This window comes from Geodermatophilus marinus, assembly GCF_003428645.1.
Taxonomy (GTDB): Bacteria; Actinomycetota; Actinomycetes; order Mycobacteriales; family Geodermatophilaceae; genus Geodermatophilus.
This window is the reverse complement of record NZ_QVQH01000012.1, coordinates 54,871-111,581: the sequence shown is the minus strand read 5'-3', so window position 1 is coordinate 111,581 and position 56,711 is coordinate 54,871. Positions and strand designations below refer to the sequence as shown.

At 76.1% G+C, this 56,711-nt stretch carries 55 protein-coding genes (2 of these 55 only partly in view); 38 read left to right on the top strand and 17 right to left on the bottom strand.

Going from position 1 to position 56,711, the window contains the following annotated elements; genetic code table 11:
• Positions 1-153, top strand: partial view of an SCO1664 family protein gene (locus D0Z06_RS14730; protein WP_117378182.1) — the 3' end only. It extends 603 nt beyond the left edge of the window; only the last 153 of its 756 coding nucleotides appear in the window; the start codon falls outside the window, past its left edge; it ends in the stop codon at positions 151-153.
• Between the two features lie 69 nt (positions 154-222).
• On the top strand, positions 223-606 hold the full coding sequence (locus D0Z06_RS14725; protein ID WP_117378181.1) for a VOC family protein: 384 nt from the start codon (positions 223-225) through the stop codon (positions 604-606).
• 23 nt (positions 607-629) lie between these two features.
• On the opposite strand, the gene D0Z06_RS14720 is transcribed toward D0Z06_RS14725, so the two are convergent.
• Positions 630-1,346 (bottom strand): maleylpyruvate isomerase family mycothiol-dependent enzyme, encoded by a 717-nt coding sequence (locus D0Z06_RS14720; RefSeq protein ID WP_117378179.1) that lies wholly within the window; start codon positions 1,344-1,346, stop codon positions 630-632.
• Positions 1,347-1,411: 65 nt separating this feature from the next.
• Here D0Z06_RS14720 and mshC point away from each other — a divergent pair, with 65 nt between their 5' ends.
• Both mshC and D0Z06_RS14710 read left to right on the top strand, forming a co-directional pair.
• Positions 1,412-2,707, top strand: coding sequence for a cysteine--1-D-myo-inosityl 2-amino-2-deoxy-alpha-D-glucopyranoside ligase (gene mshC, locus D0Z06_RS14715; RefSeq protein ID WP_117378178.1), 1,296 nt, complete (start codon positions 1,412-1,414; stop codon positions 2,705-2,707).
• Complete coding sequence (locus D0Z06_RS14710; RefSeq protein WP_117378177.1) at positions 2,707-3,759, top strand: HD domain-containing protein; 1,053 nt, start codon at positions 2,707-2,709, stop codon at positions 3,757-3,759. Before mshC ends, D0Z06_RS14710 begins: the two co-directional genes overlap by 1 nt.
• Positions 3,760-3,781: 22 nt before the next feature.
• On the opposite strand, the gene D0Z06_RS14705 is transcribed toward D0Z06_RS14710, so the two are convergent.
• Positions 3,782-4,225, bottom strand: a complete 444-nt coding sequence (locus D0Z06_RS14705) for a VOC family protein (RefSeq protein ID WP_117378176.1) — start codon at positions 4,223-4,225, stop codon at positions 3,782-3,784.
• Positions 4,226-4,460: 235 nt separating this feature from the next.
• Positions 4,461-5,324: a PAC2 family protein gene (locus D0Z06_RS14700; protein ID WP_117378175.1), complete on the bottom strand. Its 864-nt coding sequence runs from the start codon at positions 5,322-5,324 to the stop codon at positions 4,461-4,463.
• A 213-nt stretch (positions 5,325-5,537) separates the two neighbouring features.
• Between D0Z06_RS14700 and metH the strand changes: the two genes are divergently transcribed.
• Together metH and D0Z06_RS14685 are read left to right on the top strand one after the other, a co-directional pair.
• On the top strand, positions 5,538-9,350 hold the full coding sequence (metH, locus tag D0Z06_RS14690; protein WP_117378174.1) for a methionine synthase: 3,813 nt from the start codon (positions 5,538-5,540) through the stop codon (positions 9,348-9,350).
• A gap of 116 nt (positions 9,351-9,466) precedes the next feature.
• Complete coding sequence (locus tag D0Z06_RS14685) at positions 9,467-10,156, top strand: HAD family hydrolase (RefSeq protein WP_233517689.1); 690 nt, start codon at positions 9,467-9,469, stop codon at positions 10,154-10,156.
• A gap of 23 nt (positions 10,157-10,179) precedes the next feature.
• On the opposite strand, the gene D0Z06_RS14680 is transcribed toward D0Z06_RS14685, so the two are convergent.
• From D0Z06_RS14680 to D0Z06_RS14670, 3 genes are all read right to left on the bottom strand, one after another.
• On the bottom strand, positions 10,180-11,364 hold the full coding sequence (locus D0Z06_RS14680) for an amidohydrolase family protein (protein WP_117378173.1): 1,185 nt from the start codon (positions 11,362-11,364) through the stop codon (positions 10,180-10,182).
• A 132-nt stretch (positions 11,365-11,496) separates the two neighbouring features.
• Positions 11,497-11,973, bottom strand: a complete 477-nt coding sequence (locus D0Z06_RS14675) for a hypothetical protein (protein ID WP_117378172.1) — start codon at positions 11,971-11,973, stop codon at positions 11,497-11,499.
• 38 nt (positions 11,974-12,011) lie between these two features.
• Entirely contained in the window at positions 12,012-12,989 is a 978-nt protein-coding gene (locus D0Z06_RS14670) for a RecB family exonuclease (protein WP_117378171.1), read from the bottom strand.
• An 80-nt stretch (positions 12,990-13,069) separates the two neighbouring features.
• On the opposite strand from D0Z06_RS14670, the gene D0Z06_RS14665 reads away from it, so the two are divergent.
• The 9 genes from D0Z06_RS14665 to pafA all read left to right on the top strand — a co-directional run bounded on the left by D0Z06_RS14665 (position 13,070) and on the right by pafA (position 22,124).
• The gene (locus D0Z06_RS14665) at positions 13,070-13,984 is read left to right on the top strand and encodes a tRNA (adenine-N1)-methyltransferase (protein WP_304999759.1); all 915 of its coding nucleotides are present in this window, start codon (positions 13,070-13,072) and stop codon (positions 13,982-13,984) included.
• Positions 13,985-14,112: 128 nt separating this feature from the next.
• A complete protein-coding gene (gene arc, locus D0Z06_RS14660; protein WP_117378170.1) occupies positions 14,113-15,882 on the top strand; it encodes a proteasome ATPase in 1,770 nt (589 codons plus the stop codon).
• A 146-nt stretch (positions 15,883-16,028) separates the two neighbouring features.
• The gene (gene dop, locus D0Z06_RS14655) at positions 16,029-17,534 is read left to right on the top strand and encodes a depupylase/deamidase Dop (RefSeq protein WP_117378169.1); all 1,506 of its coding nucleotides are present in this window, start codon (positions 16,029-16,031) and stop codon (positions 17,532-17,534) included.
• Between the two features lie 105 nt (positions 17,535-17,639).
• Complete coding sequence (locus tag D0Z06_RS14650) at positions 17,640-17,849, top strand: ubiquitin-like protein Pup (RefSeq protein ID WP_117378168.1); 210 nt, start codon at positions 17,640-17,642, stop codon at positions 17,847-17,849.
• Positions 17,850-17,866: 17 nt separating this feature from the next.
• Positions 17,867-18,568 (top strand): endonuclease domain-containing protein, encoded by a 702-nt coding sequence (locus D0Z06_RS27150; protein WP_117378167.1) that lies wholly within the window; start codon positions 17,867-17,869, stop codon positions 18,566-18,568.
• A complete protein-coding gene (prcB, locus tag D0Z06_RS14640) occupies positions 18,565-19,407 on the top strand; it encodes a proteasome subunit beta (RefSeq protein WP_117378166.1) in 843 nt (280 codons plus the stop codon). The genes D0Z06_RS27150 and prcB overlap by 4 nt, the downstream gene beginning before the upstream one ends.
• Positions 19,408-19,418: 11 nt before the next feature.
• Positions 19,419-20,279, top strand: coding sequence for a proteasome subunit alpha (gene prcA, locus D0Z06_RS14635; protein ID WP_233517694.1), 861 nt, complete (start codon positions 19,419-19,421; stop codon positions 20,277-20,279).
• 41 nt (positions 20,280-20,320) lie between these two features.
• Positions 20,321-20,671, top strand: a complete 351-nt coding sequence (locus D0Z06_RS14630) for a hypothetical protein (protein WP_117378164.1) — start codon at positions 20,321-20,323, stop codon at positions 20,669-20,671.
• 94 nt (positions 20,672-20,765) lie between these two features.
• Positions 20,766-22,124: a Pup--protein ligase gene (gene pafA / locus D0Z06_RS14625; protein WP_117378163.1), complete on the top strand. Its 1,359-nt coding sequence runs from the start codon at positions 20,766-20,768 to the stop codon at positions 22,122-22,124.
• An 833-nt stretch (positions 22,125-22,957) separates the two neighbouring features.
• Here pafA and D0Z06_RS14615 read toward each other — a convergent pair.
• A complete protein-coding gene (locus tag D0Z06_RS14615) occupies positions 22,958-24,052 on the bottom strand; it encodes a DUF3866 family protein (protein WP_199522324.1) in 1,095 nt (364 codons plus the stop codon).
• 139 nt (positions 24,053-24,191) lie between these two features.
• Here D0Z06_RS14615 and D0Z06_RS14605 point away from each other — a divergent pair, with 139 nt between their 5' ends.
• The 5 genes from D0Z06_RS14605 (at position 24,192) to tatC (ending at position 27,775) form a co-directional block, all read left to right on the top strand.
• Positions 24,192-25,193 carry a helix-turn-helix transcriptional regulator gene (locus tag D0Z06_RS14605; RefSeq protein WP_117378160.1) on the top strand — a complete coding sequence of 334 codons (1,002 nt, stop codon included), beginning with the start codon at positions 24,192-24,194 and terminating at the stop codon, positions 25,191-25,193.
• A complete protein-coding gene (locus tag D0Z06_RS14600) occupies positions 25,190-26,185 on the top strand; it encodes a helix-turn-helix transcriptional regulator (RefSeq protein WP_117378159.1) in 996 nt (331 codons plus the stop codon). The genes D0Z06_RS14605 and D0Z06_RS14600 overlap by 4 nt, the downstream gene beginning before the upstream one ends.
• Before the next feature lie 10 nt (positions 26,186-26,195).
• Entirely contained in the window at positions 26,196-26,390 is a 195-nt protein-coding gene (locus tag D0Z06_RS25415) for a hypothetical protein (protein ID WP_158579994.1), read from the top strand.
• 85 nt (positions 26,391-26,475) lie between these two features.
• Positions 26,476-26,796: a Sec-independent protein translocase subunit TatA gene (gene tatA, locus D0Z06_RS14590; RefSeq protein ID WP_117378157.1), complete on the top strand. Its 321-nt coding sequence runs from the start codon at positions 26,476-26,478 to the stop codon at positions 26,794-26,796.
• Positions 26,797-26,812: 16 nt separating this feature from the next.
• On the top strand, positions 26,813-27,775 hold the full coding sequence (gene tatC / locus D0Z06_RS14585; protein ID WP_233517688.1) for a twin-arginine translocase subunit TatC: 963 nt from the start codon (positions 26,813-26,815) through the stop codon (positions 27,773-27,775).
• A gap of 52 nt (positions 27,776-27,827) precedes the next feature.
• Here tatC and D0Z06_RS14580 read toward each other — a convergent pair whose 3' ends face one another.
• From D0Z06_RS14580 to D0Z06_RS14570, 3 genes are all read right to left on the bottom strand, one after another.
• Positions 27,828-28,238: a VOC family protein gene (locus tag D0Z06_RS14580; RefSeq protein ID WP_117378238.1), complete on the bottom strand. Its 411-nt coding sequence runs from the start codon at positions 28,236-28,238 to the stop codon at positions 27,828-27,830.
• 5 nt (positions 28,239-28,243) lie between these two features.
• Positions 28,244-28,693 (bottom strand): helix-turn-helix transcriptional regulator, encoded by a 450-nt coding sequence (locus D0Z06_RS14575; RefSeq protein ID WP_117378236.1) that lies wholly within the window; start codon positions 28,691-28,693, stop codon positions 28,244-28,246.
• A gap of 92 nt (positions 28,694-28,785) precedes the next feature.
• Positions 28,786-29,772, bottom strand: a complete 987-nt coding sequence (locus D0Z06_RS14570; protein ID WP_117378234.1) for an NAD(P)/FAD-dependent oxidoreductase — start codon at positions 29,770-29,772, stop codon at positions 28,786-28,788.
• 66 nt (positions 29,773-29,838) lie between these two features.
• Here D0Z06_RS14570 and D0Z06_RS14565 point away from each other — a divergent pair, with 66 nt between their 5' ends.
• The 4 genes from D0Z06_RS14565 (at position 29,839) to D0Z06_RS14550 (ending at position 35,170) form a co-directional block, all read left to right on the top strand.
• Positions 29,839-30,426 (top strand): helix-turn-helix domain-containing protein, encoded by a 588-nt coding sequence (locus D0Z06_RS14565; RefSeq protein ID WP_117378156.1) that lies wholly within the window; start codon positions 29,839-29,841, stop codon positions 30,424-30,426.
• Positions 30,427-30,433: 7 nt separating this feature from the next.
• Positions 30,434-31,327, top strand: coding sequence for a diacylglycerol/lipid kinase family protein (locus D0Z06_RS14560; protein ID WP_117378155.1), 894 nt, complete (start codon positions 30,434-30,436; stop codon positions 31,325-31,327).
• Between the two features lie 210 nt (positions 31,328-31,537).
• Positions 31,538-34,378, top strand: coding sequence for a DEAD/DEAH box helicase (locus tag D0Z06_RS14555; protein ID WP_117378232.1), 2,841 nt, complete (start codon positions 31,538-31,540; stop codon positions 34,376-34,378).
• 192 nt (positions 34,379-34,570) lie between these two features.
• On the top strand, positions 34,571-35,170 hold the full coding sequence (locus tag D0Z06_RS14550; RefSeq protein WP_117378154.1) for a DUF4333 domain-containing protein: 600 nt from the start codon (positions 34,571-34,573) through the stop codon (positions 35,168-35,170).
• 115 nt (positions 35,171-35,285) lie between these two features.
• Here the strand turns inward: D0Z06_RS14550 and D0Z06_RS14545 are convergent, their stop codons facing one another.
• Positions 35,286-36,203 carry a 5'-3' exonuclease gene (locus D0Z06_RS14545; protein WP_117378230.1) on the bottom strand — a complete coding sequence of 306 codons (918 nt, stop codon included), beginning with the start codon at positions 36,201-36,203 and terminating at the stop codon, positions 35,286-35,288.
• 66 nt (positions 36,204-36,269) lie between these two features.
• Between D0Z06_RS14545 and D0Z06_RS14540 the strand changes: the two genes are divergently transcribed.
• The 4 genes from D0Z06_RS14540 to D0Z06_RS14525 all read left to right on the top strand — a co-directional run bounded on the left by D0Z06_RS14540 (position 36,270) and on the right by D0Z06_RS14525 (position 40,466).
• Complete coding sequence (locus D0Z06_RS14540) at positions 36,270-37,415, top strand: M24 family metallopeptidase (protein ID WP_233517687.1); 1,146 nt, start codon at positions 36,270-36,272, stop codon at positions 37,413-37,415.
• Entirely contained in the window at positions 37,390-37,878 is a 489-nt protein-coding gene (locus D0Z06_RS14535; protein WP_117378152.1) for an Lrp/AsnC family transcriptional regulator, read from the top strand. Before D0Z06_RS14540 ends, D0Z06_RS14535 begins: the two co-directional genes overlap by 26 nt.
• A 101-nt stretch (positions 37,879-37,979) precedes the next feature.
• Positions 37,980-40,091, top strand: coding sequence for an intein-containing Rv2578c family radical SAM protein (locus tag D0Z06_RS14530; RefSeq protein WP_117378151.1), 2,112 nt, complete (start codon positions 37,980-37,982; stop codon positions 40,089-40,091).
• Between the two features lie 42 nt (positions 40,092-40,133).
• Positions 40,134-40,466 (top strand): YnfA family protein, encoded by a 333-nt coding sequence (locus tag D0Z06_RS14525; protein WP_117378150.1) that lies wholly within the window; start codon positions 40,134-40,136, stop codon positions 40,464-40,466.
• Between the two features lie 6 nt (positions 40,467-40,472).
• Here the strand turns inward: D0Z06_RS14525 and D0Z06_RS14520 are convergent, their stop codons facing one another.
• The gene (locus tag D0Z06_RS14520) at positions 40,473-41,345 is read right to left on the bottom strand and encodes a hypothetical protein (RefSeq protein ID WP_117378149.1); all 873 of its coding nucleotides are present in this window, start codon (positions 41,343-41,345) and stop codon (positions 40,473-40,475) included.
• A gap of 154 nt (positions 41,346-41,499) precedes the next feature.
• Here D0Z06_RS14520 and D0Z06_RS14515 point away from each other — a divergent pair, with 154 nt between their 5' ends.
• Positions 41,500-42,639 carry a glutamate--cysteine ligase gene (locus D0Z06_RS14515; RefSeq protein ID WP_233517686.1) on the top strand — a complete coding sequence of 380 codons (1,140 nt, stop codon included), beginning with the start codon at positions 41,500-41,502 and terminating at the stop codon, positions 42,637-42,639.
• Positions 42,640-42,674: 35 nt separating this feature from the next.
• Positions 42,675-43,544 (top strand): lysophospholipid acyltransferase family protein, encoded by an 870-nt coding sequence (locus D0Z06_RS14510; protein WP_117378147.1) that lies wholly within the window; start codon positions 42,675-42,677, stop codon positions 43,542-43,544.
• A gap of 19 nt (positions 43,545-43,563) precedes the next feature.
• Here D0Z06_RS14510 and D0Z06_RS14505 read toward each other — a convergent pair whose 3' ends face one another.
• Positions 43,564-44,094, bottom strand: coding sequence for a GNAT family N-acetyltransferase (locus D0Z06_RS14505; RefSeq protein ID WP_117378146.1), 531 nt, complete (start codon positions 44,092-44,094; stop codon positions 43,564-43,566).
• 143 nt (positions 44,095-44,237) lie between these two features.
• Positions 44,238-45,647 (bottom strand): KamA family radical SAM protein, encoded by a 1,410-nt coding sequence (locus D0Z06_RS14500; protein WP_117378228.1) that lies wholly within the window; start codon positions 45,645-45,647, stop codon positions 44,238-44,240.
• A gap of 121 nt (positions 45,648-45,768) precedes the next feature.
• Here D0Z06_RS14500 and kdd point away from each other — a divergent pair, with 121 nt between their 5' ends.
• The 8 genes from kdd (at position 45,769) to D0Z06_RS14460 (ending at position 54,297) form a co-directional block, all read left to right on the top strand.
• Entirely contained in the window at positions 45,769-46,794 is a 1,026-nt protein-coding gene (gene kdd, locus D0Z06_RS14495; protein WP_117378145.1) for an L-erythro-3,5-diaminohexanoate dehydrogenase, read from the top strand.
• On the top strand, positions 46,791-48,293 hold the full coding sequence (locus tag D0Z06_RS14490) for an amidohydrolase (RefSeq protein ID WP_117378144.1): 1,503 nt from the start codon (positions 46,791-46,793) through the stop codon (positions 48,291-48,293). The genes kdd and D0Z06_RS14490 overlap by 4 nt, the downstream gene beginning before the upstream one ends.
• Positions 48,290-49,912, top strand: a complete 1,623-nt coding sequence (gene kamD, locus D0Z06_RS14485; protein WP_117378143.1) for a lysine 5,6-aminomutase subunit alpha — start codon at positions 48,290-48,292, stop codon at positions 49,910-49,912. The genes D0Z06_RS14490 and kamD overlap by 4 nt, the downstream gene beginning before the upstream one ends.
• Positions 49,905-50,693 carry a lysine 5,6-aminomutase subunit beta gene (kamE, locus tag D0Z06_RS14480; protein WP_117378142.1) on the top strand — a complete coding sequence of 263 codons (789 nt, stop codon included), beginning with the start codon at positions 49,905-49,907 and terminating at the stop codon, positions 50,691-50,693. The genes kamD and kamE overlap by 8 nt, the downstream gene beginning before the upstream one ends.
• Entirely contained in the window at positions 50,690-51,100 is a 411-nt protein-coding gene (gene kal, locus D0Z06_RS14475; protein WP_117378141.1) for a 3-aminobutyryl-CoA ammonia lyase, read from the top strand. Before kamE ends, kal begins: the two co-directional genes overlap by 4 nt.
• A gap of 181 nt (positions 51,101-51,281) precedes the next feature.
• Positions 51,282-52,880, top strand: coding sequence for an apolipoprotein N-acyltransferase (gene lnt, locus D0Z06_RS14470; protein WP_233517685.1), 1,599 nt, complete (start codon positions 51,282-51,284; stop codon positions 52,878-52,880).
• On the top strand, positions 52,877-53,665 hold the full coding sequence (locus tag D0Z06_RS14465; protein WP_117378140.1) for a polyprenol monophosphomannose synthase: 789 nt from the start codon (positions 52,877-52,879) through the stop codon (positions 53,663-53,665). The genes lnt and D0Z06_RS14465 overlap by 4 nt, the downstream gene beginning before the upstream one ends.
• Before the next feature lie 41 nt (positions 53,666-53,706).
• On the top strand, positions 53,707-54,297 hold the full coding sequence (locus D0Z06_RS14460; protein ID WP_233517684.1) for an FxsA family protein: 591 nt from the start codon (positions 53,707-53,709) through the stop codon (positions 54,295-54,297).
• A 94-nt stretch (positions 54,298-54,391) separates the two neighbouring features.
• On the opposite strand, the gene D0Z06_RS14455 is transcribed toward D0Z06_RS14460, so the two are convergent.
• The 3 genes from D0Z06_RS14455 to D0Z06_RS14445 form a co-directional block, all read right to left on the bottom strand.
• A complete protein-coding gene (locus D0Z06_RS14455; protein ID WP_117378139.1) occupies positions 54,392-54,736 on the bottom strand; it encodes an RNA polymerase-binding protein RbpA in 345 nt (114 codons plus the stop codon).
• A 179-nt stretch (positions 54,737-54,915) separates the two neighbouring features.
• Entirely contained in the window at positions 54,916-55,650 is a 735-nt protein-coding gene (locus tag D0Z06_RS14450; RefSeq protein WP_117378138.1) for a thymidine kinase, read from the bottom strand.
• Positions 55,647-56,711, bottom strand: the 3' portion of a protein-coding gene (locus D0Z06_RS14445; RefSeq protein WP_117378137.1) for an MFS transporter. It continues 276 nt past the right edge of the window; only the last 1,065 of its 1,341 coding nucleotides appear in the window; its start codon lies beyond the right edge, outside the window — the gene reads right to left on this strand; it ends in the stop codon at positions 55,647-55,649. The genes D0Z06_RS14450 and D0Z06_RS14445 overlap by 4 nt, the downstream gene beginning before the upstream one ends.

Below are 56,711 nucleotides of genomic sequence, written 5' to 3'. Positions count from 1 at the left end.
GGGCTGCGCGACGACCTGGGGGAGCAGCTGCACGAGCACCTCACCCGGCGCGAGGTCCGCCGCACCCAGCAGCGGGTGGCCGAGCTGCTGCGCACCGGACGGCACCCCGAGCCCAGCGGCGACTGGCCCGCGCTGCCCTGGCCGCCCTTCTGAAGGACCCCGTCCTCCCCACCCCTCGCAGGCTCGGGGCGGGCCCCTGGACGGGGCCGGGACGATGGGCCGGTGCCGCACCGCAGCCGCCTCGCCGTCCTGCTCGTCGACCTCCCGCCGGAGCTGCACGACGCGGGCCGGGACTTCTGGTCCGCCGCCACCGGGCACCCGGTCGAACCGGACCCGGTCGACGACCACTGGTCCTCGCTGGGCTCGTTCGCCGACGGGTTCCACCTGGAGGTCCAGCGCACCGGCCGGGGCACCCTCCCGCGCTGGCACGTCGACATCGAGACCGACGACATCCCCGCCGAGGTGGCCCGGCTGGAGGCGCTCGGCGCCCGGCGCATCGAGGACATGGGCGGGTTCTGGCAGATGAAGGACCCCTCGGGCCTGGTCTTCTGCGTCGTCGGCGTGCAGACCGCGGAGTTCGACCGGCACGCCACCACCTGGGCCTGAGCGGGTGGTCGGTCGCGCCCCGGTCAGTCGAGGCGGACCGCGTCGAGCATGGCGGCGGCCTGCAGCCCGTCGCCGTCCACGGTGAGCACCTCCAGCGGGACCCGGCGCCACACGGTCAGCAGCAGGTCGAAGGCGGTGCCGGTGAGCGCCGCGACGGGGAAGGGGCGGCTCCCGGGGAAGAGGGTGCGCTCGGCGTCGACGTCCACGGCGTGGAGGACGACGGGGTGCGCCGACCCCGGGGGCCCGTCCGGGAGAGCCCCGGGCACCATGACCTCCAGCCACTCGTCGATCCCGTCGAGCGCCACCCGCGCCGGCACCGGGCGGACGTCGTCGAGCACCTGCTCGGCGTCCACCGTGTGCACGACCGCCTCCATCGCCTGCCGGCGCAGCACGAAGCCGACGTCCTGCCGGAGCGCCCAGGTCCACACCCGCTCGGCGGGGTCGGCGCCGGCCAGCGCGGTCTCCAGCTCCGCCGACTGGGCGAGGCCGTAGCCGAGCAGCTCGTCGTCCGGGTGCCGCACCGGCTCGGGGTAGCCCGACGGGTCGGCCGCCCGGGTGCGCACCACCCAGGTCCAGAAGTGCTGGACCTCGGCGAGGTGCCACACCAGGTCGGCCATCGACCACCCCGGGCAGCCGGGCACCGCGGCCCGCCACCCGTGCCCCAGCACCGCCTCGGCGGCCGCGTCGGCGAAGCGCGCGTTGCGCTCCTTCAGCACCGACAGGTGCTCCTCCGGTCCCACGGTCCCTCCTCCCGTCGGGGGACGGGCTGCCCGGCCGCGTCAGGTGCCGCATCTACGCTCGACCCGTGCTCGCCTGGCCCGCCCCGCTCCTGCCGACCCTCCCCGGGACCGGCCCCGCGCTCAAGCTCCACGACACCGCGCGCGGCGAGGTGGTGGCCACCGCCCCCGACCGCGTGGCCCGGATGTACGTCTGCGGGATCACGCCCTACGACGCCACGCACCTGGGGCACGCGGCCACCTACCTCGCCTTCGACCTGGTCAACCGGCTGTGGCGGGACGCCGGGCACGGGGTGCACTACGTGCAGAACGTCACCGACATCGACGACCCGCTGCTGGAGCGGGCCGAGCGGGACGGCGAGGACTGGGTGGTCCTCGGCATGCGCGAGACGGCGCTGTTCCGGGAGGACATGACCGCGCTGCGGGTCCTCCCGCCCGACGACTACGTCGGGGCGGTGGAGTCGATCCCGAGGATCGTCGCGCACGTCGAGACCCTCCTCGACGAGGGGCTGGCCTACCCGCTCGACGACGGCACCGGCGACGTCTACCACGACATCGCCCAGGCCCCCGGCTTCGGCGGGGAGTCCGGCTACGACGAGGCCACGATGCTCACCCTGTCCGCCGAGCGGGGCGGCGACCCCGACCGGCCCGGGAAGCGCAACCGGCTCGACCCGCTGCTCTGGCGCGGGCAGCGGCCGGGCGAGCCGTCCTGGCCGGGCCCGCGCGGGGTCGCCGGCCGGCCGGGCTGGCACGTCGAGTGCACCACCATCGCCCTGGCGACCATCGGCATGGGCTTCGACGTCCAGGGCGGCGGCAGCGACCTGGTCTTCCCGCACCACGAGTTCTCCGCCGTCCACGCCGAGGCCCTCACCGCCGCGATGACCGGGGTCAAGCAGCCCTTCGCCAAGGCCTACGTGCACGCGGCGATGATCGGCCTCGACGGCGAGAAGATGAGCAAGAGCCGCGGCAACCTGGTGTTCGTCTCCAAGCTGCGGGGCGAGGGCGTCGACCCGATGGCCATCCGCCTGGCCCTGCTCTCCGGGCACTACCGCACCGACCGCGCCTGGACCCAGGACCTGCTCGACCGGGCCCGCGCGCGCCTGGCCCGGTGGCGGCGCGCGGTCGCGCTGCCCGCCGGCGTCCCCGCCGCGCCGGTGCTCGCCGCGCTGCGCGAGCGGCTCACCGACGACCTCGACACCCCGGGGGCGATCGCCGCCGTCGACGCCTGGGCCGAGCGCACCCTCGCCGCCGGCGACCACCCCGCGCTGGAGGAGGGGGCCCCGGCGCTGGTCCGGGACGCCGTGGACGCCCTGCTCGGCATCGCGCTCGACCCGGTGGCCCCCGAGCCGGCGCCCGCCGGCTGATGCCCGCCGCGGCGGCCGGGCCGTTCCGGCGCACCGACCGGGCGGCCCGCGAGCGGGAGGAGGAGGCGCTCGCCCCGGCGGCCACCCGCGCGGCGGCCACCCGCGGGCGGGCGGTCGACGAGCCGGAGGACCCGCTGCGCACCGCGTTCGAGCGGGACCGCGACCGCATCCTGCACGCGAAGGCCTTCCGCCGGCTCAAGCACAAGACCCAGGTCTTCCTCAACCCCGACGGCGACCACTTCGTCACCCGGCTCACCCACACCCTGCAGGTCACCCAGGTGGCCCGGTCGTTGGCCCGGGCGCTGGGCCTCAACGAGACCCTCGCCGAGGCCGTCGCGCTGGGCCACGACCTGGGGCACTCGCCGTTCGGGCACATCGGCGAGGACGCGCTGGAGCCCTACGTCCCCGGCGGCTGGCACCACGCCGCCCAGGGCGTGCGGATCGTCGAGGTGCTCGAGCACCTCAACCTCACCTGGGAGGTGCGCGACGGCATCCGCGCGCACAGCTGGAAGATCGACCCGCCGCCGGACACCCGCGAGGCGGAGTGCGTGCGCTACGCCGACCGCATCGGCTACCTCTCGCACGACGCGCTGGACGCCGTCCGCGCGGGCGTGCTGCGCCCGGCCGACCTGCCCGCCCGCGCCCGGGCCGTGTTCGGCGAGCCGGGCAGCCAGATGGTCGGTGCGATGGTCGACGCGGTGGTCTCCGGCACCCTCGACCCGGGCAACGGCACCGGGCGGGTGGTCATGGCGCCGGGCCCGCTGGAGGCCTTCCACGAGCTGCGCGCCTTCATGTTCGAGCGGGTCTACGCCTCCGAGACCGCGGCCGGGCAGAAGCAGCTGGCCATCGACGTCACCCGCCGGCTGGTCGACCACCACCTGGCCCACCCGGAGCTGATCCCGGCGTCCTACCGCGACACCGCCGCCGACCCCGTCACCCAGGTCGTCGACTACGTCTCCGGCATGACCGACCGCTACGCCCTCACCGTGCACGACCGGCTCTTCGACGCCGACGCCACCGCGCAGATGCGCCCGCTGCTGCGGCTGCCCTGACCGCCGGTCCCGACGGGTGCGCTCAGCCGTCGACGGGGCCGAGGGTCACCGTGCCGTCGTCGGCCACCGCCCAGCCCGGGTTGTGGGCGACCTCCCAGCGGATGCCGGCCGGGTCGGCGAAGTACCCGTGGTACCCGCCGAAGGCCGCCGGCTGCGCGGGCTTGAGCAGCCGGCCGCCCGCGGCCACGGCGTCGTCCAGGCAGCGCCGCACCTCCTCCGGGCTGCCCACGTTGTGCGCCAGGCTCAGCCCCCCGCCGGGGGACACGGCGCCGGCCGGCAGGCCCATGTCGGCGGCCAGCTCGGCCGCGCCCCAGAGCCCGACCAGCAGCCCGTGCCCGAGCTGGAGGAAGACGATCTCCCCGGGCACCTCGAACACCGGCCGCCAGCCGAGCCCCTCGACGTAGAAGCGCCGGGCCGCCGCCACGTCGGGCACGGCGAGGGTGAGGAGGTCCAGTCGTGGCTGCATGGGCCCAGCCTGCCCGGGGCCCGCCGCCAGCGGACGCCGAGCCAGTACCGTTATCCCCAACTTCACCCGTACGCGGGCCGACGCGCCGGTCGAGGACGCAGATCTGGTCGGCGACACGGGCGGACACGCCGAGGCCGGCGACCACAACTGCCTTCTCGGCCAAGGATGACCGTTATCCCCAACGATGTACCGACCGGAGGGAGGCGACGGGCGCCGGGTGCGCACCGGACCGCGGTCAGTTGGGGGAGGAGCCCCGCCGGCGCAGGTACCGCTCGAACTCGCGGGCGATCGAGTCACCGCTGGCGTTGGACAGGTCGACCTCGGTGGCCCGCTCCTCGAGCGAGCGCACGTACTCCACGACCTCGGCGTCCTCGTTGGCCATCTCGTCGACGGTCTTCACCCAGTCGTCGGCCTGCTGCGGCAGCGCCCCCAGGGGCACGGCCAGCTCCAGGACCTCCTCGACGCGCTGCAGCAGGGCGACGGTGGCCCGCGGCGAGGGGGGCTGGGAGACGTAGTGCGGGACGGCGGCCCAGAAGCTCACCGCCGGCAGCCCGGCCTGCACGCAGGCGTCCTGGAAGACGCCGAGGATGCCGGTGGGCCCCTCGTAGCGGGAGGTCTCCAGCCCCCAGCGCTCGGCGGACTCGGCGTCGTAGGCCGAGCCGCTCACCGGGGTGGGGCGGGTGTGCGGCGTGTCGGCCAGCAGCGCACCGAGGCCGATCACGGTGCGGACGTCGAGCTCCCGGCACAGCTCGATGAGCTCCTGGCAGAAGCCGCGCCAGCGCATGTTCGGCTCGATGCCCCGGATGAGCACCACGTCGCGGTCGGCGTCCGGCGGCCGGGCCACGGAGACCCGCGTGGTCGGCCACTCCACGCGCCGGCTCACCCCGTCGACGAGGGAGACGGTGGGCCGGTTGACCTGGAAGTCGTAGTAGTCCTCGGGGTCCAGCGCGGCGAGGGGGGTGGCGTCCCAGATGAGCTCGAGGTGCTCCAGCGCCCCCGTGGCGGCGTCCCCGGCGTCGTTCCAGCCCTCGAAGGCCACGACCACCATGGGGTCGTCGAGGCGGGGCAGGTCCTCAGGGGTGGACTTCGGGTCGGTCACCCCTGCGAGCCTACGTCGGTCCGCTGCCCGCGCCTCCCTACGACGGCCCGGCGGGGGAGTGCGACCGCCCGCCCGCGGGGACGGCGGCGACGACGGCGCGGACCGCCCGGCCCGTCCGTGAGACGATGGGCGCCGGTCGGGCGCCCACCGTCGGGGCCGACCGCCGCCCGCCGGCCACCCGGCCCCGCAGCACCGCCACCCTCGAGGACGCCCGTGCCCCAGCCGCCCGACCTCCGTCCCGACGCCACCGACGAGCTCACCGCGCTGCTGCGCGACCGGATCCTGGTGCTCGACGGCGCGATGGGGACGGCGATCCAGCGCGACCGGCCCGACGAGGCCGGCTACCGCGGGGAGCGGTTCGCCGACTGGCCGGTCGACGTCCAGGGCAACAACGACCTGCTGGTCCTCACCGCACCCGAGCTGGTCGCCGGGATCCACCGGGAGTACCTGGCGGCCGGCGCGGACCTGGTGGAGACCAACACCTTCAACGCCAACGCGGTCTCGCTGGGCGACTACCGCATGGCCGACCTGGCCTACGAGATCAACCTCGCCGCGGCCCGGCTGGCCCGGCGCGAGTGCGACGCGATGACCGCCCGCACCCCGGGCCGGCCGCGCTTCGTCGTCGGGGCGCTGGGCCCCACCACCCGGACGGCGTCCATCTCCCCGGACGTCAACGACCCGGGGGCCCGCAACGTCACCTTCGACGAACTGGTGGCGGCCTACCTCGACCAGGCCCGCGGGCTGGTCGACGGCGGGGCCGACGTCCTGCTGGTCGAGACGGTCTTCGACACCCTCAACGCCAAGGCCGCGATCGCCGCGCTGGAGACGCTGTTCGACGACCGGGGCCGCCGCTGGCCGGTGATGGTCTCGGGCACGATCACCGACGCCTCGGGGCGGACCCTGTCCGGGCAGGTCACCGAGGCGTTCTGGTACTCCGTCCGGCACGTGCGGCCGCTGCTGGTCGGGCTGAACTGCGCGCTGGGCGCCGCGGAGATGCGGCCCTACCTCGCCGAGCTGTCCCGCGTCGCCGACACCTTCGTCTCCTGCTACCCGAACGCCGGGTTGCCCAACGCCTTCGGCGAGTACGACGAGAGCCCCGGGCAGACCGCCGAGGTGCTCGGGGAGTTCGCCGCCAGCGGGTTCGTCAACCTCGTCGGCGGCTGCTGCGGGACCACGCCCGAGCACATCGCGGCGATCGCCGCCGCCGTCGAGGGCCGCGCCCCCCGCACCCCGCCCGAGCTGCCGCCGGCCCTGCGCCTGTCCGGTCTCGAGCCGCTGACCGTCACCGCGGACAGCCTCTTCGTCAACGTCGGCGAGCGGACCAACATCACCGGGTCGGCCCGCTTCCGCAACCTGATCAAGGCCGGTGACTACCCGGCCGCCCTCGCCGTCGCCCGCCAGCAGGTCGAGGCCGGCGCGCAGGTCATCGACGTCAACATGGACGAGGGCATGATCGACGGCGTCGCGGCCATGGACCGGTTCACCCGGCTCATCGCCGGGGAGCCGGACATCTGCCGGGTGCCGGTGATGATCGACTCCTCGAAGTGGGAGGTCATCGAGGCCGGGCTGAAGAACGTCCAGGGCAAGCCGGTCGTCAACTCCATCTCGCTGAAGAACGGCGAGGAGGAGTTCCTCGCGCAGGCGCGGGCCTGCCGCCGCTACGGCGCCGCGGTCGTCGTCATGGCCTTCGACGAGCGGGGCCAGGCCGACTCGCTGGAGCGCCGCCGGGAGATCTGCCGCCGGGCCTACGACCTCCTGACCGGGCGGATCGGCTTCCCGGCCGAGGACGTCATCTTCGACCCGAACGTCTTCGCCGTCGCCACGGGCATCGAGGAGCACGCCCGCTACGGGCTGGACTTCATCGAGGCCACCCGGTGGATCAAGCAGCACCTGCCCGGCGCGCTGGTCTCCGGCGGGATCTCGAACGTCTCGTTCTCCTTCCGCGGCAACAACCCCGTCCGCGAGGCGATCCACGCCGTCTTCCTGTACCACGCCATCGGCGCCGGGCTGGACATGGGCATCGTCAACGCCGGGGCGCTGGAGGTCTACGAGGAGGTCCCCGCCGAGCTGCGGGAGCGGATCGAGGACGTCGTCCTCGACCGCCGGCCCGACAGCACCGAGCGGCTGCTGGAGATCGCCGGCGACTACGCCGGGGACGGCGCCGCGAAGGAGGCCGCGGCCGAGGAGTGGCGGTCCCTGCCGCCGGCCGAGCGCATCACCCACGCCCTGGTCAAGGGGATCGACGAGTTCGTGGAGGCCGACACCGAGGAGCTGCGGTGCGAGATCGCCGCCCGCGGCGGCCGGCCCCTCGAGGTCATCGAGGGCCCGCTCATGGGCGGGATGAACGTCGTCGGGGACCTGTTCGGCGCCGGCAAGATGTTCCTGCCCCAGGTGGTCAAGTCCGCGCGGGTGATGAAGAAGGCCGTCGCCCACCTCGTCCCGTTCATCGAGGCCGAGAAGCAGCACGGGGACGCCGGGAGCGGGGAGGAGCGGCGCAGCAACGGCACCGTCGTCATGGCCACCGTGAAGGGCGACGTCCACGACATCGGCAAGAACATCGTCGGCGTCGTCCTCCAGTGCAACAACTACGACGTCGTCGACCTCGGTGTGATGGTCCCCGCCCAGCGGATCCTGGACGCGGCCAAGGAGGAGGGCGCCGACGTCATCGGCCTGTCCGGGCTGATCACCCCGTCGCTCGACGAGATGGTGAACCTGGCCGCGGAGATGGAGCGGCAGGGCTTCGACATCCCGCTGCTGATCGGTGGCGCCACGACCTCGCGGGCGCACACCGCGGTCAAGGTCGACCGGCGCTACCACGGCCCGGTGATCTGGGTGAAGGACGCCTCCCGGTCGGTGCCGGTCGTGGCGGCGCTGCTCTCCGACGAGCAGCGGCCGCGGCTGCTCGCCGAGACCGAGGCCGACTACGACGCGCTGCGCGAGCGGCACGCCGCCCGCCAGGACACCCGGAGGCTGCTGCCGCTGGCCGCCGCCCGCGCCGCCGCGCCGGAGCTGGACTGGGCCGGGTACACCCCGCCGCGCCCGCACATGCTCCTGCAGCAGGCGCACGACGTCTGCGGGGGGCCGTCCTGCGACCACCGGCACGGCGCGGTCACCCAGTTCGTCAAGACGATCCACGACCAGCCGCTGGAGGAGCTGCGCCGCTACATCGACTGGCAGCCGTTCTTCCTCGCCTGGGAGATGCGCGGCCGGTTCCCCGACCTGCTGCACAACCCGGCCAGCGGCGAGGCCGCGCGGCGCCTCTTCGAGGACGCCCGGCGGATGCTCGACCGGATCGTCGACGAGCGGTGGCTGCGGGCCAGCGGCGTGGTCGGGCTGTTCCCCGCCGACCGCGTCGGGGACGACATCTGCGTCTACACCGACGAGTCGCGCACCGCGGTCCGGGCCACGCTGCACCAGCTGCGCCAGCAGACCGAGGGCCGCGACGGCGCCCCGCGGAAGTCGCTGGCCGACCTCGTCGCCCCGCGGGAGACCGGGCTGGCCGACCACGTCGGCGCCTTCGCCGTCACCGCCGGGCTCGGGGCGGCCGAGCGGGTCGCGGCCTTCAAGGCGGGCCACGACGACTACAGCGCCATCCTGCTCGAGGCGCTGGCCGACCGGCTCGCGGAGGCCTTCGCCGAGCGGCTGCACGAGCGGGTGCGCACCGAGCTGTGGGGCTACGCGCCCGACGAGCGGCTCGACGCCGACGGGCTGATCGCCGAGCGGTACCGCGGCATCCGCCCCGCCCCCGGCTACCCCGCCTGCCCCGAGCACAGCGAGAAGCGGACGCTCTGGGAGCTGCTGGACGTCGAGGCGGCCACCGGCATCCGGCTCACCGAGAGCATGGCCATGTGGCCGGGCGCCTCGGTGAGCGGGCTGTACTTCTCGCACCCGGAGTCGCGCTACTTCAACCTGGGCCGGATCGGCCGCGACCAGGTCGAGGACTACGCCCGGCGCAAGGGCTGGACCCTCGCCGAGGCCGAGCGCTGGCTGGCCCCCAACCTGGCCTACCGCACGGAGGACGAGTGAAGGACCCCGCTGCCCCCCACCGAGAAGGACCCCGTCCTCCCCACCCTTCGCACGCTCGGGGCGGTACCCGGGACGGGGCCGGCGGCGGGGCTCTGCAGCAGGGCTGTCCCGGCGCCGTGCAGGCGGTGCTGTTCGACATGGACGGCACGCTGGTGGAGACCGAGGAGCTCTGGGGCGACGCCCTGGCCGCCCTGGCCCGGCGGCACGGTGGCGAGGTGTCGGCGGGCGCACGCGCGGCGACGGTGGGCACGAGCATGCCGGTGGCGCTGGGCATCCTCTACGCCGACCTCGGACTCGACGCCGACGCCGCGCGGGTGGTGGCCGACACCGTGTGGGTCGAGGACCTGATGGTCGGCCTGCTGGACCGCCCGCTGCGCTGGCGGCCGGGGGCGCGGGACCTGCTCGCCGAGGCCCGCGACGCCGGGCTCCCGACGGCCCTGGTGACGACGACGCCCCGCCGGCTGGCGGCGCCGCTGCTGGCCCGCATGTCCGACGACCTCGGCCCCCGGCTGTTCGGCGTCACCGTCTGCGGCGACGAGGTGCCGGCCACCAAGCCCCACCCCGCGCCCTACCGGCAGGCGATGGCCGCGCTCGGGGTCGCCGCGGCCGGGTGCGTGGTCGTCGAGGACTCGCCCTCCGGCGCGGCCGCGGGGCTGGCGGCGGGTGCCGCGGTGCTCGCCGTCCCGTCGCTGCAGCCGGTGGACATCGCGCCGGGGCTGACGCTGCGCGGCAGCCTGGCCGGCGTGGACCTGGCCGAGCTCGGGACGCTGCTGCCCGGCCGGGAGGCCGCCGGCTGCCCGGCCTGACCGCGCCTGCCCCGCCCGATCGCTCAGCCCCGGAGGACCTCCCGGCCCCGCAGCACGACCAGCCGGGGGCGCTGCAGGCACGCCGGGTCGGTGAGCGGGTCACCGTCGACGGCCAGGAGGTCGGCGTCCCGGCCGGCGCGCAGCCGCCCGGTGCGGGAGCCCAGGCCGACCGCGTCGGCCGCCCGCCCGGTGGCCCCGGCCAGCGCCTCGGCCGCCGGGACGCCGCACGTCGCCACCAGCTCCCCCACGGCCAGGGCGACACCCCCGTGCGGCTTGGTCGGCCCGACGCCGGCGTCGGTGCCCGCGAGGAGCGCGACACCCCCGCGGTGCAGCGCCGCCGCGGTGACCAGGTGGTCCTCGTAGCTGGTGCCCGACGCGGCCATGCGCGCCAGCACGTGCGCCGGCGGCTCGATCCCGGGAAGCCGGCCCAGCGTGGGGCAGACCGCCGTCCCGGCCGCGGCCAGCCGGGCGGGCAGGTCGCCGGGCACCCGGGCGCCGGCGCCGGTCAGGCAGCTGCAGTGCTCGATGCCGTCGGCGCCGGCCGCCAGCGCCGCCTCGACCGCGGGCAGGGCGTGCGCGTGGGCGGTGACCGGCAGGCCGGCCCGGTGCGCCTCGTCCACGACGGCCCGGACCTCCTCGGGGGAGAACTGGCAGGCCGTGACGTCCGTGCCGGGGGTGAGCAGCCCGCCGCTCACCATGACCTTGACGACGTCGGCACCGCGCTCGGCCCGCTCGCGGACCGCCCGGCGCAGCCCCGGCACGCCGCTCACCTCGCCGCCCATCGCCCAGCAGTGGCCGCGCGGTGCGGTCAGCGGCGGGCCGGAGGCGACGACGGTGGGCGCGCCCGCGGCGCGGCGCGGCCGGTCCGCGACCACCCAGTCGCGGTCGCCGAGGTCCCGCACCGTGGTGACGCCGGCCCGCAGCTGCCCGGCCAGCGCGCGGGTGACGATCCCCTCGAGCCGCTCGGCCGCCAGGTCGGGGAGCTGGTCGAGGGCGTGCGGGCCGCCGTCGGCGCACAGGTGGACGTGGGTGTCCACCAGGCCGGGGAGCAGCGTGGCCCCGGGCAGGTCGGTGACGGTGCAGCCCTCGGGCGCCGGGGCGGCGGCCGGCTGCACGCCCCGGATCGTCGCGCCGTCGACGAGCACCAGCGCGCCGCCGGGGAGCGGCCGCTCGCCGTCGAAGGCCCGGTCGGCTCGGTACCCGTGCACGGGCAGCTCCCCGGCGTCGAGGTGGGGTCGGCCCCCGCATCGTCCTCCCGCCCGGGTCCGCGGACCAGCGGGTCGGGCGTGGCCCGCGACCGGGACCTCGCGGCCTCCGCCCGGTCGCGGCACCGGCCGGGGTCAGCCGGCGGCACCCGGGCCGGCGGCGGCCCGCTCGGCGGCGCGCGCCACCTGCCGCAGCAGGCGGCGGGTGACCAGCACGTGCCCGCCGGTCCCGATCACGGCCAGCCGGTAGGCGGCGCTCCGGAGGCCGGGGAAGGCCGCCCGGGTCTCGAGGCCGAGCCGGGACCCGCTCCCGCAGGGCTCGACCCGGGCCACGATGGCGTAGCGCGCGAAGCGGTGCCGGCCGGCCAGCACCAGCAACCGGGGCGGCCGGGCGGCCACCACCCGGAAGCCCGGCACGGTGGAGCCCACGCCCGCCCGGCCCCACGCCGTCGTGGCCGACGGCTCGCAGCCCAGCAGCCGGGCCAGGGCCGGCGAGGTGCCGGTGCCGAACGCGCTCCCCAGCACCTCCAGGACGCCGGTCCACACGGCGGGCGGCGGCGCGCCGACGACGAGGGAGTGCTCGTCGACGGGGGGCAGTTCCTCCAGCGGCATGCCGGGCGACGGGGCCGGGGTGCGCGCGGGCGGCTCGTTCAGTCCCGCTCGACGACCGGCAGCGACGCCCAGCCGGCCGCGGCGGCGGCCTCCGCGGGGAACGGCGGCGGGGTGCCCCCGAACGACGGGCACAGGGCCTGGTGGTCGCACCAGGAGCACAGCCGGGTGCGGTTGGGCCGGAAGTCGCCGGTGGCCACCGCGCGCTCGATCGCGGCCCAGATGGCGGCCAGCGTCCGCTCGAAGCGCACCAGCTCGCCCTCCTCCGGTGCGTAGGTGAGCGTGTCGCCGTCCCCGAGGTAGATCAGCTTCAGCTGGCTGGCCACCACGCCCCGGGTGCGCCAGAGCACCAGCGCGTAGAACTTCATCTGGAACAGCGCCTTGGCCTCGAAGGCCTCGCGCGGCACGGACCCGGTCTTGTAGTCGACCACCCGCAGCGCCCCGTTGGGGGCGACGTCCAGCCGGTCGACGTACCCGCGCAGCAGCAGCCCGTCGGGCAGGGTGACCTCGACCAGCTCCTCGCGGCCGTGCGGCTCGATGCGGGACGGGTCCTCCAGGGTGAAGTAGGTCTCCACCAGCCGCCCGGCCGAGGCCAGCCAGCTCTCCAGCGGCTCGCCGGCACCCTCGGCGCCCTCGGCGGTGACGAGGGCCGCGACCTCCGGGTCGGCGGCCAGCTCCTCCCAGGCCGGGGCCACCAGTGCCCGGGCGGCCTCCGGGGTGCGCTGCGCGGCGGGCAGGTCGTAGAGCCGCTCCAGCACCGCGTGCACCAGCGTGCCCCGCACGGCCGCGGCGCTGCGGCGCTCCGGCAGCCGGTCGATGGCGCGGAAGCGGTACAGCAGCGGGCAGGTCTTGAAGTCGGCCGCCCGGCTGGGGGAGAGGGCCGGCCGGCGCGGCGCCGCGGGCCCCGTCGCGCCGGCGGGCACGTCCGGGGAAGGGGCAGCCGCGGGGGCCGGCCGCCCGGGAACCGCGCTGCCGTGCGCCGAGCCCTGCGCCGAGCCCTGCGCTGTCGCCGTCGTCATGCCCGCGAGGCTAGGCGGGTCCGCCGACAGTTCCGAGCGCGCACGCCGGGCGCCCCGGTGCCCTCGTAGGCTGGCCGCCCGTGGACGTCGAGCAGCAGAGCGCCGAGCAGCGGACCCCGGGACACCCCGACGCGCCGGCGGCGCCCGGAGGTGCGGACCCGCGGGACCCGGTGCCGGGTGCGTTCGTCGCCGGCGACCGGGTCCAGCTCACCGACCCGAAGGGCCGGCTGCACACCGTCGTCCTCGAGCCCGGGAAGCTGTTCCACACCCACCGCGGCGCCATCGCCCACGACGACCTCATCGGCGCGCCGGAGGGCTCCGTCGTCCACTCGACGGCCAACACCGGCTACCTGGCGTTCCGGCCGCTGCTGGCCGACTTCGTGCTGTCCATGCCGCGCGGGGCCCAGGTCGTCTACCCCAAGGACGCCGCCCAGATCGTCGCCTTCGGCGACATCGGGCCCGGCATGCGCGTGCTGGAGGCCGGCGCCGGCTCGGGGGCGCTCACCTGCTCGCTGCTGCGCGCGGTGGGGGAGCGCGGCGGGGTGACCAGCTACGAGCGCCGGGAGGACTTCGCCGACGTCGCCCGCGCCAACGTCGGCGCGTTCTTCGGCGACGTGCCGGGCAACTGGGCGCTGCGGCTGGGTGACCTCGCCGACCACCCGGCCGGGGAGGTCGTGGACCGGGTCGTCCTGGACATGCTCGAGCCGTGGGCGGTGCTGCCCGCGGTGGCCGCCGCGCTGCGCCCCGGCGGCGTCCTCGTCGGGTACGTGGCCACCGCCACGCAGCTGTCGACCTACGTCGAGGCGCTGCGCGCCCAGGGCGTGTGGACCGAGCCGCACGCCTGGGAGACCCTGCTGCGGCCCTGGCACGCCGTGGGGCTGGCGGTGCGCCCGGAGCACCGGATGGTCGCCCACACGGCCTTCCTGGTGACCGCCCGCCGGCTGGCCGAGGGGGTCACCGCCCCGACCCGGCAGCGCCGCGCCCAGCGGCACTGAGGCGGGTTCCCCGAGGCCCCGACGCGGACGGACCCGGGCCGTTTCCCGGCGCCCGCGAGCCCCCGGCACACCGTCAGCGGCCGTGTATAGATTTGCCTCCTGGCTCCCCCGATGTGCGGAGGTGCGCGATGGGCCTGGGTCCCGACGAGTTCCGAGCGCGACGTGAGCGCGACGTGTCCGCGCTGCTCAGCCAGATCTCCTACCTCGAGGAGGAGATCGGCCTGCTGCGTCGCAAGGTCGCCGACAGCCCCCGCCAGGTGCGCGCGCTCGAGGAGCGGCTCGCCGAGGCGGAGGGGCGCGCGGCGTTCCTCTCGGAACGCAACGACAAGCTGGCCGGCACGCTGCGCGAGGCGCGCGAGCAGCTGGTGGCGCTCAAGGAGGAGATCGACCGGCTCGGGCAGCCGCCGTCGGGGTACGGCGTGTACCTGACCCGGTACGAGGACGGCACGGTCGACGTCTTCACCGGCGGCCGCAAGCTGCGGGTGTCGGTCTCCCCGGCGGTCGAGCCCGACGAGCTGCGGCACGGCCAGGAGGTGATGCTCAACGAGGCGATGAACGTCGTCGAGGCCTGCGGCTTCGAGCGCTCCGGTGACGTCGTGATGCTCAAGGAGCTGCTCGAGCCCGTGGCCGGGGAGGCCCCCCGCGCCCTGGTGATCGGGCACACCGACGAGGAGCGGGTGGTGCACCTCGCCGACTCGCTGGCCGACCAGCCGCTGCGCAGCGGTGACTCGCTGCTGCTGGAGACCCGCTCGGGCTACGTCTACGAGCGGATCCCCAAGAGCGAGGTCGAGGAGCTCGTGCTCGAGGAGGTCCCCGACATCGACTACTCCGACATCGGCGGCCTGGCGCGGCAGATCGAGCAGATCCGGGACGCCGTCGAGCTGCCGTTCCTGCACGCCGACCTGTTCCGCGAGTTCGAGCTGCGCCCGCCCAAGGGCATCCTGCTCTACGGCCCGCCCGGCTGCGGCAAGACGCTGATCGCCAAGGCCGTGGCCAACTCGCTGGCCAAGAAGGTCGCCGCGGTGAAGGGGGAGGGGCAGGCCCGGTCCTACTTCCTCAACATCAAGGGCCCGGAGCTGCTCAACAAGTACGTGGGCGAGACCGAGCGGCACATCCGGCTGGTGTTCCAGCGGGCGCGGGAGAAGGCCGGCGAGGGGACGCCGGTGATCGTGTTCTTCGACGAGATGGACTCGATCTTCCGCACCCGCGGGTCGGGCGTGTCCTCCGACGTGGAGTCGACCATCGTGCCGCAGCTGCTCAGCGAGATCGACGGGGTCGAGGGCCTGGAGAACGTCATCGTCATCGGCGCCTCCAACCGCGAGGACATGATCGACCCGGCGATCCTGCGGCCCGGCCGGCTCGACGTGAAGATCAAGATCGAGCGGCCGGACGCCGAGGCGGCCCGGGACATCTTCAGCAAGTACCTGACGACGACGCTGCCGCTGCACACCGACGACCTGGCCGAGCACGGCGGCAGCCGCGAGGCGACGATCGCCGGGATGATCCAGCGCACCGTCGAGCGGATGTACACCGAGAGCGAGGAGAACCGCTTCCTCGAGGTGACCTACGCCAACGGGGACAAGGAGGTCCTGTACTTCAAGGACTTCAACTCCGGCGCGATGCTGCAGAACATCGTCGACCGCGCCAAGAAGATGGCCATCAAGGAGCGGCTGGACACCGGCGCCGGCGGGCTGCGGGTCGGCCACCTCATGCAGGCGTGCCTGGACGAGTTCAAGGAGAACGAGGACCTGCCCAACACCACCAACCCCGACGACTGGGCGCGGATCTCGGGCAAGAAGGGCGAGCGGATCGTCTACATCCGCACGCTCATCAGCGGCAAGGGCAGCGAGTCCGGCCGCGCGATCGACACCGCGACCAACACCGGCCAGTACCTGTAGCCGGTTCCCGCAGCCGCCCGGCCCTCGGCCCGGTCCGCGCCCCCGGGGCGCCGGCCGGGCCGTCGGGGTGCGCCGAGCGGGAGGGGCCGGGTGCGCTCGGTGACCGCGCCCGCCGGTGCCGGGCACGGGCCGCCTAGGGTTGGGCCATGAGCGTGCGGCGGGTCATGGGCACCGAGGTCGAGTACGGCGTCTCGGTGCCCGGGCAGCCCTCGGCGAACCCGACCACCCTGTCCAGCCAGGTGGTCAACGCCTGGGCGGTGGCCGAGGCGCCGACGCCGCGGCGGCCGCGGTGGGACTTCGAGGAGGAGTCGCCGCTGCGCGACGCGCGCGGCTTCGACCTGTCCCCGGCGCAGGCCCTCGACCACGCCGACCTCGACGAGGACGCCGGCATGGCCAACGTCATCCTCACCAACGGGGCGCGGCTCTACGTCGACCACGCCCACCCGGAGTACTCGACGCCGGAGGTCACCAACCCGCGCGACGTCGTCCTGTGGGACAAGGCGGGGGAGTACGTGATGGCCGAGGCGGCCCGGCGGGCCGCGCGCATCCCGGGCACGCACCCGATCCAGCTGTACAAGAACAACACCGACGGCAAGGGCGCCTCGTACGGGGCGCACGAGAACTACCTGATGGACCGGCGCACGCCGTTCCTCGACATCATCCGCGGGCTGATCCCGTTCTTCGTCACCCGCCAGGTCGTCGCCGGCTCCGGGCGGGTGGGCATCGGCACCGAGAGCCGCACGCACGGGTTCCAGATCTCCCAGCGGGCGGACTTCTTCGAGGTCGAGGTGGGGCTGGAGACCACCCTCAAGCGGCCGATCATCAACACCCGCGACGAGCCGCACGCCGACGCCGACAAGTACCGCCGGCTGCACGTGATCATCGGCGACGCGAACCTGGCGGAGCTGTCCACCTACCTCAAGGTCGGGACGACGTCGCTGGTGCTGGCCCTGATCGAGGCCCGCGCCCTCACCCAGGACCTCACCATCGAGGAGCCGGTGGAGGCGCTGCAGGCCATCAGCCACGACCCGTCGCTGACCCACCGGGTGCGCCTCCGGGACGGGCGGCGGATGACCGCCCTGGAGGTCCAGGAGGCCTACCTGGAGATGGCCCAGGCGCACGTGGACCGCACCGGGACCTCCGACGAGCAGACCGCCGACGTGCTGCGCCGGTGGGCCGAGGTGCTGGTCGACCTGCGCGCGGACCCGATGCGCCTGGCCGACCGGCTGGACTGGCCGGCCAAGCTGCGCCTGCTGGAGGGCTACCGCTCCCGCGACGGGCTGGCCTGGGGCGACTCGCGGTTGCAGCTGGTCGACCTGCAGTACTCGGACGTGCGCCCGGACAAGGGCCTCTACCACCGGCTGGTGGCGCGCCGGTCGATGACCCGGATGCTCACCGACGAGGAGGTCGCGCGGGCCGTCGCCCGGCCGCCGACCGACACCCGCGCGTTCTTCCGCGGCGAGTGCCTGCGCCGCTACCCCGCCCAGGTGGCCGCGGCCTCCTGGGACTCGGTGGTCTTCGACCTGGGGCGGGAGAACCTGGTGCGGATCCCGACCATGGAGCCGCTGCGGGGCACCCGCGACCACGTGGGGGCGCTGTTCGAGTCGACCTCGTCCGCGCAGGAGCTGGTCGACACGATCACCGGCGGCTGACCCCGCCCTCCGCGGCGCCGACGCCCGTTCGTCACCCCGCGCGGGTAGCTTGCACCACAGGCAGCGGTCACCCCGGACGCAGCCAGCCACGACACGGAGGCACCCATGGCCACGAGGGACACCGGCGGTCAGCAGCGCGCGACCCGTTCGCGGGAGGAGACCGAGGAGGTCGAGGCCTCGGTCGACACCGAGGTCGCCGAGCGGCACAAGGAGATGTCCGAGGACATCGACTCCATCCTCGACGAGATCGACGAGGTCCTCGAGGAGAACAGCGAGGAGTTCGTCCGGTCGTACGTTCAGAAGGGCGGAGAGTGATCGCGTAGTCACCTAGCGTGACTAGCAAGCGATGCCCATCGTGCGGCGAGGAGAAACCGACCGGTACCTTCGGTCGTAACCGTTCGCTCAAGGACGGTCTTTCCTTCTACTGTCTGGACTGCAATCGGCAGCGAAACAGCCGGTGGTACCGCCAGAGCCGTCAGAAGCAGGGCAAGCAGGTCCGCGACCACTCGTGGGTGCCGGCCGGGCACCGGTGGTGTCCGACCTGCAAGCAGGCAGTGCCGCACGCCGACTACCTCCGCAACCGGAGGACCGCCTCTGGATTCGGGAGCCGGTGCAAGGCGTGCCACAACGCGGCAGGCAGCGCTGCATACCTGCTGCGCGTCCACGGGCTCACGCGAGCCGAGCTCGACGAGCTCCGCGCTGCCCAGGGTGACCGGTGCGGCATCTGCGGGGAGCCGGGGCCGGAGCACCTCGACCACGACCACGCGACCGGCAGGACGCGCCGGTTGCTCTGCCAGCGGTGCAACCAGGGGCTCGGCCTGTTCCGCGACGACCCGGCGCTGCTGCACACCGCCGCGCTGTACGTCCAGGGGCACCGGGAGCTGCACGCGTCCGAGCGGCTCGCCCTCGCGGAGGCGCCCGGCCCGGCTGACGGGCCGCCGGTAGGGTCGCACCGACGTCAGGCGAGGTCCCGGGCAACGGGGCGCACGAGCGGGTTCCGCCGGCAGCGGCCGGCGAGAGAGGCGGATGGGTGACCGAGTCGTCAGCTGGCCGGGGCGGGTTCTCACCCGCCTACCTGGACCGGGTGGGGTCCTCGTTCACCGACTTCCTCGCGGCGACCACGCCCGAGTTGCTGCCCGGCCGGCGCCCCGTCCCGCAGCTGCCCGTCGGTGACCTCACCCCGCACGGCACGACGATCGCCGCGGTGACCTACGACGGCGGCGTCCTCATGGGCGGCGACCGCCGGGCCACCATGGGCAACCTCATCTCCAGCCGGGACATCGAGAAGGTCTACCCGGCCGACGCCTGGTCGGTGATCGGCATCGCCGGCGCCGCAGGCATCGCGATCGAGATGGTGAAGCTCTACCAGGTCGAGCTCGAGCACTACGAGAAGATCGAGGGCCTCACGCTGTCCCTCGACGGCAAGGCCAACCGGCTGGCGCAGATGATCCGCGGCAACCTCGGCGCGGCGCTGCAGGGCCTGGCCGTCGTCCCGCTGTTCGCCGGCTACGACCTCGACGCCGCGCCCGGCACCTCCCCGGGCCGGATCTTCAGCTACGACGTCACCGGCGGGAACTACGAGGAGCGCGGCTACGCGACCGTCGGCTCCGGGTCGCTGTTCGCCCGCAACTCGCTGAAGAAGACCTGGCGGGCGGGCCTGGGCCGGGACGCCGCGACCCGCGGCCTCGTCGAGGCCCTCTACGACGCCGCCGACGACGACTCGGCCACCGGCGGGCCGGACCCGGTCCGGCGGCTGTACCCGATCGTCTACCGGGTGGACGCCGAGGGCGCCGTCCGGCTCCCCGACGACGAGGTCGCCGCCGTCGCCGCCACCATCGTCGACGAGCGGGCCGCCGCCGAGGGGCAGGGCTGATCGCTGTGACCATGCCGTACTACGCCTCGCCCGAGCAGGTCATGCGGGACCGCTCGGAGTACGCCCGCAAGGGCATCTCCCGCGGCCGCAGCGTCGCCGTGCTCACCTACGCCGACGGCGTGCTGTTCATCGCCGAGAACCCCAGCTCCACGCTGCACAAGGTCGGCGAGCTCTACGACCGCATCGGCTTCGCCGCCGTCGGCCGCTACAGCGAGTTCGAGAGCCTCCGGGTCGCCGGGGTCCGGCTGGCCGACGTCCGCGGCTACTCCTACAACCGGCGCGACGTCACCGGCCGGGTCATCGCCAACGCCTACGCGCAGACCCTCGGCGAGGTGTTCACCCAGCACATGAAGCCCTTCGAGGTGGAGCTGTGCGTCGCCGAGGTCGGCGACACCCCCGAGGCCGACCAGCTGTTCCGGCTCACCTTCGACGGCTCGGTCGTCGACGAGCCGGACTTCGTCGTCATGGGCGGCCAGGCCGAGGCGGTCAGCGCCGACCTGCGCGAGCACTTCCTGCCGGGCATGGGCCTGGCCGACGCGCTGCGGGTGGGGGTGTCGGCGCTGTCCACGGTCAGCCCGGCCACCACCGGCGGCAACGGCGCGCCGACCCAGCTGACCGCGGAGCAGCTCGAGGTGGCCGTGCTCGACCGGCGGCGGCCGCAGCGGGCCTTCCGGCGGGTCGTCGGCGCCGCGCTGCGCTCGCTGCTCGACGGCGGGGAGGCCGTGGCCGAGCCGGCGCCCGAGCCGCACACCGCCGCGCACGCGCCCAGCCACCCGGCGCCGGGCACCCCCGCCGGCCTCGGCGACCCGGCGGCTCCCGACACCGGCGGGACGGCCGGCAGCGAGGGTGACGAGGACCCGCCGCGCGGCTGACCAGGGGTGCCGCGCGGCCGGCGACGGGGTAGCCCGAGGACATGCCCACCTACCGCGTCAACGACGAAGCCGTCGCCCGCGCCCGGGAGCTGATCGACTCCGGTCGGGTCGACGTCGACACGCCGTGGTCGGACGCCGCGCCCTCCACCGAGCAGGCGAACGAGGAGATCGCGCGGCACGGCTGGGACGGCTTCGGGTCCTGGCACCTCGCCGTGGACCCCGACGCCTCCGAGGACACCAAGAAGCGCTACTCCTTCCCGTACGGCGACTTCTCCCGCGTCAACCGCGCGGCGCTGGTCCACGGCAAGCAGCGGGCCGCGCAGAACGACCACGACGAGGTCGTCCGCGCCGTGGACGAGCTGCTGCAGCGGCTGGACGAACGGCGCGGCTGAGGGACCACCGGGCGTCGCCGGCCACCGGCCGCCCACCGGGCGCGCCGCAGCGCGACAGGGGGCCACCGTCGGCATCGGCGCCTACGCTCGGTCCGTGGAACGACGGATCTTCGGGATCGAGACCGAGTACGGCGTCACGTGCACCTTCCGCGGCCAGCGCCGGCTCTCGCCGGACGAGGTGGCCCGCTACCTGTTCCGCCGCGTGGTGTCGTGGGGGCGCAGCTCCAACGTCTTCCTGCGCAACGGCTCCCGGCTCTACCTCGACGTCGGCAGCCACCCCGAGTACGCCACCGCCGAGTGCGACGACCTCACCGAACTCGTCGTCCACGACAAGGCCGGGGAGCGCATCCTCGAGGGCCTGCTCGTCGACGCCGAGCAGCGGCTGGCCGAGGAGGGCGTCACCGGCGACATCTACCTGTTCAAGAACAACACCGACTCGGCCGGCAACAGCTACGGCTGCCACGAGAACTACCTGGTCGGCCGGCACGGGGAGTTCAGCCGGCTGGCCGAGGTGCTGATCCCGTTCCTCGTCAGCCGGCAGATCGTCGTCGGCGCCGGCAAGGTGCTGCAGACCCCGCGGGGGGCGATCTACTGCGTCAGCCAGCGCGCCGAGCACATCTGGGAGGGCGTCTCCTCGGCCACCACCCGCTCCCGGCCGATCATCAACACCCGCGACGAGCCGCACGCCGACGCCGAGCGCTACCGCCGGCTGCACGTCATCGTCGGCGACTCGAACATGAACGAGACGACGACCCTGCTCAAGGTCGCGATCACCGACCTGGTGCTGCGGATGATCGAGGCCGGGGTGCCGGTCAAGGACATGACGCTGGAGAACCCGATCCGCGCCATCCGCGAGATCAGCCACGACATGACCGGCCGCCGCAAGGTCCGGCTGGCCAGCGGGCGGGAGATGTCGGCGCTGGAGATCCAGGCCGAGTACCACTCCCGGGCCGCGGAGTTCGTCGACCGGGAGGGCTTCGGCCCGGTGCACCGGCAGATGCTGGAGCTGTGGGGGCGGGTGCTCAAGGCCGTCGACACCGGCGACCTGTCGCTCATCGACCGGGAGGTCGACTGGGCCACCAAGTACCAGCTCATCGAGCGCTACCGGGCCAAGCGGGACCTCCCGCTCTCCCACCCTCGCATCGCCCAGATGGACCTCGCGTACCACGACATCAGCCGCACCCGCGGGCTGTACTACCTGCTCGAGCGCAACCACCAGGTCGACCGGGTGGCGCACGAGCCCCGGGTGTTCGAGGCCAAGAACGTGCCGCCGCAGACCACCCGCGCCCGGCTGCGCGGGGAGTTCATCCGCCGGGCGCAGGAGAAGCGCCGCGACTTCACCGTCGACTGGGTGCACCTCAAGCTCAACGACCAGGCCCAGCGCACGGTGCTGTGCAAGGACCCGTTCAAGGCCGTCGACGAGCGCGTCGACAAGCTCATCGCCAGCATGTGAGCCGTCGGCCCGACGAGTGGGGCCGGAGGTCTCCGCGAGGAGGGCCGGGGTGAGTGGCTCGGCGCGGCCGGGGGACGGCACCTGGCCGCGGTGGTCGGTGCGACGAGTGGGGCCGGAGGTCTCCGCGAGGAGGGCCGGGGTGAGTGGCTCGGCGCGGCCGGGGGACGGCACCTGGCCGCGGTGGTCGGTGCGACGAGTGGGGCCGGAGGTCTCCGCGAGGAGGGCCGGGGTGAGTGGCTCGGCGCGGCCGGGGGACGGCACCTGGCCGCGGTGGTCGGTGCGACGAGTGGGGCCGGAGGTCTCCGCGAGGAGGGCCGGGGTGAGTGGCTCGGCGCGGCCGGGGGACGGCACCTGGCCGCGGTGGTCGGTGCGACGAGTGGGGCCGGAGGTCTCCGCGAGGAGGGCCGGGGTGAGTGGCTCGGCGCGGCCGGGGGACGGCACCTGGCCGCGGTGGTCGGTGCGACGAGTGGGGCCGGAGGTCTCCGCGAGGAGGGCCGGGGTGAGTGGCTCGGCGCGGCCGGGGGACGGCACCTGGCCGCGGTGGTCGGTGCGACGAGTGGGGCCGGAGGTCTCCGCGAGGAGGGCCGGGGTGAGCGGCTCGGCGCGGCCGGGGGACGGCACCTGGCCGCGGTGGTCGGTGCGACGAGTGGGGCCGGAGGTCTCCGCGAGGAGGGCCGGGGTGAGCGGCTCGGCGCGGCCGGGGGACGGCACCTGGCCGCGGTGGTCGGTGCGACGAGTGGGGCCGGAGGTCTCCGCGAGGAGGGCCGGGGTGAGCGGCTCGGCGCGGCCGGGGGACGGCACCTGGCCGCGGTGCGGTCCGGAGGACCGCCGTGTCAGGGCACGCGCAGCGCGGCGTAGCGGCCGGCGGCGGCCGCGGCCAGGAAGTACGGCCGCTCCTCGTCGTAGCCGCGGCCCATCGTGGACAGCGGCACGGGGGAGAGACCCAGCGCCGCCTCCAGGCCGTCGACGTCCACCCACACCACCGGGTTGCGCTCCGGCTGGCCGGCGAGGTCCTCCTCCACCTGGCCGCCGAGTTCCGAGCCGAGGCCGCGGGGGGCCACCAGCGTCACCCCGCCGAGCGCCACCCTGCCGAACGCGGTCAGCGAGTGGTGGGAGACGCCCCGGTGGCGGGGACGCGGGTCGGCGTCGGAGATCCGCAGCGCCCCGATCGGCTGCCCGCCGAGGGTGCTCACCGCGTTGCACGCCTCGCCGGCGGCCACCCCGGAGAAGCCCCACGACGTCCCGGTGCCCAGGTTGCCCGGGCCCTGGCTGACGATCGCCACGTCCGCGCCGAGCACGTGCCGGGCGGCCAGCAGGCCGGTGTGCAGGGTGACCGCCTCCAGGTCCCCGCCGAAGGCCTGGCCGACGGTGACCACCCCGGCCAGGGACGGCGCCAGCGCCGACAGGGTGCGGGAGAAGCCGGCGACCAGCGCCCCGCCGTCGGTCATCACGTAGGCGACCCGCAGGTCCGGGTCGGTGGCCAGCACGCCGATGAGGGCCGCCGGCAGCGCCGAGTGCAGGTCGGCGACCACCACCGGCATGCCGCCGAGGTCCTCGGCGTCGGCGATCGTCCGGTGGTGCTCGGTGTCCTGCTCGTCGACGCCCTGCACGCTCACCTGCAGCGGGGTGTACCGGGCCTTGACCAGGTGGCCGGGACCGGCCGGGTCCGGCGGCAGCCGGTCGGGGACGGCGACGACCAGGGCGTACCCGCCGGTGCCCAGCCGCTGCGCCCAGGCGGTGGTGTTGAGCAGCACGGTGTCGCCGACCTCGGGCGTGCCGACCAGCGAGGGGTGGGCCAGCGCCCGCAGCTCGCCGTCGCCCGGGACCTCCACGGTCAGCTCCTGGGCGTCCCGCCAGGCCCGCCCCCGGGCGGTGACGGTGCCGCGGCGCCAGCGGATGCGGTGCGGTGTCGTGCTGTCGTCCCCCACGCGGGCAGGCTAGCCAGGCCGTCGGGGCGCCGGTTCCGCGGCCGGTCCCGGGGCCGCCGCCGGGGCGGCCGCCGCGGCCGTCGGCCGGGGGCCGGATTCCGGGCGACCGGCCGGGGCGTCGGCGACTAGCCTGTGCGCCGTGTCGGCGAAGCGGGCGGAGCGGCTGGTCAACCTGGTCATCGCCCTGCTCGGGACCCGCCAGTACGTGACCGCCGCGCGCATCCGCGCCACCGTCCCCGGCTACGAGCCCGACGACGGCACCGCCCGCGCCGACGAGGCGTTCAAGCGGATGTTCGAGCGGGACAAGGCCGAGCTGCGGGAGATGGGGGTGCCGCTGGAGACCGGCCGCACCAGCGTCTTCGACACCGAGGACGGCTACCGCATCGCCCGCGCCGACTACGAGCTGCCCGAGATCACCCTCACCGGCGAGGAGGCCGCCGCGGTCGGGCTGGCCCTGCGGCTGTGGGAGTCCGCGCAGCTGGCCGGTGCGGCGCACAGCGCGCTGGTCAAGCTCAAGGCCGCCGGCGTGGAGGTCGACACCGGCCGGGGCCTGCCGCTGCAGCCGCGGCTGGACTCCGACGAGCCCGCCTTCGAGGCCTGCTACGCCGCCGCCCGCGACCGCCGGGCGCTGGAGTTCGACTACCGCCGCCCCGACGAGCAGGAGCCGGCCCGCCGGCACGTCCAGCCGTGGGGGGTGGTCGCCTGGCACGGCCGCTGGTACCTCGTCGGGTTCGACCTCGACCGGCAGGAGCGCCGGTCGTTCCGCCTCTCCCGGGTGGTCGGCACGCCGCGGGCCGCCGGGCCGGCCGGCGCCTTCGAGCCGCCGGCCGACGTCGACCTCGCGGCGATGGTGGCCGGCCAGTTCGGCGGCGCCGAGCAGACGGTCGTCGTCCGCGCCCGGCCGGGCACCGCGGTCGGCCTGCGCCGGCACGCGACCCCGCTGGGGGCCGCGGCCGACCGCGCGGCGGGCGGCACCGGGAACGGCGGGGAGCCCTGGGACCGGCTCGAGCTGCGCACCACCGAGCCGATGCGGTTGGCCGACCAGCTGGCCGCGCTCGGGCCCGACGTGCTGGTGGAGGCCCCGGCCGCGGTGCGCGACGCGGTCATCGAGCGGCTGACCCGGCTGGCGACGATGGCATGACCACGGCCGGTACCAACGAGCGGATGACCCGGCTGCTCACGCTGGTCCCGTACCTCACGGCCCACCCCGAAGGGGTGCCGCTGGCCGAGGCCGCCCGCGACTTCGGCGTCCCGGAGCGGCAGCTGCGCCGCGACCTCGAGCTGCTGTGGATGTGCGGCCTGCCCGGGTACGGCCCGGGCGACCTCATCGACCTGTCCTTCGAGGGCGACCGGGTGCGGGTCACCTTCACCGCGGGCATGGTCCGCCCGCTGCGGCTCACCACCGACGAGGCGGTCGCGCTCGTGGTGGCGCTGCGCACGCTCCTGGAGCTGCCCGGCCTGGCCGAGCGGGAGGCGGTCAGCCGGGCGCTGGCGAAGGTGTCGGCGGTCGCTGGGCACGCCGGGGAGCGGGTCAGCCCGGTCGCCCTCTCGGTCGACGCCCGCGAGCAGGCCCTGGCCGTGGTCCGCGACGCCCTCGAGCGCCGCCGGGCGCTGCACCTGCACTACTACGTGCCCACCCGCGACGAGCGCACGGAGCGCACCGTCGACCCGATGCGGCTGCTGCTGGTCGACGGCCGCTGGTACCTCGAGGCGTGGTCGCGCGAGGTGGCCGGGGTGCGGCTGTTCCGGCTCGACCGCATCGACGACGTGCAGGTGCTCGACGAGCCGGCCGCGCCACCGCCGCAGGCGGCGCCGCGCGACGTGGAGGCCGGTCTGTACCAGCCCGAGCCCGGCGCGCCGGTGGTGCGGCTGCGGCTGGCCCGGTGGGCCCGCTGGGTGGCCGAGTACTACCCGGTCGAGGAGGTACGGGAGGTCGACGACCCGCCCGGCGGCCTGGTCGTCGTCCTCCGCACGCACGACCTTGCCTGGGCCCGCCGGCTGGTCGCCTCCCTGGGCGGGGCGGCCACCGTCGACGCGCCCGCCGAGCTGGCCCGGGCCGTGGCCGACGACGCCCGCGCGGCGCTGGACCGGTACGCCGCGGGCGCGCGGCCGGCGCCCGGCCGCGGCGGTTAGGGTCGGCGCCGTGCTGCTGCTCGTGGTGTGGACCGCCGTCGTCGTGCTGGCCGCCGTGGTGGTGGGCGCCGTCGTCCACGGCACCGTCGGTGCGCTGCGCCGCCTCGACCGCGAGGTCCGCGGGTTCCAGGCCGAGCTGCGCCCGGTGCTCGCCGAGGTGCAGGCCGCCGCGGCCCGGGCCGCGGACACCCGGAGTTCACCCTGACGTGGGCGCCCCCCGCACTTGGGGGGCAGGCAGGCACCGGCACGCGACGTAGCATCGAACCGCCACCGCACCCCTGGAGGACGTCATGGCCGGACTCGGCCCGCTGGAGATCGGCCTGATCATCCTGGCCGTCCTGCTGCTCTTCGGTTACAAGAAGCTGCCCGACGCCTCCCGCTCGCTGGGCCGCTCGCTGCGCATCTTCAAGGGCGAGATGAAGGGCATGAAGGACGACGACGTCCGCACCCGGGACGCCGCCCGCACGACCCCCGTGCGCGGTCAGGTGCTGCCGGCCGCCCCGTCGGAGGGCGAGCGGCTCGAGGCCGAGGCGCGGGCCGCCGAGGCACGCGCGGCCGAGCTCCGGGCCCGCGCCGCCGGGCAGGCCGGGGCTCCCGACAGCTCCCGCTGACCCCCGCCCGCACCCGATGAGCGCCACCCCCTCGCGCCGGTCCCTGCTGCGCCGGCGTCGCCGGCGGGACCCGGCGGCGACCATGACGCTCATCGCGCACCTGACCGAGCTGCGCAACCGGATCGCCACGGCGCTGCTCGCGCTGCTGGTGGCCACGGCGGTGGCGTTCTGGTGGTACGGGCACGGGTTGGGGGAGTTCATCCGCGCGCCCTACTGCGGGCTGCCGGCCGACCTGCGCTACGGCGGGGACGCCGCCGGCGGCTGCGGGCTGCTGATCACCGACGTGTTCGGCGGGGTGTTCATCCGGCTGAAGGTCAGCTTCCTGGCCGGTGCGGTGCTCTCGGCGCCGGTGTGGCTCTACCAGCTGTGGGCGTTCATCACCCCCGGGCTCAAGCGCAACGAGAAGCGCTACGGCGTCACCTTCGTGGTGGTGTCCACGCTGCTGTTCGCCCTGGGGGCGGTGCTGGCCTACGTGTCGCTGTCGGCGGGGCTGGAGCTGCTTCTCTCGCTGGCCGGCGACGGGGTGGTCGTCGCGCTGACCGCGCAGGACTACATCGGGTTCGTGCTCGCCCTGCTGGTCGCCTTCGGGGTCAGCTTCGAGGTGCCGCTGGTCGCCGTCGCGCTCAACCTGGTCGGGGTGCTGTCGCACGAGGTGCTGGCGCGGAGCCGGCGGTGGATCTTCTTCCTCACCGTCGTGTTCGCCGCGTTCGTCACCCCGACCCAGGACCCGTTCACCATGCTGCTCATGGCCGGGCCGATGATCGTGCTGTTCGAGCTGGCCATCCAGCTGGCCCGGGTGGTCGACCGGCGGCGGGCGAAGCGGGCGGCCGTCGAGCACTTCCACGGGCTGTCCGACGACGAGGCCTCGCCCCTGGACGCCGTCCCGTCCGAGCTGGACGCGCCGCCCCCGGACCTCGACGCGGGGCTGCGCCGCGAGGACGAGCCGGCCGGGGGCCGGCCCGCGCCGTCCCGCCGCTGACGGCCGCGGGCGCGCCCCGCCGCCCGTGCCGGCGGAGCGCCCGGCCGGGCGCTCAGCGCAGTTCCTGGATGCGGACCATGTTCCCGGCGGGGTCGCGGACGGCGCAGTCCCGGACCCCGTAGGGCTGCTCGGTCGGCTCCTGCACCACCTCGGCGCCGGCGGCCTGCAGCTGGTCGAAGGCGCCGTCGAGGTCCTTGGTGGCCAGCACGATCGAGGCGTAGGTGCCCTTGGCCATCATCTCGGCGATGGTGCGCCGCTCCTCGTCGGTGATGCCGGGGTCGGCGGCCGGCGGGTGCAGGACGAGGGAGGTGCCCGGCTGGTCGGGGGAGCCGACCGTGATCCAGCGCATCCCCTCGTAGCCGACGTCGTTGCGGACGGCGAAGCCGAGGATGTCGCGGTAGAAGGCCAGGGCGGCCTCCGGGTCGTCGTGGGGCAGGAACGCGTAGTGGATGGTGACGTCCATGGCGGTCACGCTAGGGACGGCTCGGCGGTCCGGGCTTCTCGATTCCTGACCGGTCGGGTCACCTGCCGGGCCACGCAGGAGGGGATCCCGGCCGTGGCGCGCGCCGCCCGCTGCCGGTAGGTGCTGGGCGGCACCCCGACCAGCTCGGTGAAGCGGGTGCTGAAGGTGCCCGGCGAGGAGCAGCCGACCGCGAAGCAGACCTCGGTGACGCTGAGGTCGCCGCGCCGCAGCAGCGTCATGGCGCGCTCGATGCGCCGCGTCATGAGGTAGGCGTACGGCGGCTCCCCGTAGGCCAGCCGGAACCGGCGGCTGAGGTGCCCGGCCGACATGTGCACGCCGCGGGCGAGCGCCTCGACGTCCAGCGGCTGGGCGTACTCCCGGTCGATCCGGTCGCGCACGCGGCGCAGCCGCGCGAGGTCGCGCAGGTGCTGCGCCGCGGCCGGTGTGCTGGTCACGCGGTGGATGGTGCCCGCCGCGGGGCCGGCGGTCGAGCCCCACGGCGGGGGACCGGGCCCCGGCTCGCCGCGGGACCAGCGGTCGGCGGCCGTCACCGGGCGCCGGCGGCCGCCGGCGCCGCCGGGGACGCGGCCCGGTGCGCGGCCACCGCGGCGCCGGTCTCCTCGGTGACGAGGTCGGCGTTGATCTGCGCGGCGGCCATGGCGCCGGCGGCGGCCGCCGCGCCGACCTGCGCGGCCAGGTCGGTCACGTTGCCGGCCACCCACACGCCGGGGACGTCGGTGCGGCCGAACGGGTCCGCGGGCAGGTGCTCGCCCACCCCGGCGGGGTGGGGGACCGGGTGCAGCCCGAGACCGGCGAGGAACGCGGCGCGGGCCCGCATCCTCGTGGCCACCGCCAGGGCCTCGAGCGGCACCCGCGTGCCGTCGGCCAGGTCGACGCCGGCCAGGCGGTCGTCCTCGACGTCGACGCCGGCCACCGCGCCCGTCACCACCCGGATCCCGCGGGCGGCCAGCTGCTCGGCCTCCGCGTCCTCCGGCGGCCGGGTGTGGGCCAGGTAGGTGACGTCGGCGGACAGCTGCCGGAACAGCAGCGCCTGGTGCACCGACATCGGCCCGGAGGCCAGCACGCCGATCGCCCGGTCGCGGACCTCCCACCCGTGGCAGTAGGGGCAGTGCAGCACGTCGTGCCCCCACCGCTCCCGCAGGCCGGGGACGTCGGGCAGCTCGTCGGCCAGGCCGGTGGCGACCAGCAGCCGCCGGGCCCGCAGCACCCGGCCGCCGGCCAGGGACACCACCAGCGCGCCGTCGTCCCGGGTCACCCCGGTGACCTCGCCGCGGAGGACGGAGCCGCCGTAGCCGCGGACCTCGGCCCGGCCCCGTTCCAGCAGCTCGGCCGGCGGCACGCCGTCGCGGGTCAGGAACCCGTGCACCCCCGCGGCGGGTGCGTTGCGCGGGTCGCCCGCGTCGACCACCAGCACCGACCGGCGCGACCGGGCGAGCACCAGCGCCCCGCTCAACCCGGCGGCGCCGCCGCCGACCACCACGACGTCCCAGTCCTGCTGCTCCTGTGCGCTCATGCCGGCCACGGTGCACCCAGGCGGACCCACTGGCAAACGTCCTTGCGGTAATGGCAAGCTGGGCCGGTGGACGACGACCTCGAGCAGACCCTGGCGGCGGCCGGCCCCCGGCTGCGGGCGCTGCGCAGGCGCCGGGAGACCACCCTCGCCGACCTCTCGGCCGCCACCGGCATCTCGGTGAGCACCCTGTCGCGGCTGGAGTCCGGGGCCCGGCGGCCCACGCTGGAGCTCCTGCTGCCGCTGGCCCGGGAGCACGGGGTCACCCTCGACGAGCTGGTCGGGGCCCCGCCGACCGGTGACCCGCGGGTGCACCTGCAGCCGGTCACCCGGCACGGCATGACGATGCTGCCGCTGACCCGCCGGGCCGGGGGCATCCAGGCCTACAAGCTGGTCATCGCGGCCGGGGACCGGCGCGAGCCCGACCCGCAGACCCACGAGGGCTACGAGTGGGTCTACGTCCTCGACGGCCGCCTGAGGCTGGTGCTGGGGGAGCACGACCTGGTGCTCCGGCCCGGCGAGGCCGCCGAGTTCGACACCCGGGTGCCGCACTGGTTCGGCGCCGCCGACGGGCGCGCGGTGGAGTTCCTCAGCCTCTTCGGCCGGCAGGGCGAGCGGGCGCACCTGCGCGCCCGGCCGGCCGCCCGCGGCCGGTGAGCGCCGGATGAGCGCCGAGGTCGCCGTCCTCGTGCCGCCCGTGGCGGGCCGGGGCCGGGCCCGGGCGGTGACCGCGGACGTGCTCGCCGCCCTGGGGCGCGCCGGGCTGGCCCCGCGGGTCCTGCCGGCCGCCACCCGGGCCCGCGCCGAGGCCGAGGCGGCCGCCGCCGTCGCCGCCGGCGCGGCCGCCGTGGTCGCCGTCGGCGGGGACGGCGCCGCCCACGCCGCCCTCCAGGCGGTGGCGGGGACCCCCACGCCCCTGGCCGTCGTCCCGGCCGGGACCGGCAACGACCTGGCCCGCGCGCTGGGGCTGCCGGCCGACCCCGTCGCGGCGGCCCGGGCCGCCGCCGGTGACCTGCGCGCCGGGCGCAGCCGCACCGTGGACGCCGGGCGGGCCGGCGGCCGCTGGTGGGCGACCGTGCTGTGCTGCGGGTTCGACGCGGCGGTCACCGAGCGGGCCGACCGGCTGCGCTGGCCGCGGGGGCCGCGCCGCTACGACCTCGCCGTCCTGGCCGAGCTGGCCCGGCTGCGCCCCCGCGAGGTGACCCTGGAGCTCGACGGCCGGCCGCGCACGCTGCCGGTCACCCTCGTCGCGGTGGGCAACACCGCCTGGTACGGCGGCGGCCTGCCGGTGTGCCCCGGCGCGGACTGCGGCGACGGGCTGCTCGACGTCACCGTGGTCGGGCCGGTCAGCCGCCGCGAGCTCGTGCGCACCCGCCCGCGGCTGGCGGCGGGAGCGCACCTGACCCACCCGGCGGTGACCGTCCACCGGGTCGCGCGGGTCGGGCTGGCGGGGGAGCCGGGCCTGGCCGCCTGGGCCGACGGGGAGCCGGTGGGCGCACTGCCGGTGACCGCCGAGTGCGTGCCGGGGGCGCTGCGGGTGGTGGGCGCGGGCGTCTGACCGGCCGCCCGTCCCGGGGACGCCGGCCGCCCGTCCCGGGGATCAGGTGGGATCACCGTTGCCGGTCCTGGCTCACCATCGGTGGTGAGCCAGGACCGGCAACGGTGATCCCACCTGGTCATCGGCGGCCAACAGTACCGTTATCCCCAACATTGACGCCGACATGAGTCGGACGCGCCGGGAGCGGGGAGCGCGCCTACCGTGGAGGCCATGTCCAGCCCCGCTGAGCGGTACGCGGCTGCCCGGCGGCGCAGCGCCCACCCCGTGTTGGCCGAGTTCACGGCGGACCTGTCCTTCTCCCTGGACCCCTTCCAGGTGGAGGCGTGCGAGGCGCTGGAGCGCGGGGCCGGCGTGCTGGTGTGCGCGCCCACCGGGGCCGGCAAGACCGTGGTGGGGGAGTTCGCCGTCCACAAGGCGCTGGCCGAGGGGCGCAAGGCCTTCTACACCACGCCGATCAAGGCGCTGTCCAACCAGAAGTACAACGACCTCGTCGAGCGGTACGGCACCGACCGGGTCGGCCTGCTCACCGGTGACAACGCAGTCAACGGGAACGCCCCCGTGGTGGTGATGACCACCGAGGTGCTGCGCAACATGCTCTACGCCGAGTCACCGGCGATCGCCGGCCTCGGCTACGTGGTCATGGACGAGGTCCACTACCTCGCCGACCGGTTCCGCGGCGCGGTCTGGGAGGAGGTGATCATCCACCTCCCGCCGTCGGTGACCCTGGTGTCGCTGTCGGCGACGGTGAGCAACGCCGAGGAGTTCGCCGACTGGCTGGTCACCGTGCGCGGGGACACCGCGGTGGTCGTCAGCGAGGTCCGGCCGATCCCGCTGTGGCAGCACATGCTGGTCGGCACCCGGGTGTTCGACCTGTTCAGCCTGCGCCCGGCCGCGCACGCCGCCGACTCCGAGGACACCCCGCGGGGGCGCTCGACCCGGGACCGCGGCGCCAGCGTGGTCGACCCCGAGCTGGTCCGCTACGTGCGCGAGCACGAGCGGCGCATCGAGGGCTGGGACGGCGGTCCCCGGCGCGGCTACTCGCACCGGCCGCGCTACCGCCCGCCGGCCCGCCCGGACGTCGTGGAGCGCCTCGACCGCGCCGGCCTGCTCCCGGCCATCACGTTCGTGTTCAGCCGCAACGGCTGCGACGCGGCCGTGGACCAGTGCCTGCGCGCGGGGCTGCGGCTGACCGACGAGTGGGAGCGCGCCGAGATCGCGCGGATCATCGACGAGCGCACCGGCTCGCTGCCCGAGGAGGACCTGCACGTCCTCGGTTTCTGGGAGTGGCGGGAGGGGCTGCTGGCCGGCCTCGCCGCGCACCACGCCGGGCTGGTGCCCGCGTTCAAGGAGACCGTCGAGGAGTGCTTCGTCCAGGGCCTGGTCAAGGCGGTGTTCGCCACCGAGACCCTCGCCCTGGGCATCAACATGCCGGCCCGGACGGTCGTGCTCGAGCGGCTGGTCAAGTGGAACGGCGAGGCGCACGTCGACGTCACGCCGGGGGAGTACACCCAGCTCACCGGTCGCGCGGGGCGCCGCGGCATCGACGTCGAGGGCCACGCCGTGGTCGTCTGGGCGCCGGGCATGGACCCCTCGGTGGTCGCCGGGCTGGCCAGCACCCGCACCTACCCGCTGCGCTCGTCGTTCCGGCCCAGCTACAACATGGCGGTGAACCTGGTCAGCTCCTTCGGCCGGGCCCGCGCCCGGGAGCTGCTGGCCTCCTCCTTCGCCCAGTTCCAGGCCGACCGCTCGGTGGTGGGCCTGGCCCGCGCCGCCGCGCGCCACGAGAAGGACGCCGAGCGGTGGGCGGCCGAGATGCACTCCGAGCACGGTGACGTGGCCGGGTACGCCCGGCTGCGCCGCGACATCGCCGAGCGGGAGAAGGAGCTCTCCCGCGACTCGGCGGCCAAGCGCCGCCTGGAGGCCGCCGACGCCCTCGCGGCGCTGCGCCCCGGCGACGTCATCCGGGTCCCCTCGGGTCGGCGGCAGGGCCTGGCCGTCGTCCTGGACCCCGGGGTGACCGACCTGGCCGAGCCGCGCCCGCTGGTGCTCACCGAGGACAAGTGGGCCGGCCGGCTGGGCGCGGTGGACTTCCCCTCGCCGGTGTCGGCGCTGGCGCGGGTCCGGGTGCCGAGGAACTTCAACCACCGCAGCCCGCACGCCCGCCGCGACCTCGCCGCGACGCTGCGCAACGCCCGCGTCGAGCACGAGCTCGGCGCCCGGCGGGTCAAGCAGCGCTCGGCCGCGGCCGACGACCCGGTGCTGCACGACCTGCGTCGGGCCCTGCGCGCCCACCCCGTGCACGCCCTGCCCGACCGGGAGGAGCGGGTGCGGGCGGCAGAGCGGTGGTGGCGGGCCACCCGGGAGGCGGAGGGCACCCACCGGCGGATGGCCGAGCGGACCGGGTCGCTGACCCGGCAGTTCGACCGCACCTGCGATGTGCTCGAGGAGCTGGGCTACCTCGTGCCCGACCCGGACGCGCCGCCGCGGGACGACGAGGACGTCGTCGGCGCCGAGGTGGCCGACCGGGCGCCGCTGGTGACCGGGGACGGGCGGCGGCTGGCCCGGGTGTGGTCGGAGGCCGACCTGCTCGTCGCCGAGTGCCTGCGCGCGGGGGCGTGGCGCGGGCTAGGCGCCGCCGAGCTCGCGGCGGCGGTCTCCACGCTGGTGTTCGAGGCCCGGCGGGAGACCCCGGGCCAGCCGGCCGTCCCCGCCGGCAAGGTCGCCGCGGCGATCGGCGAGATGCGGCGGATCCGCGCGCGGCTGCAGGACGTCGAGCTCGACCACGGCGTCCCCGCCAGCCGCGACCTGGACCTCGGCTTCGCCTGGGCGGCCTACCGGTGGGCCGACGGGCAGGGCCTGGACCGGGTGCTGGCCGGCGCCGAGCAGGCCGGCACCGAGCTCTCCGGCGGGGACTTCGTGCGCTGGGCCCGCCAGCTGGTCGACCTGCTCGACCAGCTGGCGAAGGTCGCCGACGAGCCGGTGGCCGCGACCGCCCGGCGCGCGGTCGAGCGGGTGCGCCGGGGCGTCGTGGCCGTCGCCGTGGGCGGCTGAGCCCTCGCCGTGGGCGGCTGAGCCCTCGCCGTGGGCGGCTGAGCCCTCGCCGTGGGCGGCTGAGCCCTCGCCGTGGGCGGCTGAGCCGGCGCCGCGCGGTTTGCCCGTCGCAGCGCCGCTCGTGGTGCACAATCCTCCCCGCCGTCGTGACAGGCGGTCACGGGGATCCGCCAGCCGATCGGGAGCACGACGATGACCAACCCACCGCACGGTGGTCCGCAGCCGGGCTCGTACGGGCAGCCGGGGTACGGCCAGCCGCCGGCCTACGGCCCGCCGGGGCAGTACGGCCAGCCCGGCTCCGGTCAGCAGGCTCCCGCCCAACCGCAGCAGCCGGGGTACGGGCCGCCGCCGGGCTACGGGCAGCCGGGGCAGTACGGGCAGCCGGGGCAGTACGGGCAGCCGGGGCAGTACGGGCAGCCGGGGTACGGCCAGCCGGGCCCGTACGGCCCGTACGGCCAGCCGCCCGGCTACGGGCAGCCGCCGGGCAGGTCGCGCACCGGGCTGGTCGTGGGCCTGGCCGTGCTCGCCGTGCTGGTCATCGCCGCGGCGATCGTCCTGCCGCTCGTGCTCGGCGACGAGGTCCTCGACCGCGGTGCGGTCGAGGAGGACGTGGCCGTGCAGTTCGAGGAGGCCAACGGCGTCGGCGTCGACCTCGACTGCGCTGACGAGATGACCGTCGAGGCCGGCGCCACCTACCAGTGCACCGGCACCACCGCCGACGGCGAGGACGTCACCATCCGGATCGCCATCACCGACCCGGACACCGCCGCCTACACCTGGCAGGAGGTCTGAAGGAGGACCCCCCTGCCCCCCACCGCTCGCAGGCTCGCGGCGGGACCCTGCAGGGGGGCCGCCCGTCCTCCTCACCCCTCGCACGCTCGGGGCGAGCCTCCGGACGGGGCCCCGATCAGGCCAGGGCGTCGGCGGGCCAGCCCAGCGCCGCCCCCAGCCGGCGCACGGACGAGGCGATGCCGTGCTGCTCGGCCAGGGCGGCCAGCCGCCCGGGGTCGGCGGGGCGGCGGGGGAGCGCGTCGTCGAGCGGCGGGAGATCGATGTCGCGGGCGACGGCCACGACGACCGGTGCGGCGTCGAGGTAGCCGGCGCCGGCGTGCAGCTTGCGCAGCACCGCCGCGGTCAGCGGTGCGGCGGGGACGACGGTGCGCGCCGCGGCCGCCCGGATCCCGGCCAGGTCGCCGAACGCGGTGATCAAGGCGGCCGCGGTCTTCGCGCCGATGCCCGCCACGCCGGGCAGCCCGTCGCTGGGGTCCCCGCGGAGGACGGCGAAGTCGGCGTAGGCCCGCCCCGGGATGCCGTACCTGGCCGTCACCGCGGCCTCGTCGACGGCCTCGATGTCGGTGATGCCGCGGGCTGTGTAGAGCACCCGGACGCCGCGGTCGTCGTCCACCAGCTGGAACAGGTCGCGGTCGCCGGTCACCACGTCCACCGGGCCGGCGGCGCGGGTGGCGAGGGTGCCGATGACGTCGTCGGCCTCGTAGCCGGGCGCGCCGACGCGGGCCACCCCGGCGGCGGCGAGCACGTCCGCGAGCACGGGCACCTGCGGGCCGAGCTCGTCCGGCGTCTCCTCCCCGCCGTCGGCGGCCAGCCGGTGCGCCTTGTAGGAGGGCAGCGCCGCCACCCGGAAGGCCGGGCGCCAGTCGTCGTCCCAGCAGGCGACCAGCCGTTCCGGGGCGTGCGCGGTGACCAACCGGGCGGTCATGTCCAGGAAGCCGCGGACGGCGTTCACCGGGCGGCCGTCGGGCGAGGTGACGCTGGTGGGCACGCCGTAGAAGGCCCGGAAGTAGAGGCTGGCCGCGTCCAGCAGCATGGTGGTCACGTCCCGGGACGGTAACGGCCCGGGCCGGTGGGCAGGGGGCGTGGATAGTCTCCGCTCGTGCCTTCACCCACCCCCGCCGGAGCGCTGGTGACCGGCGACCGCGTGCGCCGCGCCCGCGAGGCCGCCGCCGAGGGCGGCGCCGACGTCCTGGTGCTCACCCCCGGGTCGGACCTGCGGTACCTGTGCGGCTACCACGCCCACGCGATGGAACGGCTCACCGCGCTCGTCGTCCCCCGGGCCGGGGAGCCCTTCCTCGTCGTCCCGCGGCTCGAGGCGCCGATGGTCGACGCGAGCCCGGCCGGCGGCCTGGGGCTGGAGGTGCTCGCCTGGGACGAGACCGACGACGCGTTCGCGCTGCTCGCGCGGGAGGTGCGCGCCCGGCTCGGGTCCGACCCGGCCCGGGTCGCGGTGGGGTCGCGCACCTGGGCCGAGCACGCGCTGGGGGTGCAGCGGGCCCTGGGCGGGGCGGTCCTGGAGCTGGCCGCCCCCGTCCTGGACCGGCTGCGCATGGTGAAGACGCCGGCCGAGGTGGCCGAGCTCGCGGCCGCGGGGGCGGCGATCGACCGCGTGCACGCCCGGATGGGGGAGTGGCTGCGGGCCGGCCGCACGGAGGCGCAGGTCGGTGCGGACATCGCCGCCGCGATCCTCGAGGAGGGCCACGTGGCGGTCGACTTCACCATCGTCGGGTCCGGCCCGAACGGGGCCAGCCCGCACCACGAGCTGTCCGACCGGGTGGTGGCCGAGGGCGACCTGGTGGTGGTCGACATCGGCGGGGAGACCGCGACCGGCTACCGCTCGGACTGCACCCGCACCTACGCCGTCGGCCGGGGCCCCGACGCGGAGACCGCTGAGTGGTACGCGGTGCTGCAGGCGGCGCAGGCCGCCGCGTCCGCCGCCGTCCGGCCGGGGGTGACCGCGGAGGCGGTGGACGCCGCCGCCCGCGACGTGATCACCGCGGCCGGGTGGGGGGAGCACTTCATCCACCGGACCGGGCACGGGATCGGCCTGGACACCCACGAGGCGCCCTACATCGTCGCCGGCAACGCCCTGCCCCTGGAGCCGGGCATGGCCTTCTCCGTCGAGCCGGGGATCTACCTGGCCGGCCGGTGCGGGGCGCGCATCGAGGACATCGTCGTCTGCACCGAGGACGGCGTGCAGAGCGTCAACGGGGGTCCGCGTGACCTCGTCGTCCTCCCCGGGTGAGCCGGCGGGCGGCGTCCCGGCCACCTCCGGCGACGTCGACCGCGCGCTGCTCGCCGCCCTCGCCCGCGACGGGCGGGCCAGCTACACCGACCTCGCCGAGCGGGTCGGGCTGTCGGTGTCGGCGGTGCACCAGCGGGTGCGCCGCCTCGAGCAGCGCGGCCTGATCACCGGCTACCACGCCCGGATCGACGCGCGGTCTCTGGGGCTGGGCCTGACCGCGTTCGTCTCCATCACGCCGATCGACGTGGCCCAGCCCGACGACGCGCCCGCCCGGCTGGCGCACCTGACCGAGATCGAGGCCTGCCACTCGGTCGCCGGCATGGAGAGCTACATCCTCAAGGTGCGGGTGTCCTCGCCGGACGCGCTGGAGGCGCTGCTGCAGAAGATCCGGGCGGCGGCCAACGTGACCACCCGCACCACCGTGGTGCTCTCCACCTTCTACGAGGACCGCCCGCCGCTCTAGCCGGTGACCGGTGGCCACGGCACGGGGACGCCGGCCCGACGGGTCGGCCGGATGAGCTCCGCCGGCTCGACACCGCGTCGAACGTGTGTTCGGATGGGCGGGTGCGGTGGGATGCGCAGCGGCTGGATGCCGAGGACGCCGGTGCGCTGCCCGGGATGCCGACCCTGCGCGGGCTGCTGCGCAGCGTGCAGGTGCCCGGGTTCCCGGGGGTGACGTTCCACGAGGTGGCCGGCCGCAGCGCGCTCAACGCCGTGCCGGCGGGCTCGCCGATGCCCTTCCGGTGGAGCATCAACCCCTACCGGGGCTGCACCCATGCCTGTGTCTACTGCCTGGGTCCGGACACTCTCGTCCTGCTGGACGACGGGCGGCAGAGGCCCATCGTCGACCTGCGGGTCGGTGACCGGATCGTGGGGACCGAGCGGCGGGGCACCTCTCGGCACTACGTGATCACAGAGGTGCTGGCGCACTGGTCGACGGTCAAGCGCGCCTACCGCGTGCGCTTGGCCGATGGCACGGAGCTCATGGCCAGCGGCGAGCATCGATTCCTGACCGGACGCGGGTGGGAGCACGTCACCGGGACGACGTCCGGCCGCGATCGGCGCCCCCACCTGACTGCCAACGACGAACTGCTCGGCTACGGCCGGACCGTGGCCACGCCGGAGGACGGAGCCGACTACCGACGCGGCTACGTGACCGGAATGGTCCGCGCCGACGGTCACCTGGCCGTGCACCGGTACCAGCGACCGGGACGGCGGCACGCCGAGCAGCACCGCTTCCGCCTCGCCCTCGCCGACGACGAGGGTCTGCGGCGGACGGAGGACTACCTGGCCCGCTCGGGGGTCGGCACGCATCGCTTCTCCTCCACCCCCGCCACCGAACGGCGGCGTGCGGTGAACGCCATCCGGACGTCGTCCGCGGGCGCCGTCGCTGCGATCACCGCGCTGGTCGAGTGGCCGGATCGGCCGACTCCCGACTGGCACCGTGGTTGCCTCGCCGGGGTGTTCGACGCAGGGGGAAGTCGCAGCGAACACGTCCTGCGCCTCTCCCACGCTGACGCCGAGATCCTGACGAGGACGCAGGGTGCCTGCGCGGCATGGGGGTTCGACGCAGTGATCGAGGATCGAGGGCTGCCGACCGGCGTCTGCACCGTCCGGTTGCGTGGCGGCCTGAGGGAGCAGCTCCGCTTCCTCCACCTGGTCGACCCGGCGATCCGCCGGAGGTGCACTCTCGAGGGCATCGCCGTGACGAGCGATGCGGGCCTCCGAGTGGTGGCCGTGGAGGACCTCGGACTCGAGCTGCCGATGTACGACATCACCACGGGCACCGGCGACTTCGTCGCCAACGGGGTCATCAGCCACAACTGCTATGCGCGCGGCACCCACGAATGGCTGGAGCTGGACGCCGGGCGGGACTTCGACACCCAGGTGGTGGTCAAGACCAACCTCGTGGAGGTGCTGCGCCGGGAGCTGGCCCGCCCGTCGTGGCGGCGCGAGCACGTGGCGCTGGGGACCAACACCGACCCCCACCAGCGGGCCGAGGGCCGCTACCGGCTGGTGCCCGGGGTCATCCGGGCGCTGGCCGGCTCCGGCACGCCGTTCTCGGTGCTCACCAAGGGCACGCTGCTGCGCCGCGACCTGCCGCTGCTGGCCTCGGCCGCCGGGCAGGTGCCCGTGGGCCTGGGCGTGTCGATGGCGATCCTGGACGACGACCTGCACGGGGCCCTGGAGCCGGGCGAGCCCGGCCCCCGGGCGCGGCTGGACCTCGTCCGGGCCGTCACCGACGCCGGCCTGCCCTGCGGGGTCTTCCTCGCCCCGGTGCTGCCCGGGCTCACCGACCGCCTGGCCGACCTCGAGGCGGCGCTGTCCGCCGTCGCCGACGCCGGGGCCACGGGGGTCACCGTCGTCCCCCTGCACCTGCGCCCCGGGGCGCGGGAGTGGTTCTCGGGCTGGCTCGCGCGGGAGCACCCGCAGCTGGTCCCGCGCTACCGGCAGCTCTACCGCGGGTCCACCGTGGCACCGGAGTACCGCCGTTGGCTGGGTGCGCGGGTCGCGCCGCTGCTGGCCCGGTACGGCCTGGACCGGCAGGCCGGGGGAGCGGCCCGCGGCGTGCCCGGTGACGCCGAGGTGGGCTTCCCGGCCGGCAGCCTCCCCGGTGCCCCACCGGCGCGGGCTCGGGACACCACCCCCGCGGCCGAGCAGCTCACCCTGCTGTGAGGGTCCGGCGGGGCGGCGTGACCGGCTGACAGCATCACGGTCATGACGGTCGTGCGCTCGCTGCTGCTGTTCGGTCTCGCCGCGCTGGCCGAGATCGGCGGGGCGTGGCTGGTGTGGCAGGGGGTCCGCGAGCACCGGGGCTGGCTGTGGGCCGGGGTGGGTGTGCTGGCGCTGGGCGCCTACGGGTTCGTCGCGACGCTGCAGCCCGAGGCCCACTTCGGCCGGGTCCTGGCCGCCTACGGGGGCGTGTTCGTCGCCGGGTCGCTGGCCTGGGGCGTGCTGGTGGACCGGTTCCGGCCGGACCGCTTCGACATCCTCGGCGCGCTGGTGTGCCTGCTCGGCGTCGCCGTCATCATGTACGCGCCGCGGGCCTAGCGGCACCTAGCCGCCGGGGCCGTCCAGCCGCTCGGCCCGCGCGGCCCGGGCCCTGCGCGCCACGACCCGCTCGGCCCGCACCGCGCCGCGGGCGGCGACCGGTGCGGCCCCGGCGGCCAGGGCGAGCCGGCGGAACGAGTCGTAGGACAGCTCCCGGTAGCGCACCGCCAGGGCCTCCACCTCCGCGCGCCGGGAGGGGGGCGCGGTCTCCCGCAGGTACCCGGCGGTGCGGGCGGCGTGCTTGGCGAAGGTGACCTGCAGGGCCTGGGTGGAGAGCCGGCCGCCGACCGCGGAGCCGAAGCCGGGGCCCTTGCGGAGAGCGGGCAGCACCCACGGGCTGGCGGCGAGGGCGGGGTACCGGTCGCGGGCCGCCTCCCAGGCGTGCCAGGCGGTGAGCGCGCCGGGCACCGACCAGCGGCCGTCGTCGGTGTGCACGAGCAGCCGGCGCGTCGAGGGGTGCACCTGCTCCCGCCGCAGCGAGCGGAACTGGCCCACCGTGCCCGGCCAGCCCAGCGCCAGCGCGCACCAGGCGACGGCGCGCAGGTGCTCGGGATCGCTCCCGCGCACCTCGGTGAGCGGCCGGAGCTCGAGGGTCACCGGGTCCGGTTCCGGGGTGGGGGCGCCGGGCAGCGCCAGCCCGCCGTAGCGCGCGACCTTGCTGTACAGGGCGATCGTGGCCGGCTTCCACTCCCGGGCGACGGCGATGGGGGAGAGGCCCTCCTCGCTGAGCTGGTCGGGGCCCAGGCCCAGCTCCAGCGCGGCGTCCACGAGCCGGCGCCACTGCGGCTCGTAGCCCTCCGGGGCGGCCAGCCGCGCCCAGGCGCGCGCCGCCGGCGGGCTCGGCATCTCCGGCAGCGGGGTCTGCCACGGACCGGTCACACCTCCAGCTTACCCGTTATCCCCAACAAAGCGCCACATGGAACGTGAGCGACCACGATGGGGGAACGGCGCCTCCGGCGCCGGAGCACCGACCGCAACGCCCGTTCCCCGGTGTCGACGCGCGGGATCCGGCGGGGCCCCGGAGGATCACCCGGTGCGCACGGTCGGGGTCGAGGAGGAGCTGCTGGTGGTCGACGCCGCGGGGCGGCCGACCCCGCGCGGGCCGGCCGCGCTGCGGGTCGCCGCCTCCCGCGGGGAGGGGGAGACCGTGGGCGAGCACGACCACGGGGGCCCGGGGGAGGGCGGGGACGCCGCCGGGGCGCGGCTGGTCCCGGAGCTGAAGGCCCAGCAGGTCGAGTTCGGCACCCGCGTCTGCGAGCGGCTCGACGACGTGGCCGCCGAGGTGCGGCACTGGCGGCAGCGGGCCGACGCCGCGGCCCGGGCGGTCGGCGCCCGCGTGGCGGCCCTGGCCAGTTCCCCGGTCGCGGTGGAACCGGTGACCACGCCGGGGGAGCGCTACGCGCTGATGACCGAGACGTTCGGCCTCACGGCCCTCGAGCAGCTCACCTGCGGGTGCCACGTGCACGTCTCGGTGGACGGCGACGAGGAGGGCGTCGCCGTGCTCGACCGGATCCGCGTGTGGCTCCCGGTGCTCACGGCGCTGTCGGCCAACTCGCCGTTCTGGCTGGGCCGCGACAGCGGGCACGCCAGCTACCGCGCGCAGGCGTGGGGGCGCTGGCCCTCGGCGGGCCCGACCGAGCCGTTCGGGTCCGCCGAGGGGTACCACGGCGTGGTGGAGCAGCTCCTGGCGTCGGGGACGATCGTCGACGCGGGGATGGTCTACTTCGACGCCCGGCTCTCCGAGCGGTGGCCCACCGTCGAGGTGCGCACCGCCGACGTCCTGCTGCACGCCGAGCACGCCGTCGTCCTCGCCGGTCTGGTCCGCGGCCTGGTCGAGACCGCGGCTCGGGAGTGGCGGGCCGGGCACCCGGCGCCTCGGGTGCGCAGCGAGCTGCTGCGGGTGGCCGGCTGGCGGGCCAGCCGCTCGGGTCTGGACGGCGAGCTCGTCCACCCGGCCTCCGGGCGGCCGGCCCCCGCCGCCGCGGTCGTGGCGGCGCTGCTCGACCACGTGGGGGAGGCGCTCGTCGCGTGCGGCGACGACGCCCGGGTGCGCGCCGGTGTGGCCGACCTGGTGCGGGGCGGCACCGGCGCGGCCTTCCAGCGGCGGGTGCACCGGGAGACCGGGGAGCTCGCCGCGGTGGTTCGGGCGGCGGTGACGGCCACGCGGGTCTGAGGCGGCCGCCGGGAACGGCCGGTTATCGTCCCGCCATGGAGACCGCTCGCTGGCGCGACGTCGTCCGCCGGGACCTCTTCGGGCCCCGGCCCGACCCCCGTGACCGGCTCTACCGGCTGGTGATCCGGCTCGTGCTGGTGGTCTTCCGGCTGCTGGACCTGCGCTTCGACGTGCGCGGCGGCGAGCACGTCCCGGCGTCCGGGCCGGCGGTGGTGTGCAGCAACCACGTCAGCTACCTGGACTTCACCTTCCTCGGCCTGGCGGCGCTGCCCCGGCGCCGGCTGGTGCGGTTCATGGCCAAGGAGTCGGTGTTCCGCCACCGCGTCTCGGGGCCGCTCATGCGCGCCATGCGGCACATCCCGGTGGACCGCCGGGCCGGGGCCGCCGCCTTCGACGCCGCGGTGCGCGCGCTCAAGGACGGTCAGGTCGTCGGGGTGTTCCCCGAGGCGACGATCAGCAGCAGCTTCGTGCTCAAGGACCTCAAGGCCGGCGCCGCCCGCATGGCCATCGACTCCGGCGCCCCGGTGCTGCCCGCGGCGGTCTGGGGCGGGCACCGCATCACCACCAAGCACCACCCGGTGGACCTGCGGCGGGGCGTGGCCGTGACCGTCGTGCTCGGGGAGCCGATCGTGCCGGAGCCGGGGGAGACCGCGCCGGCCCTGCTGGGGCGCATCCGGGCGGCCATGGAGGTGCTGGTCGACGAGGCGCAGCGCACCTACCCGCAGCCGCCCTCCGGCCCGGCGGAGCTGTGGTGGCAGCCGGCGCACCTGGGCGGCACGGCGCCGACGCCGCAGCAGGCGGCGGAGCGCGACCACCCGGACGTCCGGGGGACGCGGCGGCGGCTGCCGCGGCCGCACCCGGTGGCGCGGCTGCGCCGCCTGGTCGGTCGGCGCGGGCGGCGCTGAGGGCGGCCGCACCCCGGCGCTACTCCACCACCGGGGGCGCGACCAGCCGGAACACCTCGAGCTCGGCGTCGTACCAGCGGCGCATCCGGCCGAGGTGGACCATCCCGAGGCGCCGGCAGACGGCCATGGACGCCTCGTTGCCGGGGCGCACGACGGCGTAGACCTCGGGCAGGCCCCCGTCGAAGGCCTTGCGCACCACCGCGCGGGCGGCCTCGGTGGCGTAGCCCCGCCCCCAGGCGTCCGGGTGCAGGTGCCAGCCGACCTCGACCTCGCCGACGCCGTCCGGGAGGGGCTTGAGCAGCACGGTGCCCAGCACGGTGCCGGTGGCGGCCTCCTCCACCGCCCAGACGCCGTAGCGGTCGGAGCAGGCGCAGACCTCCGTCCAGCGGGCGACGAGCTCCACCGGGGTGAGCGCCGGGGGGCCGCCCAGCCAGCGGGTGACCGCGGGGCGGCCGTAGATGTCGGCCAGCCGGGCGAGGTCGTCGCGGGCGGTGGTCCACGGGCGCAGGCGCAACCGTCCGGTGTGCAGCACCCCGGCCCCGGCCGCCATGGGGCGCCCCTACCCGCCCGGCGGGCCCCGGGACACGCGCGCCGGCGGCCCCGTCCCGGGTCGGCCCCGTCCAGAGGCTCGCCGTGGCCCCGTCCAGGGGCCCGCCCCGAGCGTGCGAGGGGTGGGGAGGACGGGGTCCTTGCTCAGTCGACCAGGGACGCCTCCCGGGAGGCGGCGGCCAGGTCGGCGGCTCCGTCTCCTCCACCCGCCCAGCCGCCGCGGGCCCGCCACCACGCCTGCCCGGTCCGGGGCAGGGTGTGCACCGGGTCGTAGTAGGTGTAGCGGCGGTCGAGGGCGCCGTCGTCGTCGCGCTCGATGCCGGTGCGGTAGTTCTTGGTCCAGTAGCTGATGCCGCGCTCGCGGTCGTACTCGGCGACCTGGTGCACCCAGCGCTTGCCGACGTAGGGGACGTCGCAGACGATCCGCGGGGTGGCGAAGCCGGGCAGGTAGCCCATGAGGTCGTGCTGCAGGGTCTGGGCCTCGGCCAGCGACACCCGCCAGTGCTCGGCGCTGGGGATCATGTCGCACATGTAGAAGTAGTAGGGCGTGATGCCGGCGCCGTCGAGCAGCGCGAAGCACAGGTCGAGCAGGTCGGGGGCGGTCGCGTTCACCCCGCGCAGCAGCACGCCCTGGTTGCGCACGTCGCGCACCCCGGCGGCCAGCAGCGCCCCGGCCGCCTCGGCCACCAGCGGGGTGACCTGGGCGGCGGTGTTGACGTGGGTGTGCACGGCCAGGGACACCCCGCGCGCCCGCGCCGTCGTCGCCAGCCGGGTCATGCCCGCGACGACGTCGTCCTGCAGCCAGTGCTGCGGCAGCCCCATGAGCGCCTTGGACGCCAGCCGGACGTCGCGCACGGACTCGATCTCCAGCAGCCCGGCGACGAACGCCTCGAGGTTCTTGAACGGCAGGTTGGCGACGTCCCCGCCGGAGACCACGACGTCCCGGACGCCGGGGGTGGCCCGCAGGTACTCCAGCATCGCGGCCTGCCGGTCGACCGGCTTGAGCGCGAAGCGCAGCTTCTCGACCGCGGGGGTGGAGTTGCCGACGAGGTCCATCCGGGTGCAGTGGCCGCAGTACTGCGGGCAGGTGGACAGCAGCTCGGCGAGCACCTTGGTGGGGTAGCGGTGGGTGAGCCCCTCGACCGCCCACATCTCGTGCTCGTGCAACGAGTCCCGGGCCGCGTAGGGGTGGCTGGCCAGCGGGCCGGGGAGCCGGTCGGAGGCGACCGGGAGCATGTAGCGGCGCACCGGGTCGGCGCGCATCGCGGCGGGGTCGGGCACCCGGTCGGGGACCATCGTGTTGAGCATCTGCGGCGGCAGCAGCAGCGACATCGTCGCCCGGCCGGCCTGGTCGGCAGCGACGTCGGCGTAGAAGGGCTCGTCGAGCAGGTCGCCGTACACCCCGCGCAGCTGGCGCAGGTTCTTGACGCAGTGGGCGCGCTGCCACTGGGCGCTGCGCCACTCCTGCTCGGTGACGTCGGCGAACCCGGGCAGCCGCCGCCAGTCGGGCTCGACCAGCGGCCGGGCGACGTACTCGTAGGGCTGTTCCAGCACGGCGCGCACCTCTTCCGGGGGTCGGTCCTCCCTCGATCCGGCACTGTACGGGAAGATGTCCGTCACACGGTGACGATCGCGATACGTTCTCCTCCCACGATGGGGTGAGACAGGAGGATCGGTGGATGCGGTAGGGCGCGCCCTCGGGGTGCACCGGGTGCTGGAGCCGGTCGGGGTGCTGCCCCAGGCGGCCCTCCGGCTCGACCCCGACCCGGCGATCGGGCCCGACGAGGTCCGCGTGTCGGTGCAGCGGCTGAACCTCGACGCCGCCTCCTTCCGGCAGCTGTCGGAGTCCTGCGGCGGGGACGGCGCGGCGGTGCGGGCCGCGGTGCTCGACATCGTGGCCGCGCGCGGCAAGATGCAGAACCCGGTCACCGGCTCGGGCGGGATGCTCATCGGGACCGTGGCGGCGGTCGGGCCGGGGTCCCCGCTGGGCCTGCGGGTCGGCGACCGGGTGGCCACGCTGGTCTCCCTGACCCTGACCCCGCTGCGGATCACCGACGGCCTGGCCCGCTGGGACGGCCGCTCCGAGCAGGTCCCCGCGGAGGGGACGGCGGTGCTGTTCGCCCGCTCCGTCGCCGCCGTCCTGCCCGACGACCTGCCCGACCCCGTGGCCCTCGCCGTCCTCGACGTCTGCGGGGCGCCGGCCGTCACCGACCGGGTGGTCCGGCGCTCCGGGGCGCGGTCGGTGCTCGTGCTGGGGGCGGCGGGCAAGTCCGGGTGCCTGTCGCTGGCCGCGGCGCGGGCCGCGGGGGCCACGGCCCTGACCGGGCTGGTCCGCGACGAGCGGGAGGCCGCCGCCCTGCGCGCGGCCGGCCTGGCCGACCGCGTGGTCGTCGCCGACGCCACCGACCCGCTGGCCGTCGCCGCGGCGGTGGGCGAGCCCGCCGCGGTCACGGTCGTGTGCGTCGACGCACCGGGCGCCGAGCACGGCGCGGTCCTGGCGACGGCACAGGGTGGCACCGTGGTCTTCTTCTCGATGGCGACCTCGTTCGCCCAGGCGGCGCTCGGCGCGGAGGGGATGGCAGCGGACGTGACGATGCTGATCGGCAACGGCTACGCACCGGGGCACGCGGAGGCGGCGCTCGAGCTGTACCGCCGCTCGGCCGGTGTCCGCGCCCTGCTCGACGCACGCGTGCCGGCATGACGCTGCTGCTCACCGACGTCACCGTCGGCGACCGGCCCGGCCGCGCCGTCCAGGTCGCCGGCGGGCGGATCGCCTGGCTCGGCGACGCCGTCGACGCCCCGCGCTCCGACCGGGTGCTGGCGGCGGAGGGAGCGCTGCTCACGCCGGCCTTCGTGGACGCGCACGTGCACGCCACCGCGGCCGGGCTGGCCCTCACCGGTCTCGACCTGCACTCGAGCGTGAGCCTGCGGGAGGCGGTGGAGACCGTCACCGGGCACGTCACCGCCACGCGCGGCATCGTGCTCGGCACCGGCTGGGACGAGACCGGCTGGCCCGAGGGGCGCGGGCTGACCCGCGCGGACCTCGACGCCGTCGTCGGCGACCGGCCGGCCTACCTGGCCCGCGTCGACGTGCACTCGGCGGTGGCCTCCACCGCGCTGCTGGACCGGGTGCCCGGCGTCACCGCCCTGCCCGGCTGGTCCCCGGACGGGCAGCTGCGGCTCGACGCCCACCACGCCGTCCGGCAGGCCGCCTACGGCGCCGTCGACCCCGTGCAGCGGCGGGCCGCGCAGCGCGCGACGCTGGACGCCGCGGCGGCGCTGGGCATCGGCACCGTGCACGAGATGGCCGGCCCGGAGGTGTCCGGCGCCGAGGACCTCGCCGGGCTGCTGGCGCTGGCCGCGGAGCGGCCCGGGCCGCGGGTGCTCGGCTACTGGGGCGAGCTGGCCGGCCGCGGCGGGCTGGTCCTGGTCGAGGAGCTCGGCCTGGCCGGGGCCGGGGGCGACCTGTTCTGCGACGGCGCGTTCGGCTCGCACACCGCCGCCCTGTCGGCGCCCTACGCCGACCGGCCGGGCACCAGCGGAGCCCTGCGCTTCGACCCCGGCGACCTGGTCGAGCACGTGCGCGCCTGCACCCTCGCCGGCGTCCAGGCCGGGTTCCACGTCATCGGCGACGCCGCGCTCGCGCAGGTGCTCGCCGCGGTCGGGGAGGTCGCCGCCGAGCTCGGGCTCGCCGCCGTCCGCGCCTGCCGGCACCGGCTCGAGCACGTGGAGATGGTCGACCCGGCCGCCGTGGGACGGCTGGCCCGGTGGGGCGTGGTGGCCAGCGTCCAGCCGGCCTTCGACGCGGCCTGGGGCGGCACGGAGGGCATGTACGCCGAGCGGCTGGGCGTCGAGCGGGCCCGGGCGACCAACCCGTTCGCCGAGCTCGCCGACGCCGGCGTCGCCCTGGCGCTGGGCAGCGACGCCCCGGTCACCCCGCTGGACCCCTGGGGCGGGGTGCACGCCGCCGTCGACCACCGCACGCCGGGCGCGGGGCTGCGGCCCTTCGACGCCTTCGACGCCGCCACCCACGGCGGGTGGCACGCCGCCCGCGCCGAGCACCCCGCCGGGCCCCTGGCCGTCGGGGCGCCGGCCGACCTCGCGCTGTGGGAGACCACCGCGACGCTCTCCGCCGTCCTGGCCGGCCGGGCCCGCCCCGCCTGCCGGCAGCTGCTCGTCGCCGGGGAGGTCGTCCGATGACCGCCCGGCTCGACCTGGACCCCGCGCTGGTCACCCGCGCCCGGGAGCTGGCCGCGTGCGCCGCGCAGCCGGTCGTCGACCTGGCCCGGGCGCACACCACCGTCTCGGTGGAGCGCGCGGTGCTCCGGCTGGCCGGGCTGACCGGCACCGACCCGGTCACCGGGGACGGCGACCGGCGGGAGGGCACCGCCCGGGACGGCACGGCCACCGACCGGGTGCCGTGGGTCAACCGGGTGGTCGACGCCGTCCGCGACCAGGTGGGGCTGGAGCACGGTGTCGCGCTGCCGGTGTGGCACGCCCTCGCCTCGGGTGCCGCCCCGGACCTGCAGGCGGTGGCCGAGCAGGTGGGCGCCGGGACGGCGCGCTTCGTCGTCCCCACCGGTGCCGGCGCCGAGCGCGCCCGGGACGCCGCCCGTGCCGCCGTCGCCGCCGGCCTGGCCCGCGTGGACGCCAACCGGGCCCGCCGCGAGGAGCTCGTCGCCCGCCTCGGGGACGCGCCGCGCCGGCCGTGGGTCTACCTCATCGTGGCCACCGGCGACATCCACGAGGACATCCCGCAGGCCCAGGCCGCCGCCCGGGCCGGCGCCGACGTCATCGCCGTCATCCGCTCCACCGGGCAGTCGCTGCTGGACTACGTGCCCGAGGGCGCCACCCGCACCGGGTACGCCGGCACCTACGCCACCCAGGAGAACTTCCGGCTGATGCGGGCCGCGCTGGACGACGTCAGCGCGGAGCTGGGCCGCTACGTGCGGCTGACCAATTACGCCTCCGGGCTGTGCATGCCGGAGATCGCCGTGCTGGCCGGCCTCGAACGGCTCGACATGATGCTCAACGACGCGATGTACGGGATCCTCTTCCGCGACATCAACCCGCGGCGCACCTTCGTCGACCAGCGGTTCAGCCGGATGGTGCACGCCCGCGCCGGCATCGTGATCAACACCGGCGAGGACAACTACCTCACCACCGCCGACGCCGTCGACGAGGCGCACACCGTCACGGTCAGCCAGTTGCTCAACGAGACGCTGGCCAAGGAGGCCGGGCTCGAGGACTGGCAGCTCGGCCTCGGGCACGCCTTCGAGATCGACCCCGACCTGCCCGACTCCTTCCGGCTGGAGCTGGCGCACGCGCTGCTGGCCCGCTCGCTGTTCCCCGACGCGCCGCTGAAGTGGATGCCGCCGACCAAGCACATGACCGGCGACGTGTTCCGCGGCTACCTGCTCGACGGCTTCTTCAACCTGGCCGGGGCGCTCACCGGCCAGGGCATCCTGCTGGTCGGGATGATGACCGAGGCCGTGGTCACCCCGTGGCTGTCCGACCGCGACCTGGCCCTGCGCAACGTCCGCTACGTGCTCGACGCCGCCGGCGGCCTGGTCGAGGACTTCGCCCCGCCGCCCGGCGGGTTCATCGACCGCCGCGCCGACAGCGTGCTGCGCGAGGCGGTCGCCCTGCTGGAGCGGATCGCCGACCACCCGCAGGGGCTCATCCAGGCGATCGCCGACGGCACGTTCGGCATCACCCGGCGCCCGCCGGACGGCGGCAAGGGCCTCGACGGCGTCGTCGCGCTGACCGCTGAGGCGTACAACCCGGCCCTGGAGCTGCTGGAGGCGGTCCGTGCCTGACGGGATCGACGTGGTCCGCCCCTACGGGGACACCACCGGCGACGGCATGGTGCAGCTGTCGTTCACCCTGCCCGTGCCGCCGGGGCCGCGGGCCGAGGGGGCGGCGCTGCAGCTGGCCGGGAAGATGGGCATCGCGCCGGCGATGGTGGTGCACAGCCACGGGATCGGCGGCGGGGGCGGCGGCGGGGCGGCCTTCACCTTCTTCGTCGTCTACGGGCCGGTGCGCCACCTGGTCGACCTCGCCGCCGTGCAGGTGGAGGAGCGGGCCTACCCGCTGCTGTCGCCCGGCGAGGTCGACGGCGCCATCCGGGCCGGGCTGCACCGCCAGCTGGTGGTGCTGGGCGCCTGCATCGGCACCGACGCGCACACCGTGGGCATCGACGCAATCCTCAACATCAAGGGCTTCGCGGGGGAGAAGGGCCTGGAGTACCACCGGGAGATGCGGGTGGCCAACCTCGGCGCCCAGGTGACCGTGCCCGAGCTGGTCGCCCGCGCCCGGGCCGAGCGGGCCGACGCCGTCCTGGTCTCCCAGGTGGTCACCCAGCGCGACGCCCACCTGCGCAACACCCGCGAGCTGGCCGCCGCCTTCCGCGAGGCGATGGGCGAGGCCCGGCCCCTGCTCGTCGTCGGCGGCCCCCGCTTCGACCCGGCGATGGCCGCCGAGCTCGGCGTGGACCGGGTCTTCGGCCGCGGCACGACGCCCGGCGAGGTGGCCAGCTACCTGGTGCACGCCCTGATCGGCTCGCGCCGACCCGACACCCCCGCCCCGGAGGACCCATGACCGCGTCGCACGGCGCCCCCGCGGGGACCGACCCGCGGCTCGGGCTGATCGTCACCCACCGCCGCTACGTGCCCTACGCCCACGCCCACTACGGCGGGGACCTCGTCGACGGGGCCTACACCCTCGGCCTGTTCGGCGACGTCGCCACCGAGGTGGCGATCGTGGCCGACGGCGACGAGGGGCTGCTGGCCGGCTACACCGACGTCCGCTTCCTGGCGCCGGTGCGGGCCGGGGACGTCCTGGAGGCGACCGCCGAGGTGGTGCGGGTCGGGCGGCGCAGCCGGGAGCTGCGGTGCACCGCCCGGGTGGTCGCGCGGGCCGAGCCGGAGCGCGGGCCCTCGGCCGCCGCGGTGCTGGACCCGCCGCTGGTGGTCGTCGAGGCCACGGCCACCCTCGTCGTCCCCTGACCCCGACGGCGCCGGGCGGTGGTCACGGCGCCGTGATCGCGGGGATCCGCCGGGGGGAACCGGGTGGGTGGGATGCTGGGGGCGGTCGCGGGCGGGGACGCCGGTGGCCGCCGTCCCGTCCCGCCGCGGTACGGGGACCCACCGCGCCGGAACCGACCGGCGCCACGGACGGGAGGTGCGGGTGCTCGCCAGCGACACCACCGGCACCCTGGCGCCCCCGCCCGGTCGCGAGCCGGCCGCCCGGCCCGGCCGCGGGCTGCCGGCCCGGCTGGGCCGGACCGCGCTGGCCGCGGCCGGCGGGGCGCTGGTGTTCCTCGCCTTCCCCGGCTGGTCGCTGTGGTGGCTGGCGCCGCTCGGCCCGGCCGCTCTCGCCCTGGCCGCGCACGGCCAGCGGGCCCGCACCGGCGCCTGGCTGGGCCTGGTGCTGGGCCTGACCTGCTTCGTCCCGCTGCTGTCGTGGAGCGGCGTCTTCGTCGGCGCTCTTCCCTGGCTGGCCCTGGCCGGCTCGCAGGCCGCCTACGTCGCGGTGCTGGGCGCGGCCACCGCCGTGGTGAGCCGGTGGCCGGCCTGGCCGCTGTGGGCGGCGGCGTTGTGGGTGGCCCAGGAGGCGCTGCGCGGGCGGTGGCCCTTCGGCGGCTTCGCGTGGGGCCGGCTGGGCTTCAGCCAGACCGAGGGGCCCTTCCTGGCGCTGGCCGGCTACGGCGGGGCGCCGCTGGTGGGCTTCGCCGTGGCGCTGACCGGCACCCTGCTGGCCGCCGCGGTGCTGGCCGGGGCCCGCTCCCGGCGGAGGGCCGCCGCGGCCGCGCTCGCCGGGGCCGTGGCCGTGCCGCTGGCCGGGTGGGCCGCCTGGGCCCCGCTGGCCGGGCCCTCGCTCACCGCCGGCGGCCGCACCGCCACCGTCGCCGTGGTGCAGGGCGGCGTGCCCGAGCCGGGCCTGGACTTCAACGCCCGCCGCCGGGCGGTGCTGGACAACCACGTCGCGCAGACCGTGCGGCTGGCCGAGGCGGTCGCGGCGGGGGAGCGGCCCCGGCCGGACCTGGTCATCTGGCCGGAGAACAGCTCCGACATCGACCCCTTCGCCAACGCCGACGCCGCCCGCGCGATCAGCCGCGCCGCCGCGGCGGTCGACGCCCCCGTGCTGGTCGGCGCGGTCGTGGACGGGCCGGGGGAGTTCATCAGCAACACCGCGATCGTCTGGGACCCCGAGGACGGGCCCGGCGACACCTACGTCAAGCAGCACCCGGTGCCCTTCGCCGAGTACGTGCCCTTCCGGTCGTTCTTCCGCCTGTTCAGCGACAAGGTCGACCTCGTGCGGCGCGACTTCGCCGCCGGCACCGAGCCGGGGGTCCTCGACATCGGCGGCACGCGGATCGCCGACGTCATCTGCTTCGAGGTCGTCGACGACGGGCTGGTGCGCGACGCGGTCCGGGCCGGGGCGGGGATGGTCGTCGTGCAGACCAACAACGCCACCTTCGGCTACACCGACGAGAGCGCCCAGCAGGTCGCCGCCGCGCAGGTGCGGGCCGTGGAGTTCGGCCGCTCGGTCGCGCTGGCCTCGACCAGCGGCATCTCGGCGGTCATCGCCCCCGACGGGTCGCTGGTGCACGCCTCGGGGCTGTACACCTCGGCGGTGTTCGTCGAGGAGATCGCCCAGCGCGACGCCGCCACGGTCGCCGAGCGGGTCGGCGCGGGGCCGGAGTGGCTGCTCACCGCGCTGGGCGCCGGCGCGGTGCTGGCCGCCGCCGGGCCGGCGCTGGCCCGCCGCCGGGCGGTCGCGTGAACCGGGTGCTGGTCGTCGTCCCCACCTACGACGAGCGGGACAACCTCGAGCCCGTCCTCGCCCGGCTGCACGCGGCGCTGCCCGACGCGCACGCCCTGGTGGTGGACGACGCCTCGCCCGACGGCACCGGCGAGCTGGCCGAGCGGCTGGCCGCCGCGGACCCCCGGGTGCACGTGCTGCGCCGGCCGGCCAAGCAGGGGCTCGGGCCGGCCTACGTGGCCGGGTTCCGCTGGGCCCGCGCCCGCGGTTACCCGGTGCTGGTGGAGATGGACGCCGACGGGTCGCACCACCCCGAGCAGCTGCCGGCCCTGCTGGCCGCCCTGGACGGCGGCGCCGACCTGGTCCTGGGTTCCCGGTACGTGCCGGGCGGGCGGGTCGAGGACTGGCCGGCCCACCGGCTGCTGCTGTCCCGGGCGGGCAACGTGTGGACCCGCTGGTCGCTGCGCCTGCCGCTGGCCGACGCCACCGGCGGCTTCCGCGCCGTCCGCGGGGAGCTGGTCGACCGGCTGCCGTTCGACGAGGTCGCCAGCCAGGGCTACTGCTTCCAGGTCGACTGGGCCTGGCGGGCGGTCCGCGCCGGCGCCCGGGTGGTCGAGGTGCCGATCACGTTCACCGAGCGCGCCCGGGGGCGGAGCAAGATGACGCCCTCGATCGTTGGAGAGGCATTGGTACGGGTCACCGCGTGGGGCCTGCAGGACCGGCTGGCCGATCGGCTGCCGGGCCGGGTCCGCCGCCCCGTGCCGGGACGGGTCCGCGACGGCGGGCGGTCGAGCGCGGTCCGATAGGCGGGCCGGGTCCGCACCGCCGGGACGGGCCGGGGAGTGCCGTGGACCGCACCCACCGCGTGGGCAGCCGCATCCGGCTCGCCGTCGCGCTGGCCGCCGCCGTCGAGGTGGCCGTCGTCGTGCTGGTGGCCGGCTGGATCGGCATCGGCTGGACCCTGCTGGCCATGCTCGCCACCAGCGCGCTCGGCTGGGTCCTGCTGGCCCGCCAGGGCACCCGGGCGCTGGCCGACCTGCGGGAGCGGGCCCGCTCGGGCCGCGCGCCGGGCCGGGCCCTGGGTGACGCCGGGCTGATCGCCGTGGGCGGCCTGCTCATGGTGCTGCCCGGGTTCGTCGGCGACCTGCTGGGCCTGCTGTGCCTGCTGCCCCCGACCCGGTTCCTCGTGCGCGGGCTGGTGGCCCGGGTGCTCGCCGACCGCATCCCGGTGGCGCTGCGCGGCCCGGTGCGCGTGCGCAGCGCCCGGGTGGAGGAGGTCGAGGTCCAGGAGGTCTGGCGGCCCGGCCCGCAGCCGCGGGCGGCCCGGCCGCGGGTCATCGAGGGCGAGGTCGCCGAGGGCCAGGCCGTCGACGGCCAGGTCGTCGAGGGCCAGGCCGTCCCCGGAGCGCACCGCGACGGCCCGGCCGGACGCCCGTAGCCGCCGCGCCCGACCGCCCACCGGCCCCGGACGCGCGACGGCCCCGGTGGGGCATCCCACCGGGGCCGTCGACGGGGCCGGGACGGCCCGGCGCTCAGCTGGCGCGGGTGCGCCGCCCGCGCAGCACCTCGAGGCGCTCGGCCAGGACCTCCTCGAGGTCCTCGACCGACCGCCGCTCGAGCAGCATGTCCCAGTGCGTCCGCGGCGGCTTGACCTTCTTCGGGGTCGGCTCGGCGCCGCCGACCAGCCGCGCGGCGGAACCGTCGAACTTGCACTCCCAGGTGTCGGGGAGCTCGGCATCGTCGGCGAAGGGCACCGTGAACAGGTGACCCGAGGGGCACCGGTACTCCGCGTACTGCCGCTCGATCGGCGCGGTGTTCCGCTCGGTCTCGTAGCTCACGCTGCCCAGTCGGCTGCCCCGCAGGGAACGCTCGCCCATGGCACACCGTCCTCTCGTGCAAGTGGTGTCGGTCGGTCCTCGACGTCGCAGGCAGGTGATACCCACCGGACGGGAGAGTCGACAGGACCAACGACAGAATTCGCGGAGAGATTCCGCAGAGACGGTTACGGATCATCTCATGGGGTGGTATCGGTGGTCTCGGCGACCCCCCGGACGGGTCAGGGGAGCGCCAGCTGCCCCGGACCGGCCGCGGTCGGGCCGAGCTGGCCGAGCACGTGGTGGCGCCGGCACAGCACCTGGTAGTGGACGTCGGCGTCCTCGCCCGGCGCCGAGGTGGGGGCGGTGTCGGCGACCACGACCGTCTCCCCCTCCCGGACCAGCACGCCGGCCGCGACCCGGGCGTTGAGCAGCCCGGGCAGCCCGCACCAGCACAGCACCTCGACCTGCACCCGCTGCACGTCGTCGGCGACCTCGAGCAGCCGCTGCGTACCGGGGAACAGCCGGGTCCGGAAGTCGGTGGTCAGGCCGAAGGCGTAGACGTCGACGTGCGACTCGTCGACGAGCTCGGCGAGCTGGTCGACCTGGGCGGGGGTGAGGAACTGGGCCTCGTCGACGATCAGGTAGTCGACCCGCTCGCCCCCGGCCCAGGACGCGCGCACCAGCAGCCGCAGGTCGGTGTCCGGGGCGACCTCGACGGCCTCGCGGCACAGCCCCACCCGGGAGGAGATCCGCGGCCGCGCCGACCGGTCGCCCTGGGTGAGCAGGATCCCGCGGCGGCCCTGCCGGCTCTGGTTGTGGTCGACCTGGAGGGCCAGCGTGGACTTGCCGCAGTCCATGGGCCCGTGGAAGAAGCGCAGGTGCGCCGGGGCGGGGTGGCGGCGGCGGTCGCCGGCCGCCGGCACCGCGGAGAGCACCCGACCGCCGGCGGGATCGACGTCGAGCGGGGAGGTCACAGGCGCTCCGGTGGGGTGTTGCCCGCGGCCAGGACGGCGCGGCGGATCGGCAGCGCGGCCAGCGCGACGAAGCCGGCCACGAAGAAGACGACGAGGCTGACGATGGCGTACCGGTAGGAGCCGGTCAGCTGGTAGGTCAGCCCGAAGGCCAGGGGGCCCAGCCAGCTGGTGCCACGGTCGCTGATCTCGTAGAAGCCGTAGTACTCGGCCTCCTTGCCCAGCGGGATCAGCTGGCTGAACAGCGACCGGGACAGCGCCTGCGTGCCCCCCTGCACCAGCCCGATGACCGCGGCGAGGGCGTAGAACTGCCCGACCGCCCCGGCCTCGAGGAAGAACGCGGCGACCAGCACGCCGATCCACGCCAGGAGGCTGCCGAGGACGACCCGCTTGGCGCCGTACCGGGCGGCCAGCCGGCCCAGCGCCAGCGCCCCGGCGATCGCCACCACCTGCACCATGAGGATCGCCCCGGTGAGCACCGACTGCTCCAGGCCCAGCTCCTCGACGGCGTAGGTCGCCGACAGCGAGATCACCGTCTGGACGCCGTCGTTGAACAGCAGGTAGGCGCCGAGGAACCACAGGGTCAGCGGGAAGGCCCGCATCTCCCGCAGCGTGGTCGCCAGCTGCCGGAAGCCGGTGCGCGACCGGACGGCGTCGACGTCGCGGACCGGCCGGTTGCGCAGCCGGGAGACCGTGAACACGGTGAACCCGCCCCACCACAGGCCGGCGGTGGCCAGGCAGATCCGCACCGCCTCCCCGGTGGTCAGCCCCAGCGACGGCGCGCCGAGCACCAGGCCGAGGTGCACGGCCAGCAGCAGCGCCCCGCCGACGTAGCCGAAGGCCCACCCGCGGCTGGAGACCAGGTCCCGCTCGTCGGGGCCGGCGAGGTCGGGCAGCCACGAGTAGTAGACGACGGTGGCCGCGCCGAAGGCGATGTTGGCCAGCGCGAACAGCACCGCACCGAGCAGCCACCGCCCGTCGGCCACGAAGAACAGCCCGGTCGTGGCCAGCGCGCCCAGCGCGGTGGCCCCCGCCAGCATCTCCCGCTTGCGGCCGGTGCGGTC

Excerpts from the sequence above, each read along its gene's own strand:
- D0Z06_RS14710 (WP_117378177.1), top strand. The coding sequence starts at position 2,707 with ATGCCCGCCGCGGCGGCCGGGCCGTTCCGGCGCACCGACCGGGCGGCC.
- D0Z06_RS14705 (WP_117378176.1), bottom strand. The coding sequence starts at position 4,225 with ATGCAGCCACGACTGGACCTCCTCACCCTCGCCGTGCCCGACGTGGCG.
- D0Z06_RS14675 (WP_117378172.1), bottom strand. The coding sequence starts at position 11,973 with ATGCCGCTGGAGGAACTGCCCCCCGTCGACGAGCACTCCCTCGTCGTC.
- D0Z06_RS14670 (WP_117378171.1), bottom strand. The coding sequence starts at position 12,989 with ATGACGACGGCGACAGCGCAGGGCTCGGCGCAGGGCTCGGCGCACGGC.
- arc (WP_117378170.1), top strand. The coding sequence starts at position 14,113 with ATGGGCCTGGGTCCCGACGAGTTCCGAGCGCGACGTGAGCGCGACGTG.
- dop (WP_117378169.1), top strand. The coding sequence starts at position 16,029 with ATGAGCGTGCGGCGGGTCATGGGCACCGAGGTCGAGTACGGCGTCTCG.
- D0Z06_RS14650 (WP_117378168.1), top strand. The coding sequence starts at position 17,640 with ATGGCCACGAGGGACACCGGCGGTCAGCAGCGCGCGACCCGTTCGCGG.
- prcA (WP_233517694.1), top strand. The coding sequence starts at position 19,419 with ATGCCGTACTACGCCTCGCCCGAGCAGGTCATGCGGGACCGCTCGGAG.
- D0Z06_RS14630 (WP_117378164.1), top strand. The coding sequence starts at position 20,321 with ATGCCCACCTACCGCGTCAACGACGAAGCCGTCGCCCGCGCCCGGGAG.
- D0Z06_RS14600 (WP_117378159.1), top strand. The coding sequence starts at position 25,190 with ATGACCACGGCCGGTACCAACGAGCGGATGACCCGGCTGCTCACGCTG.
- tatA (WP_117378157.1), top strand. The coding sequence starts at position 26,476 with ATGGCCGGACTCGGCCCGCTGGAGATCGGCCTGATCATCCTGGCCGTC.
- tatC (WP_233517688.1), top strand. The coding sequence starts at position 26,813 with ATGAGCGCCACCCCCTCGCGCCGGTCCCTGCTGCGCCGGCGTCGCCGG.
- D0Z06_RS14580 (WP_117378238.1), bottom strand. The coding sequence starts at position 28,238 with ATGGACGTCACCATCCACTACGCGTTCCTGCCCCACGACGACCCGGAG.
- D0Z06_RS14570 (WP_117378234.1), bottom strand. The coding sequence starts at position 29,772 with ATGAGCGCACAGGAGCAGCAGGACTGGGACGTCGTGGTGGTCGGCGGC.
- D0Z06_RS14560 (WP_117378155.1), top strand. The coding sequence starts at position 30,434 with ATGAGCGCCGAGGTCGCCGTCCTCGTGCCGCCCGTGGCGGGCCGGGGC.
- D0Z06_RS14555 (WP_117378232.1), top strand. The coding sequence starts at position 31,538 with ATGTCCAGCCCCGCTGAGCGGTACGCGGCTGCCCGGCGGCGCAGCGCC.
- D0Z06_RS14550 (WP_117378154.1), top strand. The coding sequence starts at position 34,571 with ATGACCAACCCACCGCACGGTGGTCCGCAGCCGGGCTCGTACGGGCAG.
- D0Z06_RS14545 (WP_117378230.1), bottom strand. The coding sequence starts at position 36,203 with ATGCTGCTGGACGCGGCCAGCCTCTACTTCCGGGCCTTCTACGGCGTG.
- D0Z06_RS14525 (WP_117378150.1), top strand. The coding sequence starts at position 40,134 with ATGACGGTCGTGCGCTCGCTGCTGCTGTTCGGTCTCGCCGCGCTGGCC.
- D0Z06_RS14510 (WP_117378147.1), top strand. The coding sequence starts at position 42,675 with ATGGAGACCGCTCGCTGGCGCGACGTCGTCCGCCGGGACCTCTTCGGG.
- D0Z06_RS14505 (WP_117378146.1), bottom strand. The coding sequence starts at position 44,094 with ATGGCGGCCGGGGCCGGGGTGCTGCACACCGGACGGTTGCGCCTGCGC.
- D0Z06_RS14490 (WP_117378144.1), top strand. The coding sequence starts at position 46,791 with ATGACGCTGCTGCTCACCGACGTCACCGTCGGCGACCGGCCCGGCCGC.
- kamD (WP_117378143.1), top strand. The coding sequence starts at position 48,290 with ATGACCGCCCGGCTCGACCTGGACCCCGCGCTGGTCACCCGCGCCCGG.
- kal (WP_117378141.1), top strand. The coding sequence starts at position 50,690 with ATGACCGCGTCGCACGGCGCCCCCGCGGGGACCGACCCGCGGCTCGGG.
- D0Z06_RS14455 (WP_117378139.1), bottom strand. The coding sequence starts at position 54,736 with ATGGGCGAGCGTTCCCTGCGGGGCAGCCGACTGGGCAGCGTGAGCTAC.